Raw genomic sequence first — 57,671 nt, 5'->3', positions numbered from 1 at the left:
CTCAGCGGTCGCACTAGAACGCACGGCATAAGCATATTCATCGCCAAACTGGGAGAGATAGTGAGCAACTGCTTTCACAACATCGGAAGGAATGGCTACTTCCATAATGGCCTGTCGAATCTTCTTGCTGATTTCATAAATTTGTTCTCGATCTTCTACTTTAAGCGTAGTTAGCCGATCCAACAAAGCATGAATCATTTCGTTTTGTTCGATGGCTTTTTGATATCCCACTGTTGTAACACAAAACCCTTCTGGCACTTGTATTCCTTCCATTTTGGTTAATGCCCCTAAGTGTAGCCCTTTTCCACCAACAAGCAAAAGCTGAGTGTTATCCATTTCTTGAAAATCGAGAACCAGTGAATTCATTCAACATCTCTCCTAACCATTAAATTGAGAAAAAAACATTTGACAAGAGTTTAGCGGCATGGTAAGATTTAATTGTAAGATGTGTTATTTATGTCTACTACATCTTTATAAAAGATAATCTGATTATATCATCGTGTCTGTTTTATATGCAATATAAAAGAACCTGATAAAACTATCCAGGTTCTTTTTTGATTTCCGCTATCACTTCTTAAAATAAAAAAAGCCGCGATTTCGCAGCAATGAATGGGATGAAATTCTTATTACCCGACAGGTGCTGCATGACATAGAATATTATCTCATTCCAAGTCGATCTACCTTACAACACCTGCTTTGCTCGATCAAACAAATTCCGATAGAAAACCTGTCCACGAGTAGACTTCTTCGAATTGTTGGATACGCTTCAAAATACGTTTGTTCTAGCTTTGCAAAAGCCGGTACAGCAGCGCCTCTCCCTTATTCTCAAACGTTCGCTGTGTTTCCAGAAATTCAGGCACCTCTATCAGCCGAGAGGGTCTGTACCCGGGGCCACCACAGCCGCAGGAGTGGTAAGTGTATCCTTGTTGATATAGTAGCTCTACCTTTTTCCACTGTTTGATATCCGTTTGCTTCGGGGCCTGAAAATCATGACCCATGTCATGCATGGATGCCTGGCATTGCGGACAGACATGGACAATCCGTTCATATTCATCCTTCGGCATTTCAAACCGTGATGTCTGCTTATATACTTTCCTGCAGGTAAAGCAGGCAAAGATATCTTTATATGGGCCGCATATTGCATATCTACACATACGGTTACCCCCTTTATAATCTAGAATTGGTCTGGCATTTTTCACTTAAATCATAGAAATATTTCAGTATTTTTTCAATTGACATGTATACAAGTCTGAAAACTCCTGTGAGAATTCCTCCAGTTTGGCCACCGCCTGACGGTAAATAACAATACTCACGAGCAAAAACGGAATGACAAAGGCCAGCTCGTTTCCGCCCATAAATTTTGCTGCAGTCTCGCATTTCTTACTCGCTCTTTCACCGATATATCCAACTCGTAGAACAGCCTCCATGACTCCCCCACTTCCTCAATATTCATACAAGTTAATTTAAGCTAGCCGCCTTATTTCTTGATATAATCAGCGAACTTCCGAAGAAAATCGAGCGAATGGATATCCTCTCTAAGATGATGATGAACCAGATCATCCATTTTGGTTGTTTCCTTATTCAGCATGTATTCAAGCATAGCTTGGTGCTCATGCCAGATGCCCATCAGCTTCCCTGTTTCCAGCATATGCAGCTTGCGATATCTGATATAGTGAACATTTGACTGCTGAATGAGCTGCCAAAGAAACTCCCGCCCCACCAATTGGAACATGGTTTGGTGGAACTGATCATCCAAACTGAGAAATTGATCCGTCGCATGATCTTCTTCGATCACAGCTCTCTGTCTGTCCAGAATATCGCTCAGCTCCTGCACATCGCTTAATGTAATTTGCGAAGAAAGCTCCTTCATAATCTCCTTTTCCAATGCGCTTCTTAAGTAAATAATTTGCTCAACGGACTCCAGATCAATATAGGACACAATGTTCCCCTTCTTGGGATAAATATCAATGTAGGACTCGAGCGCAAGCCACTTTAATACATCGCGTAGCGGAGTTCTGGACAGCTGGAAGCGTTCTGACAAAGTCGTCTCACTCAGTAGAGTACCCGGCTTTAAAGTCAGTGACAAAATATCATTTTTCAAAAGCTGCTTGATTTCTTCTTTCGTCAACATTTCATTCCTACCTTCACTTTATAAATCTAGAACTATTATAAAGCATTTTGAGGTGATAAATCCCTTTATAATTATCATTGACAAGAACAAACCCTATAATTTATGATCAACTCAATCTTGTATACAAGACAGACGAATATAATCAGGGAGGTATCGTTATGAATATGACCTGGAGATGGTATGGAGAAGGCAACGACAATATTACGCTGGACCATATCCGGCAAATTCCTGGAGTTATGGGCATTGTCTGGTCTTTACATGATAAGGTAGCTGGTGAAGTATGGGAAATGGAGCGAATTCAGGAGGTAGCTGATCAGATTACGAGCAAGGGCTTTAGTTCGGCGGTCGTAGAAAGTGTAAATGTCCACGATGATATCAAAATCGGCCTACCATCCCGCGATCAATATATTGACATTTATATCGACACCATTCGAAAATTAGCCAAAGTGGGAGTTAAGGTGATTTGCTATAACTTTATGCCTGTCTTTGACTGGACCAGAACAGAGCTGTACAAGGAACTGCCTGACGGGTCCAATGCCCTCTTTTATGAAAAGGCTGCCATTACTGATGATCCCCGCCAAATGGTGGATCGGATTCTCAAGGGAGCTGGGAAGTTCACCATGCCTGGCTGGGAACCGGAACGGTTGGCGAGACTGGATGAACTTTTTGCTGCTTATGCGGATGTCACAGAAGACAAGTTGTTTGACAACCTAAAGTATTTTCTTGAGCGCATCATCCCGGTCTGCGAGGAGTCTGACATCAAGATGGCCATTCATCCTGATGATCCAGCATGGCCCATCTTCGGATTGCCGAGAATTGTCCGGAGTCGTGAGACCATCCGGCGCATCCTAGACGCAGTGAGCAGTCCATATAATGGTCTAACCTTCTGCACAGGCTCACTGGGAAGCAATCCTGAGAATGATTTACCAGCCATGATTCGGGAGTTTCATGATCGTATTCATTTTGCGCATATTCGTAATGTCAAGGTGTTTGAGAATGGAGACTTTATTGAAGTGTCACACCGCGGGAAGGACGGAAGCGTCGATGTACCGGAAATAGTTAGAGCTTATCACGAGAACGGCTATCAGGGATATGTACGTCCAGATCACGGTAGACATCTATGGGGGGAAGAAAAGAATTGTCGTCCAGGCTATGGTTTGTATGACCGTGCACTGGGAGTTATGTACTTACTTGGTGTCTGGGATAGTCTCGCTCAAGGCAAAGGAGTGAAATAAATGCTCCAACTTGACCGGAAAGGCCTTTTAGATAAGGCGGCCTGGGAAGCAGCAGGTATTGAATTGCCGAAATATGATCTGGAGCTTGTAGCCCATAACACCCGACTTAGACCGCAATGGGTGCATTTTGGCGCAGGCAATATTTTTCGAGGGTTGATAGCCAATGCGCAGCAACAACTGCTGAATAACTTGAAAGCGGATACAGGTATTATTGCAGCCGAAGCCTTTGATTTTGAAATGATCGACAAAGCCTATAAGCCTTACGACAATTTAACCTTACTGGTGCTGATGAGTGCAGACGGAAGATTTCACAAGAGCGTGGTCGCAAGCATCGTTGAGGAAATCGCGGCAGAACAGAATCGTCCAGACGACTACCTCCGTCTGATTGAAATATTTGAGAATCCCTCCCTGCAGATGGCCAGCTTTACTGTCACGGAAAAAGGATACGCTCTGACCGGGCCCGACGGCAAGTATCTGGCTGTTGTAGAGAGGGATTTGATGAATGGCCCTGAACAACCAGCGCATGTGATGAGCATAGCTACTTCGCTTGCCTATCGGCGTTATCTAAAGGGGCGACTTCCAATGACTTTTGTGAGCATGGATAATTGCTCCCATAACGGCGATCTGTTAAAGGATAGTATGATTGCCATCGCCAAGGAGTGGACTCGCAGAGGCCTGGTAAAGGAAGGATTTGCAGACTATCTGCAGAATGAGGAGAAAATAACCTTCCCCCTGACCATGATCGACAAAATTACCCCCCGCCCTTCCTTGCAAGTACAGTCTGCTCTTCAGGAACTGGGGTTAGCCGACATGGAGTTAATCGTTACCTCCAGGCATACGTATACGGCTCCCTTTGTCAATGCTGAGGTTAGCGAGTATTTGGTCATTGAAGACAAGTTTACGAACGGGAGACCTGCACTGGAGGAAGCTGGTATCATTTTCACGAATCGGGATACAGTGGACAAAGTGGAGAAGATGAAAGTCACTACCTGTCTCAATCCGCTGCATACAGCGCTGGCGCTAGCTGGGTGTCTGCTTGGGTATGAGCTTATTGCAGATGAAATGAAGGATCACACATTACGTCGTCTGGTGGAAACTATCGGCTACAAGGAAGGGTTGCCTGTTGTAGTTGATCCCGGTATTATTCAACCGAAACCATTTATTGATGAGGTATTGCAGGAACGCTTCGCCAATCCCTATATTCCGGATACGCCACAGCGGATTGCAACAGATACCTCTCAAAAGATGAGCATCCGTTTTGGTGAAACCATAAAGTCTTATGTTGGCACAGTAGGACTTGATCCTACGAACTTGACTGCTATTCCCTTGACCATTGCGATCTGGTGTCGCTATTTGCTGGGAGTGGATGATCAAGGAGAACCCTTCACACTCAGTCCGGACCCGTTACTGGATACGTTGCAGGGATATTTGAAGAATACGAAGCTGGGCGATCAGACCTCCGAGGTTCGCTGCCTCCTCGAAGATGACAAACTGTTCGGTGTCCGATTATATGAAATTGGTCTGGGCGACAAGATTGAAGCCATGTTTCATGAAATGCTGGCAGGTCCCGGAGCAGTCCGAAGCACGATAGAAAAGTATGTGAACTAGAAATTACTTAGAAGGTCACAATCACTTTGCCTTGAGAGTGGCCCGTCGACACTTTAATCAGCGCCTTGTTAATGTCACCAAACGTATAAGTTGAATCTAAAGAGGGCTTAATATTTTCTTTTTCAACAAGTTTAGTGATTTCTTGTAATTGACTTCCATTGTCTTGCACAAATAAAAAGCGATATTCATTTTGATTCTTGCGTGCTAAAGAATCTAAGCGAGCACCCACTAGACCAAACAATGCTTTTTTCCACATTGGAAAATGATTGTCAACCGCAAAGCGATAATTAGGTCCGGCTTTCAATGATACCAATTTCCCTTGTGGTTTTAAAATACCCAGTTCAGCTTTGATCTCTTTGGTCCCCAAGGTGTCGATCACATAATCGATTTCGGACAGTATGTTAGCATAATTCTCTGCCTTATAATTTATGAACTGATCAGCCCCGATCGACATTGTACGTGATCTGCTTCTTTCACTTCCACTTGTAATAACAAATAACCCCAGTGATTTGGCAATGGGGATTGCCATAGCGCCAAATCCTCCGGTTCCTCCAGGAATGAATAGCTTTTTATTCGGCTGGACATGGAGTACATCGTGCAATGCTTGATAAGCAGTCAAGGCAGTAAGGGGTACAGCAGCAGCTTCAATAAAAGATAGATTTTCAGGCATGATGGATAAAGCATCTTCATTTACGGCCGCATACTCGGCAAAAGCACCGATTTTATTAAGCGGCAACCTCGTATAAACAGGGTCACCAACCTTAAAATTCAAAACATCATCACCAACAGCTTCAATAACCCCAGATAGTTCATTTCCTAAAGTTAATGGCAACTTATAGTCAGCAATCATCCGAACACTACCATTCAAATTTAGGATATCCAGTGGATTTACACCTGCTGCCTTTACTTTGACAAGCACCTCATGGTTGTTGATCTGTGGCATGTCAACATCATTTAACTCCACTTGGATTTTTTTTGAATATTTCTGTATTTGTGCTGCTCTCATATTCATCCTCTTCCTTTGCTAATTTGGAGATAGCATAACCATGAAACTATTGGCTAAAAACATGGCGTACAATTTACGGTTGTACGCCATGTTCCACTCTTTTGCTATTGTAGTCCCTCTTGCGGTTCTAATTCTCGTATCGTCGGATAGTCCGTGTAACCTTTACTCCCCAGACCAAAAAATGTTGTCGGGTCTGCTTCGTTCAATGGCGCTCCTTTTTGAAGTCGTTCCACCAAATCTGGATTGGCTAATGACCACACACCAACGGGCACCATATCAGCAAGGCCACTATCTAAATCCGTGCTAAGATCTTCCAGAGCCCGTCCTGCACGATTGACTAACAATGGATTCGTCCATATTGAGCGAATGTCTTGGAGCAGCTTTTCATTTCCTAGATGCATGACATGAAGGTAAGCTAGATCCAATTGAGCTAATTCCTTTACAAGATAGCGATAAAGTTCAGGACCTTGTTCTCCGTCTTGGAGCCCACCTAGAGGTGTCCCTGGCGAAATACGGAAGCCTGTTGCTTCTGCTCCAATTTCTTCGACGATGGCTTTTGTTAATTCGATCGCAAAGCGAGCACGATTTTCTATAGATCCCCCGTATTGATCTGTTCGTGTATTCGAGTTTTCTCCGATAAATTGATTAATCAGATAACCATTGGCTCCATGAATTTCAACGCCATCCGCACCTGCTTTAATAGCCGCTGCTGCTGCTTTCCGGAAATCTGCTATAGTCGTTTGAATGTACTCTACACTTAACTCACGGGGAACGGGGATTTCCTGCATACCTTTAGCAGTAAACATCTCTACACCAGGCGCGATTGCAGATGGTGCAACAGGTTGGCGATGATGTGGTGTATTATCAGGATGCGACATACGACCAGCATGCATTAACTGAATATACATATATCCACCTGCTTCGTGCACTGCATCGGTAACCTTTTTCCATCCTTCAATATGTTTATCCGTATAAATCCCAGGTGTCCATAAGTACCCTTGACCATCATCAGAAGGTTGTGTACCCTCCGTAATAATGAGTCCCATTGACGCTCGTTGAGCATAATAAAGAGATGTTAGCTCTCCCGGTGTGCCATCTTCTTGCGATCTGCTACGTGTCATTGGTGCCATTGCTAAACGATGTGGCAGCTCCATTTTTCCAATCTTCGTTTTACTCCACAACTTTTCATTGGATACTCTCCTCTTTCAATAAACTCAACAGATCTATAAATTGAATTTAAAATTCTGAAATGATCGGATATATTTGACCTCTGAGATTGAAATTATAGTTCTGGTCTACAATCCCTACCCCTTCGTTGCTGTCATAAAGATCCACCATGAAGCCCGCCATTTGTTTGGCAGTGTGGTACTTAGGCATGTTTGCTTTATAATCAAAATCTTCTGCATCTAATGATTTCTTCACAAATTCCGTTTCTGTTATAGCTGGTGCCAAAACCTTTGCCTTTAGTTTTGCACCTTTTATTTCTAGTTCTTTTGCAAGTCCTTCTGTGAAGGCACTAACGTAATACTTAGATGCAGAATAAGTAACACTCCCAACAGCAATGGCATATCCAAGTCCAGATGAAACGTTAATTAACTGAGTTCCTTCTACATCAGCATAATCTCGTACATATAGTGTAGAAAGGATGGTCAAAGCTTCGATATTAACACGTAACATGGTTTCAACTTTATCTAAATTCTGTTCTGCTACAAAAGAAGATTCACCGAGTCCCGCATTGTTTATCCAGGTCTCAATTTGGTATTCCTTTAAATCGTTATATAGTGTGTAGGCTTGATCTGTAACAGACAGGTCACTTGTATGAACAATAACATTTACATTAGGGTCAATATTGTGAATTGCTGATTTGAGTTCTTCTAATTTATCAAATCTTCTAGCTACCAAGATTAGGTTTTTGCCACGTGCCGCAAATGCCAATGACGTTTCATATCCAATCCCCGAGCTTGCTCCTGTAATAACTGTATACTTCATAATATTCTCTCCTTCATAACATGCATATTAGTGTAAATAAGTTTTAAAGACGATTTTAGAACGACCATTCTTATTAGGGTAAAAAAAAACAGTTAGATCTGACTTGCTATTAGCATATCAATTTTAGAACGAACAATAAAGAATTTTTTCGTGGCTAAGAATTGTAATTTTGGAGCGGTATTCCTTGACATGTTTGAGGCGTAAGATACAAGTTCTTTCTTATGTTAGAGGGACAAGAAAAAACTTGTATCACGGAAACAAACAGTCCTCCATTGAGGTAACTCCTTTTGCCTGTCATGCTGTAATTTCACTTTTAATCTAAAGCGGTCAGTGTCATATCAATAATATTCTTTAATTTTTGCTGATCCGTTGTTGTCTTAACCAACGTACGTAGCCCTAACCACGCATTCATTAAATAATGAGAAATAACTACAGGATCCAAGTCAGCCTTGAATTCACCCGATTGTTGACCCTTCAGAACAAGGTTAGTCAAGAGTTCCTCAGTTCGCGAATAACTTTCATCAACTAAGGATGCAACTTCAGGATCCAACACGCCGAGTTCCACACCTGAATTCACGAGAAAACACCCTAGAGGTTCTCCTTCGTTTCTTACTGTCGCCTCAAACAACTCCCGAATTGATTCTTTGATCGGTTTTTGTTTTTCAATCAGAAACCTCATTTTGCTGGTCTGCTTCGTTTCATATCGTTCGAGAGCTTTCATAAATAAGGCATGCTTATCCCCAAAGGTATCATAGATACTTCTTCGGTGAATGCCCATAAACTCAACCAAATCTTGCATTGAAGTTTTCTCATATCCTTGTGCCCAAAACAGGTGTATCGCTTTATCTAATACTTCATTAACTTCAAATTCTTTTGATCTTGCCATCGTCATCACCTCGAATAATCATTATACAATTTAGTGAAGGATCGGCAAACTAGATTTAAAATATGTGAATACATTACAGCTATGAGGTCTGTCTTATATATTTAACCCAGGATTCTTCGTTTGTCTGCTTGTAACCAGTCAGGCGTCCATCCTTTTTCCAGGGCATCCAGGGTTACTCCTGGCGGAACGATAGCATCTATCGCATCCAGGATATCAGTGTTTAATCGAATGTCACTGCCTTTTAACGTTTCACGTAGTTGCTCAATTGTTCTTGCCCCCACTATAGCAGAAGTAACTGACGAATGAGCTTGTGTAAATGCCATGGCAAGATGAGGCAAAGTTAATCCTGCTTCATTTGCAAGGGTTTGGAGCTTAGCAACGGCTTCAAACTTGGTTCGGTTTTCTTCTCGATTTGGGTCTACAACTGTTGAAAGTTTCCCTAGAGAACTCGCTGCTCTTGAATCTGGGGCAACCGCTTCTCCTGAGCGGTATTTTCCCGTTAGTAGACCACCCGAAAGTGGGCTCCAAACCATTACGCCCATTCCATATTTTGCAGTTGCAGCAAGCAAATCGAATTCGATACTCCGATTCACAATGGAATATGGGGCTTGCTCGGATACAAAGCGTGCTGTATTTTTACGTTCGCTAGTCCACTGTGCTTCGGTCACTTGCCATGCCTGAAAATTGGATGTACCAATATAGCGAATCTTTCCTTCACGAACCAGGTCCGTAAGTGCGTCAAGACTCTCTTCAATGTCAGTATGGAGATCTGGCTGATGTAGTTGATACAAATCGATATAGTCCGTTTGCAACCTTCTCAAGCTTCCCTCTACTGCACGCTTAATCCAATATTTAGAGTTACCGGATTGATTAAGCCCACTGCCCATGGGCATTCCGCCTTTCGTGGCCAGAATAACATCCTGTCTGCGTCCTTTTAGGATGTGACCCAGAATTTCTTCGGATTGACCACTTGAATAGACATCCGCTGTATCGATCAGATTAATGCCTCCAGCCAAAGCCTCATCTAACATGACTGCAGCTTCTTTCTCCGTATTGTTGCCCCAAAAACCCAAAGTACCTGTACCTAATACAAAACTGCTTATTTTAAGGCCTGTATTTCCTAATACACGATATTCCATGTTCAATCCATCCCTTCTCCATCTGTTATAATTAGAATGATCATTCTAATATTCGTAGAAGAGCTCCACGGCAAGATCTCACACTCACACCACTCCCCATAACTTTTGGCTTCTTATCCGTGTACTCCTCCCACGCCAACAATATAACATATCTAGAACAACCGGTAAAGAATGATTTTATACCCGCAATTAAAATCCTTCCTGAAAATGAACTAAGAAGACTCCAAGCCCCGGTCAAAACGGAGCTGGAGTCTTCTTTTTAATAGAAATGAACATTCAAAGCGGGATGTAAAATTTACATTATTTTACACATCTAACGTATACAAGGGCAGGTTTTCCGGTAAAGCCGCCGGGCGCTGACATGTGCTCTGCATCGTATAAAAGGTCTGCTGATCGGAAGAATCATGGAACGCCCACATCGCTTCCAGCACATGGTAGGCCAGTTCTCCACTAGCGCGGTGAGGCCGTCCGCTGCGGATAGCGTAGGCCATATCGGCAACACCGATGCCCCGTGTATTCTCCTGGTATCCTGGCAGCAGCGGTACCTCTGTCCATTCTTGCTCGCCTAGCAGCCTATAGCGAACTGGCCCTCCGAACGTGTTCGGGTCAGGCACCTGCAGCGTGCCATGAGTACCGTAAACCTCAATCGGTGGCAGAGTGCTTCCACCAAAGATGTCAAAGCTGGTAATCAGCGTACCGACAGCTCCCTGCTTAAAGCGCAGCAACCCGGCCACATGGGTCGGAATATCGACTGGGATAGTCTGGCCTTTCTTTTTCTCGCTCGTAATCGTTCGCTGGTCCATCGCCTTGCCTGTCATGCCCGAAATGGCAGCAATCGGACCCAGCATTTGCACCAGAGCCGTCAAATAATAAGGGCCCATATCAAACATTGGACCGCCGCCGACTGCATAATAAAATTCAGGATCAGGATGCCAATGTTCATGTCCACGGCTCATCATGAAAGCCGTAGCGGCTACCGGACTCCCAATGACTCCGTCTTCAATCAGCTTCAATGATGTCTGTATACCGGAACCGAAGAAGGTCTCTGGTGCGCAGCCGACAAGCAGTCCCTTTTGATGAGCAAGATCCAAGACAGCCTGACCCTGCTCACGGGTGACGGCAAGTGGCTTCTCCACATAGACATGCTTGCCTGCCTCAAGAGCTCTGAGACATACGTCGGCGTGAACGCCCGGAATGGTCAAATTAATGATGAGTTCGATCTCCGGATCAGCCAAAATCTCATCTACCGAATATACATGCGGAACGTTGAACGCTACCGCCTGCTCCTCTGCCCGACCTTGGTCCAGATCCGCTACAGCGTACAGCTCCAGAATGTCGAAACGATGGCAATTTTCCATGTAAATTCCGCTAATTTTACCACACCCGATAATGCCTACTTTCATTTTGTTCATGCCTAGACTCCCTTCTTCTTCAGAAAAAATGGATAATGGCATTCTTTTGTTACATCGGATACCATCCTGTTCACCCTAGCGTTGCTGGTTGTCTGTCATGCCTGTATAAGCCTCTGCGAGAGAGCTGCCCCGGGTGGCCACCGCCTGTTTGCCTGCTGCTGCCCACAGAAATCCGCTGCGCATCATCTCGGTCACTTGAGGCATATCTATGATATCTGCGTGATGCCCCAGCGAATTGTAGAAGACGCGGCCGTTCCCCCAGCGCTTCGTCCATACAACGGGCATATCCACTGGCCCATTAGCTGAATGGGGGCCTGGTACGATCGGAAAGCGTGTGGTTGCCAGCACTTCAACTGCTGGGTCTACGTGGAGGTAATACTGCTCGCTTTTGACCTGAAAATCCTCAATATGGTCTAGAAGTGGGCTGGAGCCGCGCTTCATGTTCACCATGTACTCTACGCCGTCATTGCCGGGATGCGCAACCCATTGCCCGCCTGTCATAAACTGCCAATCCACATTGTTCCGGAAGGCATCACACATGCCACCATGGCAGCCTGTGAGACCTACGCCGCTTTGAACCGCAGCGGAGACATTATCGACCAGTTCCTGCTCAATCTGTCCCATGGTCCACATTGGAACGATCAGGTCCAGGTCAAGCAGTTTCTCTGCATCCTGGTAGGCTTCAAGGGTATTAGACACCTCCACCTCGAACTGCTCTTCCTTCAAAATGCGTTCAAAAATGGCCGCCACCTGCTCCGGCTCATGTCCGTTCCATCCGCCCCATACAATCAGTGCCTTGCGCATCTGTAATCCACTCACCTTTCGGAATGTATTGTTATACTACATTTCTTCAATGGATACCCAGCGGCGTTCCTCTATGGATCGTTCTACCGCTTCAAGCACAGCCTGACAAGCAACACCGTCACGGAAGTTCGGCGACGGTTGCCTTCCTTCAGAGATGGCACTCAACATCTCAAGCATCTCATGGGTGAAGGTATGCTCGAATCCAATCGTATGTCCTGCAGGCCACCAAGCTTCAGAATACTTGTGTGACGGATCGGTGGCGAGTACGCGGCGAAAGCCCTGAACGTCTTCCTCATCCTGTGTGAAATACACTTCCAGTTCGTTCATTCGTTCAAAGTCAAACCGCACACTGCCTAGGCTACCGTTGATCTCGAATGAATTGGTGCTCCGATGTCCGGCAGCAAAACGTGTGGCCTCGAAGCTGCCCAGCGCACCTCCGGCGAAGCGTGCCAGGAACAGCGTGGCATCATCGACTGTCACTTCTCCCATTGGAGCATTTGCTTCAGTGTTTCTTTTGGAGCTCAACCCGCTCATCTCCAAAGCTAACGGGCGCTGCTGGATGAATGTCTCGCTCATGCCGATCACTTCATGGAACTCGCCAACCAAGAAGCGAGCGAGATCAATCAGATGGGCGCCAAGATCACCATGAGAGCCAGAACCGGCCACGTCTTTTTGCAGCCGCCATACCAGCGGAAAGGACGGGTCCATGATCCAGTCTTGAAGGAAGAAGGCACGAAAATGATAAATTTTGCCTAGGCGACCGCTCTCGACTAGCTGCTTTGCCAGCTGGACAGCCGGTGAAAAGCGATAGTTGAAGCCTACCATATGTCTGACACCTGCTTGCTCTGCTACCTGCAGCATGTCACGTGAATCCGCCAGCGAGAGCGCAAGCGGCTTCTCACAGAACAGATGCTTGCCATGGAGGGCAGCCTCCACGACAATTTCTTTATGGGCATTACTCGGGGCGTTAATGTCAATGAGATCAATATCGTTACGTTTCACTAGATCACGCCAATCCGTAACACTTTCGGTCCAGCCGAACTGGCGGGCAGCCGCCTGAACCCCCTGCGCGTTGCGTCCACAGATAACGGACATTTCTGGCTGCAGCGGGGCATCTGGGAAGAACATGGGTAGACTACGGTAAGCGTTGCTGTGAGCCTTGCCCATAAATTTGTAGCCAACCATTCCGATACGAAGACGATTAGACATGTCGTGATCCTCCTTATGGGTCTGAGTTTCAACGAATTTTTGACGAATGGTGTTATCGACGAATGGATGACGCTCTGATAATCAGTTCTGTGGATAGGAGTTCTCTTATTGAGTCGCACCCGGTTAGTTCCAGAGCCGGAATGAGATGCTGAGAATCGGGTATAAGCTTCGAGGCTGCAAGCTCCCCCATCTCATAAAAAGGTACGCGGACACTGCTTAGCGGCGGAACAGCCATCTCAGCCGCATCCGAATCGTCATAGCCTACAAACGCCGGAAACCGGTCAGCTGCCAGTCCGCGCTCACGGAGACCCTGCATTACCCCAAGAGCCATCCGGTCGTTCGCCGCAAATACAGCATCAATATCATTCAATTGGTCTGCGATTGTAGCTGAGGCTTCGAGTCCGCTCCGACGGCTATAGTTACCTTCCAGAAGCAGTTCGTGGTCATATTCAATCCCAGCGTCCTGAAGCGCGGTACGATAACCCTTCATTCGCTCAGTACTATTGGAATAGATATCCGGGCCGTTGAGAAAGGCAATCCGCTTGTATCCCTGCTCGATGAGGTGACTTACAGCCGCCCGGCTGCCTTCTACATGGTCTGCATCCACTTCACAGAACGATTGCCCTTCAAAATGGTGATTCATGACGCAGAACGGACGTCCTTCTTCCTGAAGCCTCTTTAGAGCTTCCACCTCATCGTGGTCATCCCTGGCTCCAAGGATGATACAGGTATCGATCCTTTGCTGACGGAAAAGACTACTGTAATCAATCCGTTCCCCCGGCTTCCGGAACAATAGAAGTAGATCAAGTCCGCTGTCTCTAGCCTTGTTTCCGATACCGCTCAGCATCTCAGAGAAAAAATAGGCTGAGAACAAGTGCGCCTTCGGGACATAAGGCATAACCACACCAAGATGGCCACTCTTCCTTCGGGCAAAGTTACGGGCCAGCGCACTGGGAACATATCCAAGCTGATTGGCTGCGTCCAGAACCCTTCTTCGCGTATCCTCTTTGATAGGACCTACCGCATTCAAGACCCGGGATACTGTCGCTTCAGACACGCCGGAAAGTTCGGCTACTTCCTTGCGCGAAACAATATTACCCACCTCCAAATTATTTTATGTACGCGCGTACATTTTCTCATGCAGTCCTACCTCTGTCAATCCCAAAAAGCGTACCCCATAGATGGATAAGCTCTTTTCGTTACTAAAAGAACGTGGTCTCGTGGTTCCTACTGGCAAACAGTCAAAACACCTGATCATATACAAGATACAAAATGATTCTTTAAGGCTTGAGCATGCTGATCATTCCTACTCCTATCATCAGTACTGTAATTCCCGCAAGTATACCTATCCATTCCTGAGGACTCTTCTTTTCCTTAAATATTAAAATGCTGCCAACACAGGCAATAGCAATGCTCGCTTGAGAGATCGGAAAACTAGCCGCCATGCCGATCAGCCCATTGGAAATAAATAGTGCTAGATTCGCAATGCTCCAAACCAATCCTGTCGACAAATTGCGAACCACCAGAGAGAATCGTAGCCGCTTTTTGCCCTTCAGATTCATGGCCATGGCTGAGCATAGCATACCGAGCGATTGCGGTAGAATGACGGATAGCCCGGATATATGAAAAAACTGATTAATCACGACATAACTGCTTAACGCTAACCCCGAGCAAACCAACATTATGATAATGGGTACCGGCAAAGGCTTGGGCAATCCAGCAGACTTGCCCTGATAGCTGGTTAACAGAACTCCTACCAATATACACAGAAGAGAACCAACGCCTATCGCATATTGGTACCCTGTTATCCATTCACCCAAAATAAGTGCGGCAAATAGCGTCGTCCCTATCAACTGCAGACCACAAATCACAGGAATGGCGATCGATACGCTTACTTTTTGAAAAGCTTGAAACTGGAGCAATTGTCCAGCGGCCCAAAAAATACCAGATATAAAACTTACCACAAAATGAATCGGTGTTAATGAGGTAGGATGAATGGTGTACAAGCACAGGGAAAACAGCACAGCACCAATAACGGTACCTGTCAGCTGTTCTCGGGGACTGGCTTTTGTAATATGCGCCAGTATCGGCATAACTCCCCAGCCAAGGGCTGGAATAAAAGCAATAATGAAATCCACGCGCGAAATTCTCCTCCCGTAAAAAGTACTCTTCCTACAATCGTTAAAATGCCATGCAGGAAAAAATCCACAGTTTTACGATAGCAAAAAAAACCGCTTCTAAATACAAATATTTTTATAGATTTATATAGCAAAATCAAAGAAATTTTTTTCTATACGCGCTGGGTGATATGCTCATTACATTTTTAAAAGCTCGCGAAAAGGTCAACTGATCGGTATAGCCGACCGAATTAGATATGACCTGGATCGAATAGTCTGTATGCTGCAGCAATTCGCACGCTTTTTTAATCCTGAGGACTATCAGATATTGTTTAGGCGTTTCACCAGTTTCTAGTTTGAAAACGGAGGTCAGATAATTCGGATGTAGACCAAGGTACTCCGCTACTTCACTAATCTGGATGCCACTGATGTAGTTTTTCTCAATAAAGTTTATCGCTTGCACCGAATAAGGAAGCTGTTCCTTTATCGACATCGTTTCCCCCAAATTGTGTACAAGTTTGGCAAGAATATGGAATAAATACCCCTGTATAGCCAGCGATGAAGAAAGCGTGTTATCTCCGATCCGCAACATCTCAATAATCGTGGAATGAAAGAACGTAATATCTTCGATATCAATTATATAAGGGTTCTGGTGTGGAAGTGATATGTTCTGCAGGTAGATGTCGGATTTAATGCCCATAAAGCCGACCCAACTGTACTCCCAAGGCTCGGCTTCATCCGCCTGGTAATAAGCTACCCTATTGGCCGGAATTAAAAAAGCCTGTCCTTCTCCTATATCGTAATTTTTGTTGTCAATCACCAGCCTACCTCGTCCTTTTAGTACAAAATGAACCAGATTAAAATCACGGGCGATGGGTCCAAAATCCTGTTTGGATAAGCAGAGCTCTGTGCCACAGTTATACAAAATCAAATCTGATATATTTTTATGCTCTGAACTGGTATACGTATCAACATATTGAATCATATTCTGGCCCATTGGCATCCTCCTCACTTTTCCAAATAAAGAACCTATGCTTGTTAATTTAACAGTATAGCATAAGTTAAGGATGACAAATGTCCAGAAAAAATTCGGCTCTAAACTATATTTTTTTGTAAGGTTCTTTGTTTTTCCCATATCCAACTTAAAAAAAGTCATGTATTTACTATCACTATCTTTGTTATGCTGATTCAATAATAACGCTTTCAAGTGGTTCGACATATTTTGAAAGGGGCTATGTACATGGCTAGTCTACAAGTTAACCAAAAGGAACGGACATTTCACTTAACGAACAAATACTGTAGTTATCTTTTCCGTGTCATGGAGAACGGGCAATTGGAGCATTTATATTACGGCAAAAAAATAGAGTACCTGGGTCAATATGACCGCTTTGTCGAGCGAAGCTATCGTCCCGTGTCTGTCGGTGAGTTTGATAGTGACTTGGTGACATCGTTGGAAAGTATTAAGCAGGAATTTCCTTCTGCGGGAAGTGGAGACTTTCGAGAGCCAGCAATTGAGATCATACAGGAGGACGGATCTCATATAATGGAGTTCACTTATGACCATTACGAGGTAATCACTGGAAAACCTAAAATTCCTCATCTTCCAGCTACGTTTTGTAAGGAAGCACATGAAGCAGAGACACTCCTCATCACGCTGACCGATTCTCTTACAGGAACGGTGGCCGTGCTTGCTTACACCATCTTCAGCGAACTGCCCGTGATCACGAGATCCGTATCCATAACGAATTCCGGGAATAATCCCCTGAGAGTCAACCGTCTAATGAGCCTGAGTCTTGATCTTCCTGAAGCCGAATATGAAATTATTCATTTATCAGGGGCTTGGGGCAGGGAACGTCATGTGGAGCGTACACCATTGAGACCTGGGCTACAGTCGATTGGGAGCACTCGAGGAATTAGTAGTCATGTTCACAATCCATTTCTGGCGCTTGCCAAACCCGGATCACAGGAACACCAAGGAGAAGTATATGCGGTTAATCTCGTTTACAGCGGGAACTTTCTTGCCCAGGCGGAAGTGGACAGCTATTCAACTACCCGATTGATGATCGGCATTCATCCTGACAAATTCTGCTGGACCCTGAAGCCAGGAGAATGTTTTTATTCGCCTGAAGCAGTTCTGGTCTATTCTGAGAGCGGTTTAAATGGCATGAGCCAAGCATACCATAGCCTGTACAATAAACACTTAATTCGCAGCAGTTGGACCGAGCGGGAACGACCTGTATTGATCAATAACTGGGAGGGGACCTATTTTGATTTTACTGAGCAGAAAATAGTTGATATGGCAAAAAAAGCAGGTGAACTGGGGATTGAACTCTTTGTCTTGGATGACGGATGGTTCGGTCGAAGAAACAATGATACCTCTTCCCTCGGTGACTGGTTTGAAAATCCTGAAAAGCTACCGAACGGGATCTCGAATTTGGCAAAGAAGATCAATCAGCTCGGGATGAAATTCGGTCTTTGGTTCGAGCCGGAAATGGTTAACTCCGACTCTCATATTATGAGGGAGCATCCAGACTGGGTTGTGGGAACACCCGGCCGTCAACGCAAGCATGGACGTCATCAATATGTTCTTGATTATTCCCAACCGCCTGTCGTGGATTACCTGTTTAAGTTAATGGATGACGTGCTCTCTTCTGCTCGGATCGAATACGTAAAATGGGATATGAATCGCTGTATTTCAGAAGCCTATTCGTTATCTCTGGGCAAGGAAAGACAGGGCGAATTTTTTCACCGCTATGTCCTGGGTGTATATGCTTTATATGAGAAGCTGATTACCGAACACCCTGAGATTTTGTTTGAGTCCTGTGCTTCCGGTGGGGGACGGTTTGATCCAGGGATGCTTTATTACGCTCCGCAAGCATGGACAAGCGACGATAGCGAGGCTATAGAACGTCTGAAGATTCAGTATGGCACTTCCATGGCCTATCCGCTTAGCAGTATGGGTGCTCATGTGTCAAGCATCCCGAACCACCAGGTAGGCAGAACGGCACCGCTGCAAACTAGATCCAATGTCGCCTACTTTGGTATATTCGGTTATGAACTTGACCCATTGGCGTTGTCCGAAGAAGAGTGCAATGTAATTAAAAAACAAATAAAAGTATATAAACGTCACCGACGATTAATTACACAGGGAACCTTTTACCGTCTGCTAAGTCCCTTTGAAAAAAATGAAACAGCATGGATGACCATTGATGCAGAACGTGAGCATGCTCTCGTCGGCTGGTACCAGGTTCTCTCACGCCCCAATGCAGCTTATTCACGGCTAAAGCTCATCGGACTGGACGAAATGGCAGTATATTTCGTGGAAGAATTGGACCGACGTTTTACAGGCAGCGAGTTAATGAACATCGGACTTATACTCACCCCGCCTTATAAGGCTGACCAGGATTTTAATATTGCGGAGAAATATGATTTTTCATCTGAATTATTCACTCTAACTAAAGAGACTTCCTCGTGATTGGATTATGACTTGAAGTAATGATATCAAAGACATGACTGAAGAGAGAAATCAAGGATTAAACGAAGAAGTGGTTATCCGTTATGCAGTGTCCGCTGTGTGGGAATTACGGATCAGAAGCAACTCAGTAATTGAGCTGCTTCTTTATTTATCAGGACCAAATACAAGATTGGCGGATTGCTTGGCTTTCTCAATGACATTCATGACCCTCTCGCTGTGTTCAAGCATTTCTGAGACTTTTTCCAAATCTTTTTCCTCGATGATACGGTCAAACTCAACGAATTCGTCATACATTCGATGGGGATGATCTTTCTGATCTACCCGGATTGGCGTTTCCTTATTCGCAGTGTAATCAAAGCAGTCGCATATATTTGCTGAACTTGCCATGTGTATATAGCCCTTATTGCCTTGAACGTTCACTGCATTGGGAGCCGTACTGTCTTTTGAACCTATGCAGACACACTTGAAGTCACCGTAATCAAGCAGCAGCATACCTGAAGTATCAATTCCACGCTCCATGTTCGCCCAATACTGCACTTTCTTCGGGCTCCCGAAGAATCCAACAACCAAATGAATATTATATAAATTAATATCCATCAAGGCTCCACCAGACATTTCCGGATTAAACGCAGGCTGGATTATTCCCGCTTTGAAAGCTTCATACCGAGATGAGTATTGAGAATAGTTGCATTCCACTATTTTGATCTCACCAAGCTTAGGTAGATACTCCTTCATTGACAAATAATTTTTCAAATATTGATTCGTTATGGCTTCCACCAATACCAGTTTTCTTTGCTGAGCAATTTCTTTTAGCTCTAGAAATTCTTGCAAATTGGAAGTAAACGGCTTCTCACAGATGACATGTTTACCACTCAATAATGCCTCTTTCGCATATGAATAATGAAGATGATTAGGCAACCCGATATAAACTGTATCCACATCACGACTCATCAGCATCTCGCTGTAATCCGAATAAATCTGAGATATTCCATATTTACTTTGTAAATCCAGTAATTTCCCCTTGTGGCTAGGTCTAGAACAAATGCCCTTTAGTAAAATGGTCGGGATTTCCTGAATAAAGCTTAATAGATCCCCTACGATCATCCCTGCTCCGACAATTCCTAACTTCATTTTAGCTGCACTCCTCTATACCTTTTTCAAGTATTTCCATACACATTATCGTTTCTTCGTCTTTAATCACTTTTTCTTTACCAATTACGATCGACTGATACATATCGTCATACACTCGGGCATAGTCTCCCTTTTCAGAAACGATTTTATCTTCATGATACTCGCCCTTATCATCAAGGTATGTTAAAATGCCATAATGCTCAGGCTGGTCGATGCCGAAATCGGCGTGTCCCTTAGGCAGATAGTATAATTTAAGATGCTCCTCCTGACGATCCTTTGTCTGCTTTATAAAAACTCCTTTTTTGCCGTATACAACAAAACTCGGCCGCTCTTTTAAACGAAAAAAGCTGGATTTAATGGATACCTTAAGTGAGGGATAATAAAAATCTAGATCAAAATAATCATTCATTCTTCCAGAACCGAGCAATTGGCGCACGTCGTAATGGATCGTGTCAGGTTTCCCAAAATAGGCAAGAACCTGGTCAATGGTATGAGCGCCATGTCCATAGAGGTAACTGTTATATTTGGAAAAATGAGAGGTGGAGTTGGGGGTCTCAGGGCGGTAATAATCGAAATGCATTTCCACCTCCAACAAATCACCGAGTTTTCCTGATTCAATAACCTTCTTGGTAGTGAGGAAATCCGAATCGTAACGTCTGTTTTGATAGCACTGTATAATCAGATTTTTCTCTTTGGCATATTGGAAGATGGACACAGCTTCTTCTTTCGTTAACATAAAGGGTTTTTCAACAAGTACATTTTTCCCGTGGTCGAGTGCCATTTTCGCATAAGTGTAGTGGGATTCTACAGGTGTACAGATAACAATCAACTGAATTTCCTTATCGTTCATTAGAGATTCAAGATTATCAGTATACTGCACACCAGGGATTTTCTCCCACTCCCCTTTATCTGGATTACGGGCGTAGATCGTCTTTACGTTCAAATGATCTCTGGTCAATGAAAAAGGAAGATGATACCGATTGGTGCTTTTGCCATTCCCAATATAACCGATGTTAAGCATATTAATTCCCCCTAGGCTCTTTTTCATTTATTATAGAAGAAGAACGTTGATCGTAAAGGATTTGCCGCCAAAATGGTACAATCAACCGAATATTTTTAAAAATGTTTGTTTATTTTCAAACAAAATGTTTATTTTAGATCCTTTATCAAACGTCATTTCAATTGAACCGGAGTGAACCTGTTGAAAATACTGATGCAATTATCCGAAATGCAAAACTTTACACCAAACGAAAAAAGCATTGCATCCTATATTTTGCTTCATAAGGAAAGGATCCTGCACTTAAATATTCAGGAGCTTGCAAAGGCAACATATACTTCGCATTCCGCGATTAATCGATTAACACATAAACTTGGGCTATCTGGCTTCAAGGAGTTCATAATCAAACTTGCTCGGGAGTTTCAGCAGAATACCCAGAACATTTCCAATGTAGACCCCAACTATCCATTTGGTTTTGATGAATCCCCACTTCAAGTGGCGAAAGAAATTGCAGAATTAATGAAGGAAACGATAGAAAAAAACTTTACATTCATGGATGATGATTTATTGTCGCAAACAGCCCTATTGCTGGATCAAGCGAAAAGGATCTTTATATATGCGTTAGGAGATTCACAAATCCGTGCGAAAAGTTTCCAAAATAAATTAGTGAAAATTAACAAGTATGTGGTTATAGCTACGGAGCTGTCTGAGTGGGCGTACCATACGGCTAATCTTACGCCACAGGATTGCGCTGTTTTTTTAACTTACCACGGAAAATCACCGATCTTTTTAAAAGCAGCAAAGCACTTTACACATGAAAATATTCCTTTTATCACAATTACAGCAACCAGTCAAAATGAATTGGCCAAACTCAGTAATATCTGTATCCAGGTGCCTAATGACGAAGTAAAACATGCCAAGATTGGTACATTTTCGTCGCAAATTGCCTTTGACTATGTATTAAATGTGATCTACTCCTGTATCTATAAAATTGACTACTTAAAAAACATGCAATTCGCAACACAATCGTTGAAGAATTCGCATCTCAATGACATGATGAATGACGTATAAAATAAATATAGTACTAAAACTAAAAGTCGCCAGTATGGCGACTTTTTCAGTATATATATTGTTCTCCTCAGTCAAGGATCAACTTTCAACTATTGCTTTTTGAATATCATAATCATTGATATCGATATCCAAGGCCATTCCAAGTACCAACTTTGCCAACTGATTTCCAATAAAGGGACCCATGGTCAACCCGGATGCTCCAAGCCCATTTGCCGCTATAAGGCCATTCCAGCCAGGAACAGCTCCGATCACCGGTAGAAAACCGGGTGTAAAAGGACGGAAACCAACTCTTACCTCCTGAAAAGTACTATTTGCTAAATCAGGTGCTAATTCTAAACCTTTATTTAGGATTTCTTGCGTTCCACCTGCTGTTACTCTTGTATCGTAGCCTTCGATTTCATTTTCGTGAGTCGCCCCTATTACGATCTTTTGCTTGTCAAAAGCAAGCAGATATTGATCAGAAGGCGGCATGATTACAGGCCAGGTGCCTGTGTCTTGCCTATTAGAAACCTGCAAATGCATAATTTGTGCTTTTTGATAACTAACCTTAAAATGAATGCCCAAAGGCAGCATCAGTTGATTGGCCCATGCACCTGCACAAACAATGACTTCGTCAGATGAGAAGCTGTTTGCACCGACCGTTACTCCTGTTACATGGTCGGAATCGTATTGAAGCACAGCATCCCCATGGATAAGGGTTGCCCCATTTCTTTGTGCTGATCGGATCAACGCATCACGCAGCGCTCGACCATCTATACGAGCGGCACCACTAATATGAACAGAATGGTAACCTTCTACTAACAAAGGAAATTGTTCATGGGTTTCCTTTTCATTTAGTTGCGTAATCTCACCGATTTCTGGCGCATCCGCTTGTCGTAAGTGTGCTCGCTCCTGCATTTTTTTAATTTTCTCCAAATAATTATGAATACTGAGAGCTCCAACTTGAGCATAGCCAGTTTCTGTTTCCCCCTCGCTTTTAAGTTCTTCAATCAATCCGGGGTAAAAACGTGCGCCCGCTTTGGCGAGCTGGTACCAAGCTTGATTGCGTCGCTGTGATAACCAGGGACAAATAATGCCAGCAGCTGCATCAGTCGCCTGTCCTTTATCTTTGCGGTCTACAAGAATGACATCAGCGCCCAATTTTGCTAACTGGTATGCTGTCGATGCCCCCAGAATTCCTGCTCCGATTACGATAACCCTCTTCATGAATACATCCCTTTCCTAAATCACTGTATCCATTATAGCGAATACCGCATGAATGCATAAAGTTTGAAACATTAATATTTCTATCCTTATAAAGTTCTTAGAATTGATCTGTAAAGTAGTTGTCAGAACGAATGAAAAGGATGAACTGATATGGATAACATTATTTTACAGACTAAAAATCTCTGCAAAACCTTTAGACGGCAACAGGCGGTGAACAACGTCACACTGTCTATTCAGGAGAATTCCGTCTATGGGCTACTTGGCCCAAATGGGGCTGGAAAATCAACCACCTTGAAAATGTTAACTGGTATGCTACGTCCGACAGGCGGTGAAATTTTATTCCAAGGAAAACCCTGGTCACGAAAATATCTCGCTCAGATCGGCGCACTGATCGAATCTCCTCCACTCTATGAGAATTTGACTGCTAGAGAGAATTTAAAGGTTCGTACAACCTTGCTCGGACTACCTGATTCACGAATTGATGAAGTACTGAACATTGTTGATTTGACTCATACCGGGAAAAAACGCTCTGGCCAGTTCTCGATGGGCATGAAACAGCGGCTGGGCATTGCTATTGCGCTCCTCAACCATCCCAAACTACTAATTTTAGATGAGCCAACCAACGGACTTGACCCCATTGGCATTCAGGAGCAACGCGAGCTGATTCGCTCCTTCCCGAAGCAAGGAATTACCGTAATTCTTTCCAGTCATATTTTATCCGAAGTCGAACAAATCGTTGACCATGTCGGTATTATCGCTGGTGGCATATTAGCTTACCAAGAGGCGGTTACACCAGGACAAGACTTGGAATCGTTGTTCATGCAGATTGCACAGGAATACCGAAAAGGGGATGAGTAGGATGCAGCAATATATAGCCGCCGAGCATCTAAAATTAAAGCGTACCTTCACGAAAAAGCTGGTCTGGCTGGCCCCCATCGTTACTCTTCTTCTGTGTACCGTGCTCATGGGGGGACATATGCTCCAAAGCGCCAGCTACAATTGGTGGTATTTCATGCTGCTGCCAGGTGCGCTCACCTTAATATGCTCAGGAGTGATCCAAAAGGATGGCAAGAAGCTGAAATACCGTGCTGTCCTTGGCATGTCTGTAGATTTGGCTCAGGTATGGTACGGTAAAATCGGGGTTTGCGTAAGACTCTTAATGGTTTCCTCTATTATTTTATTTATAGGGATAACTCTTGGCGGATTCGTATTCTCAACTACCGTGACACTAGCAGAAAGCGTCGCTGCAACTCTGATCCTCTTCATCACCTTTTTGTGGCAAGTTCCACTTTGCCTGTTCCTGACGGATCGAATAGGCATGTTTGCCACCCTAATCATCAACATGCTGGGCAACGTAGCCTGCACCGTCTTGTTCGCTACGTCTTCTGTATGGTGGGCGGTACCCTATGCTATTCCAGCACGATTGATGTGCGTCGTCATTCAAGTGCTGCCTAATGGGCTTGCCGTTCCTTCAGGAGATCCACTTTTGGATAAAGGTGTGATTGTGCCCGGTCTAGTGATCACAATCTGCCTGTTTATAATTCTGTCGATACTGACGGCGATGTCCTTCCGCAAGCGGGAGGCTAAATAAGATGATTTCTTTTTTCCGCTATCTGAAATCCGATGTGCTTAAACTTAGAAGGCAGCCCTTACTGCTTGTGCAGCTGTTTGTGCCGCTTTTAGGCATAGCAATCTTTCTAGCCTACTATTCCTTTACTCCGTATTCACCGATTTCGAAGATAGACGGCTATTTGCAGGTCCTGGCTGTGGTTCTTCCTACCATGATTGGTATTGTATGCTCCATTGCTGTTGAGCAGGAGTCAGTCGCTGGAAATTTCCAACACCTCTTGACCTCGCCGGTGAAGCTGTTACCTTTTCTGAGCAAGCTCACCCTGCTTCTGATCTTGGGATTTGGCAGTGTGCTGCTTGCCTCCGGTGGCTTTGGGGCTGGCTATATATATCTTATGAAAGAGTCCCCGTATGGCTTGAAGTTTTATGTGTTGGCTGCCTGCATTCTGTTTGTGTCCAGTGTGTTCCTTTATATTCTGCATTTTTTCATTAGTTTGCGATTTGGCAAAGGAGCTTCCATCGGTCTGGGTATTATGGAGAGTCTATTGTCCGCTTTGCTTCTTACAGGGCTGGGTGATCATAATTGGATATTCGTTCCCTCTGCTTGGGCGGCCCGGTTCATCACGATCTGGGTGCAATACGGCGTAAGCTCAGCAGATTCTATCCCTGAAGCTATACAGCTTCATTTGGGAATCAGATATTGCGTAGTAGGGACCTTAGTCATCATGGTATTATTAGGGTTATGGATTTGTCGTTGGGAAGGACAAAATTCGTTGGAGTAAAGATTAGAGTAAAGAAAGCAAGGGATGTGAATAAAGCATGGCAAACTTGTTGGCCGTTGATGACGAACCCGCCGTTTTGGCACTCCTTCAAAATATTTTGCAGAAAGATGGCCATGTTGTCACGGTGGTCTCCGCCTCCCCACAGGTTCTCACCATGCAGCTCGGAGCATTTGATCTTATACTGCTTGACGTGATGATGCCTACCATGGACGGATTCACACTCTGCCGGGAAATTCGCAGCAAGGTAGACTGTCCGATACTGTTTCTTACCGCAAAATCCATGGAGAACGATGTGATGTTGGGGCTTGGGGATGGAGCCGACGATTATATTGTCAAACCGTTCGGCACTGGAGAGCTGCGCGCACGAATCAACGCCCATCTCAGACGGGAGAATCGTGAACGGCGTAATGTATTCTGCATCGGGGAAGTTCATTTCAATTTGTCTGGCAAGGAAATCACCGTTCAGAATGTTGTAGTCCCGTTTACCAAAAGTGAATATGAGATATGTAAGTTTCTAGCTTTGAACTGGGGGCAGGTATTCTCTAAGGAGCAGATTTACGAAGCGGTCTTCGGCTTGGATGGGGACAGCGATTCCGCCACCATTGTGGAGCATGTCAAAAATATCCGGGCCAAGCTTGGCAAAGTAGAGGTTTCTCCAGTGGAGACGGTTTGGGGGATCGGCTACCGATGGAAGTAACCAAAGTACAACAAGCACGCAAGACTACCAAATTACGAACCATTTTCCTGGGTTATTTAGTTATGTTTTGTATTGGGACGATTGCGCTCGCTCTGTTCCTGGTCCTCATCTTCTATGCCCTGATATCTTATGGGGCCATTCTTCCCGCGAACTATGCGGAGAAGCAGGTACGGGAGGACAAGTCAATCATTGAAGCGGGCAAGACCCTGCAACCGAATTCTCAGATAAAACTGTATAAGTACGCGTTGTTCACTTCGGAAGGCCGCCTCATTGAAGGAAATCTTTCTGAAAACCAGGCCCAAGCCGCTTGGAGTGTTACGCAGCAGAGCAATACTGTGTATCAATTTCCCTATAACTATGTAAAAGTTCCACATCATGATGAAATTACTGTGATGCGCTATTCTGTCTCGGCACAGTTTGAACTTCCTATCCTGCGTCAATATCTGCCGAACGCAGAATTGTCCTTTTTGGCCGTGTTCTGTATCGCCTTCCTGGGGGGAGGTGCTTTACTGGCTTCCTCCTTCGGACGAAAGCTGGCACGTAAGATGATCGGATTGCAGCAGGCTACCAAACAAATTCAAGCACAGGATTTGGACTTCTCAATCAAGTTCAGTGGCGTGATGGAGATCGATCAGGTGCTGCATTCCATGGATAAAATGAAAGAAACTTTAAAGGCATCGCTTCAGAAACAGTGGAATCTCGAAAAATCCCGCCGCGAGCAAATTTCCGCTCTAGCACACGATGTCAAAACACCACTCACTATCGTTCGTGGAAACGTAGAGCTACTGTCCGAGACCGAACAGTCCGAAGAGCAAAAGAACTATACGGATTATATTGCGGAAAGCACCAGGCAGATGGAGCAGTATATTAAAACTCTCATTGACATTTCAAAAGCGGAAACACTAGTCACCCTGCGGGCGGAAACGATGGATGCTGACTTCTGTTTATCGAAAGTGAAAGATCAGATAATGGCCTTGGCTGCTGTCAAAAAAATATCTGTAGCATTCGCTGCATATAACCTCCCTAAGACGCTGTATGCAGACCCAGTGCTACTTGAGCGTGCCATTATGAATGTTGCTTCTAATGCGGTAGATCAGGCGCCTGAATACAGCGAGATCCAGCTGATCGTAGAATCTGTTGAAAACTGTATTCGGTTCAGCATCGTAGACGAAGGCCCGGGCTTCTCTCCAGCAGGTCTCAAACAGGCCGCCGAGCAGTTTTATATGGGTGATTCATCCAGAAGATTAAGTGGACATTACGGTATGGGCCTGTATATAACAAAATCCATTGTCAACCTACATGGCGGAAAGCTGAACATCGCCAACTCCACCCAGACAAGCGGCGGACAGGTAAGCATTGAAATACCAATCAGTGCATGAATCATACAAGCGAGAATCAATCCTATCGTATACCTTAATCATTCCAGGTGCGACCAAGCCTAATCAGATCGAAACTAATCTTCAAACGCTGGGTATTCAACTAACTGTAGAAGTTCTTAAGCAGCTTGATATTCTTTTTAGCCAAAATAACTTGTTTACAGAGTAGCTGATTGTCAATTTATAACTCTATTAGCGGGCGCTTATAAAGCGCCCCTTTTCGCATTTTACGTACACTTGTTGGATAGTAGACAAAAAAGAGTTCTAAAGTTTTCACTTTAGAACTCTTTTAACAGAAACAATTATTTGGTAATCGTAATTTGTTTAGATGCAGTATTATAGTTCACCTGATACCCCGAAAGCTCGCTAATCACTCGTAATGGAACCAGCGTGTAGCCGTTAACAATAACCGGAGCAGTGATGTTCGTCGAATAACTTCTAGAGTTGTTTAACTCATATACGGCAAGAGTCGAATTCTTGACTTGAAGCACTACCTGTTTGCCGTCTGTAGGTCGATTCAGAATAATCTTTTTGGTCGATTTTTCATAATTTACCTCGTAACCAATCCGTTCACTGATAAAGCGCAGCGGGACCATCGTCGCCCCATTTATGATCCGAGGAGCCTGAGCCATCGTCGTAGCACGACCATCGACATAAGCTGATTTAGCTCCTGGTGTCAGGGTGAACGAAGATGAATAGGAGGAAACCGCATTGTTAGGATATGAAGACGTTGTACCAGAAGTGGTTGTCGTAGTAGAACTCGTCCCGGATGATGAACTACCGGTACCAATCGCTCTATTGCGAATAGCTTCTAGCCGATCCAGCAGATCGCTTTTACGGGTTCCGCTCGGCAGATCACTGATTGCATCTCTGGCAGAACGCCAGTCGGATGCATTCAGACTGTTTTCCGCAATTCGCATCAAATCTCTTGCTTTCTCATAGTTCGATGAACTAGATGAAGAAGAGTAGTAACCATCCGAATCCGTGCGTTCTGATATCTTTACACCGCTAGATTCTCTTCCATTACTATTGACAGTCACGACCTTAATCTCATACCAGCGTCCTTCTCGCAAATCCGTGATTTTATAGGACTCAGAGCTTGTAGTCCCCTTATAATCACCATCCACATATATCTTCACCTTGTCGGCTCGACTCGGCATATCATAGGTGATTTTGATCCAGGTGTCGCTTTTGCTATCTACTTCAAGATTGGACACTTCTGACGAATTGGAGGACGTACTGTCCGTTGTGGCAGTCAGTCTCACACCGGAGGACAATGTACCTGTGCTTCGCTTAGATCTTATCGTGAACGTATAGGTCTGGCTTGCCGAAAGATTGTTGAAAGTATAGGATGTTCCTGTTGAATCGGTTACCAGTTGCCCGTCCTTATACAGACTGACCGTACTAATTCCGCTAGGCCTTGTCCAGGAAACAGTAACACTATAGTTATTAACTGATGTCACTGAAGCACCTGTCACATCGGGCACGATATCGGTAGAGACCGTAGAAGTTGTAACTGGAATACTAACTCCTTGAGATATATTTCCGGATTTGTCTATCGTTTTGACCGTTACGGTATAGGCTGTGGCAGCATTCAAGACATTAAACGTGTAAGACGTGCCTGTGGTTCTTTGAATTTCTGTACCATTTAAATAGACAATCGCTTGGCTTAAGTCAGCATCCTTAGGCAATATGTAATTGATGGTAAATCCATTATATCCTACATTCGTCGCTGTCAGTCCGCTTACTTCTCCTGGTGGTGTCTTATCCACAGGACCATCACCGGAAGCCGTTTTAGCCTGTATTGTTGTACCGAGAGATTCATTTCCACTCTTATTCACCGTTTTCACGCGAAAGGTATATGTCGTGTTCGGCTGTAAACCGCTCAACATATAAGAGTTACTTCGAATGTTATCTACATACACATCGTTAGTAACACCAACCACTTTTACGTGGTCAAAATTGATGTCCGACGGATTGTTCCAGGACAAATTTACTTTTGTTGTTTCTGTAGGAACCGCTGTCAGATTGCTTACCTCTGCCGGCGCGATATTCGCAGTCACTATTTGGCTCGACATTACTTTTAGCATTTGGTTAAGATAGGTGTTCTGACCATAACCTTTGGTTAACGTAGTCACTTTCGGACCTGAAGTAACAGGCAATTGACTACCTTGAGCGGTTGCTAATTTGGTATGTAACTGTGTTGTATTTAGGCCTGTCAGATTTGAGTAATGCCTCTCAGTCGGCAACGCGCTAGCCACTGCATCGGGTGTCAAAATGCCATATCCCGTATTCAAAATCAGTGTAGCCGTTGCGAACGGAGCCATCCATTGACGCAAACGTTTTTTATTCATATTCTATGCTCTCCTTGATACCAGTATGGAAATTTTATTTGTCAAAAACTAATAAGTTAAGCTTACAAGCCCTTCTGCTGCAATCCAGCTTTTAAAATATGTACCATAATGTACACACGTTCATTTAACTGTTATCGGAATTTGCATACAAAATGTTTAGGCTTCACACCGTATTTTTACTGATAGGGGGTCGCGCATACAATAGGGATACACATTTTGACAAGTTAAATGAAATTACAATTATCGTTTCCAGGAGCGCTAAGCTGTGTGACGTTGGCATCTGCCGTAAATATTCGATATATCGTAACTTTCTACCGTTTAATAACAATGCATTATAGGATATATTAAATTTTAAGTAATAAGAGAAAGAGGTGTATTATGTTCAAAAATGCCTTTAAGATGTTTGGTGTCATTGGTAATATTGAAGCAATTTCATATCTACTGCTTGTGTGTATCGCTATGCCACTTAAATACACAGCTGGAATACCGCAAATGGTAAGCTGGGTGGGTATGATCCATGGGGTACTGTTCGTGGCTTATGTTGTAGCGACTGTGGTCATGCTGATTATGCGGAAAATAACGCTACTGCAAAGTCTTGCTGCCTTGATTGCCTCACTGTTGCCGTTTGGCCCCTTCATTTTTGATCGTAAGGTGCTTAAGAAAGCCGAAGCACGTGCGAGTCATACCAGCCCGATAAAAGCTACATAAGCATGTACAAGGGCAAGTGCTAATACAACAACGCGGCTTTCTCTTCCCACTCATGCAGCAGTATACAAAAACAACCGATGGCTCTAAACCACTCGGTTGTTTTTGTATACGCGAATTTTAAATTGTTACTTTCCCACGCAGTAAGGGAGACTCTAACTTTGTCATTCTTGTTGTCCCTTTCTGCTATATTTATGTAATCACAACAACTAATCTCTCGGGTAATTTACACTCATAATATCCATAAAAGGAACTTTATCCGTTTCTCCATTACTCTCTACATGAACCTTCCCTGTTCTTGGGTCCATTTTAACAATCTGTCCGCGGGTTGTTTCTGCGCGTCCCCATACGGTCAATACAACCTCGGATTGCTCTCGTTGTGCTTCTACAAGCTGATTCCCGATTTCCTCCAGTACAAATTCATCCCGAGTAGGCCGTTTGGGTACCTTCGCTTTTGCCACTTGCTATCACCCTTCCTTTCGTGCAAAATCAAAATCAAATTCATTCTATTTTACCATACTTTTCATCATTTGGTGCTGGTAATGTGAGTAAAATTACGTCTCAGAACCACAAAAAAGCCGAGTTCTCAAAAACGAGAACATCGGCTCTCTAAAGTTACTTGTTGGAGCTCATTAGGAGAGATTGAAAATTGAAGAGACAGGATTATTTGACCAACTGTGGAATGTAATCCACGATATTATAAATAGGAGCACTGCTCTGTTGCGTAACGGCCAAAATCAATGCACCTTCGAGCATCGAAATGATAAGTACCGCCAGACTGCGTGCCTTTTCCTCGTCCCAGCCCGATTCCTGAAGACGCTCCATATAGATGTGCTGCCAATCTGTAAACGTATTCACACAAGCATGACGTAGCGATTCACTAATACAGGAAGTTTCCGCAGCAGCCCAGAAGCCAATCGGCATGAAGTCGTTAAAGCCGGTACGGTCTGCCTCCTCAGCTGTATTACGAATAAAATCCTGAATGGCTAGCACTGGATTATCATTCCCGTCCAGTGTCTGTTTTAATTTTTGCTTTATAAACTCATTCCCTCTTCTTATGCACTCCAAAGCCAATTCTTCTTTACCACGCGGAAAATAATAATAAAGTGACCCTTTCGGTGATCCACTCTCCGCAAGAATCTGATTCAGTCCGGTCGCGTGATACCCCTGATGAAAAAAGAGCTTCGATGCGGTTTGTACGATATTCTCGTATGATTCGGGTTTAGCAGCCATATACAGCATCCTTCATTATTTAATATTTACAACTTATACTTTGACAAAAAAATAACAACATGTTTATTATATATAGACCGATTGTTATAATTCAACACTATTAATTTATTTGGAGGAACAAAAACAACATGAGTACAATGAGTCAAACAAGTTCACCCTCTGAACCCAAAACGTTCAAGGTGCTACCTATTATGATTGCGCTGCTCCTTAGCGGCTTTATTGGGATGTTCAGTGAAACGGCACTTAACATTGCACTGAATGATTTGATGCAGATTTTGCATATTACAACTGCAACAGCCCAATGGCTGACAACCGCTTATCTGCTTACACTTGGTATTTTAGTACCTGTATCGGGATTGCTGATTCAAACCTTTACGACAAGACAGCTGTTTGTTACATCGTTGCTGTTCTCAATAGCTGGTTGTCTCGTTGCTGCGCTTGCACCTACTTTTTCAGTGCTATTGATCGCACGTATTCTTCAGGCCATTGGCACGGCGTTGTTATTGCCATTGATGTTTAACACCATCTTGATCATTTTCCCAGCTGAAAAGAGAGGCGCGGCTATGGGGATCATCGGATTGGTCATTATGTTCGCACCGGCAGTGGGCCCTACCATTGCAGGACTGGTACTGCAAAATCTGTCTTGGCACTGGATCTTCTGGATCTCCCTTCCGTTCTTGGTTCTCTCACTGATTTGCGGTATTTTATTTATGCAAAACGTTTCAAAAACGACCAAGCCCAAAATTGATTTTTTATCTATCCTGTTATCTTCCATTGGCTTCGGCGGTGTCGTGTTCGGTTTCAGTAAATCCGGAGAAGGTGGCGAAGGTTGGGCTAGCCTGATGGTTCTGCTTCCTGTGATTGTCGGTCTGATATCGTTGATTCTGTTCTCTGTACGCCAGTTGAAAATGAAGCAGCCTATGTTGAATTTGCGTGTATTTAAATATCCTATGTTTGTTATTGGTGTTATCATGGTATTCCTATGTATGATGACAATTCTTTCTACGATGCTGATTCTTCCACTCTTTTTGCAAAAGGGGCTGGCTCTGTCTGCTCTAACAGCAGGTTTAGTACTTCTGCCCGGTGGGATTATCAACGGCCTCTTGTCTCCTATTATGGGTTCATTGTTCGATAAATTCGGTCCCAAATGGCTTGTCATTCCAGGACTTGTGATCGTAGCCGCTGTTTTGTTTTTCCTGTCTGGCATTACAACAACATCAACTCTTGTACTCATTATTGTGCTTCATAGCTGCCTAATGATCGGCATTTCCATGATTATGATGCCAGCTCAAACAAACGGCCTTAACCAGCTCCCTATGGATCTATATCCAGATGGAACGGCCATTATGAGTACGCTCCAACAAGTCGCTGGTGCTATCGGTACAGCCGTAGCGGTAAGTATTCTCTCTAAAGGTATGGATGGCTATTTGAGCCAATCCAGTATGCCTGAATCCGTAAATGAAATGGCTAATGCCATGGTAATCGGATCTCAGAATTCATTTTTCTTTGCGATGATCATCAGTGTGATCGGGTTGATCCTTGCGTTTTTCATCCGCAGAGTTCATGTTGAACATGGCACTGCCAAAGCACCCATGCATTAATTCATAATTTTTTGCTATAGCAAACTAAAAATATCTTAATGGGGTACCGTCAGGAAAATGCGGATTTACAACGCTAAGCCCGTTTTCAAGACGATTCCCCCGTTTTTAACAACGCTAAGAAAGTTTCAGTGGTCTTAAAGTATCTAAGAGACTACATTCTCCGAATTAAAATGGTATTCTCCTAATAAATTTATATGTTCCCAGCCTAAAGGTGACATATGGAACATCAAGTCTTCATTAAAACTCCCCGTCTGTTTTTGATATTCAACTGCTTTTGTTAGATGTAGAGTATTCCAAATACTGATGGCATTGATAATTATATTTAAAGCACTGGCTCTTTGAAGCTGATGCTGTATGGTTCGTTCCCTAAGTTTTCCTTTACGATGAAAAAGACTAATGCTAACCCTTTTTAACACTTAAATGTCATTCGATATTCTTTTAGAGTAAAAGTTACAAAGTCGTATTCACTACGAATTTCTTTCAAATGATCCCAAAGTGTATTTTCTCTTTGAGGATAAAGAATAAGCGAAGATGGATTGGCACCGATTTGTTTCGATATATAATGTATGAAATGTATCTGAGAAGCTTTTGATATGAGTGTGTGCCAACCGGGACATCGAAGAACGGCTAATTGAACGGCGAACCCTAAACGGTTATCTTCTCTCCTTCGCTTATTTATAATCTTTAAATCTCTTCTGGAAAAAGTGTAGTAGGTCCCTAGCACCCACTCATCTTCAGGGATTTGCATAAGGGCCTGTCGCTGTTCCGGTGTAAGCAATTCTCTACCTCTCGCAATTTTCATACAGGGTAAATTCTTTTTAACTGTTATGGCAGCATTCAGTGAGCTAGATCGAGAAATGATTAAAGAAAAGCAACGTTCGGGGATAAAATTGGCTAAGCAAAATGGAAAATATCGAGGAAGGGTAAAAAAATATACAGATAAACACCCAGGAATGAACTACAGGCATTGAACGAATATATTTCATAACCAGTTATCTCCTTACCATTGTTAAATATTATTTTACTATCCAAAGGAATAATATAAATGGGTATGTTGGAAAGCTGATTAACTAACCAGCCAATGACCGATCTGTCTGAAAATCCCTTCAGTTTCACTCAGTACTAGTATCCTTTTGCTGTATTAATATTGTTTGACATGAATCCTTTTGTAATCACAGTCGCTAATAAGAAAATAAAACAAATATTTATATTAAATATAATAACTAATTTACTAAATAATGCTACACCAATACTCATACCGATAAAATTGCATAAATTATAAACACCAATACTTATTTTCTTGGATTCTTTCAGTTCCAAATCTAATAAATTATTTAAAGCAACTTGTACAACAGAAAAGGCAATGAAGCAACAAACACTTGTTAAAATGTATACTATGCCTATTTTCGAGTTAAAAATACTAATTAAATAACCTATGAAAAAAATATATAATCCTATTCTATAGAATTTTTTCACATTTTTATTAGTCATATTCTTCCCAATCCCTATACTTGCAAACCCTCCTATTAAAGCACTTATAAAAAATAGGATTCCAGCCTGTATGGGATTAAAAGTATAAGAAAAAATATAAGAGAGAAGAAAAACATTTGCTCCTAGCAAAAAAAATAACAAAAAACTAAGACTAGTTATTCTAACAAAAATTGTATTATTAAATATTTTTTTATCAATAATTGGGTAAGAAACGGTATTGATATGGCGAATAAATAATAGGGAAAATAAACCACAAAAAATAGTAAAAAGAAAATTGATGTTCAAGGCACATAATAAAAAGAGAATACATAATAATAAATAAAACGTCCCTAACCAATCAAATGGAGTCTTATTTTCTACCTTATTTTCTGGAAAAGTAAAATATAAAATTGGTATAAAAATTATTGCACAACTCATAAATAAAAATAACATGTGCCAATCCGTTATGGATAGAATAACACCACTCAGTAAAGGTCCTAAACCTGATCCTAAAGCCATAGCAAAGCTTATAAAAGCAAGACCTATCGGTAATAATGCTCGATCAAGTACATCTATAATTGCAACCATTGTCAGTGAAATAAAGGCTGCCCCTCCGACTCCTTGTGCCATTCTAGATAATACAAGTAAATAAAAATGATCCATAAAAAAGCCCAAAATAGAGAAAAGAACAAAGATAACTAAAGCAAATAGATATAGTTTTTTTAATTGAATGCTTTCAGCAAGCTTACTGTATATTATTGAACCTACTGTGACCATAATTGAATACCCTAAGATAAACCAACTGCTAAAAGATATAGAAATATTTAAGTCTTTAGCAATTGGTACGAGAGCTAAATTAAAAAAGAAACTATTCATTACCCCGAGTAATACAGTACTTAGTAAACAAAACAATATAATCTTATTCTTCAAAGACAAACCCTCCGTTTAACTATTCCATAAAAATAAGACCTTCTTTCCTTTTGTTATAGTTCTAATAGAAATATAATTGAATTGCGGTCAGGATAATCATATTTAATTGGCAAATCCTCTTTATTAATCTCTTTAAATCCAACCTTTTTATAGAAACCGTGTGACCTAGTGGCTTTAGATGGGGTATCTAAAATTATCTTAGAAAAACCTTGTTTCTTAGCAAAATCAAGCAGAGCTTCATAAAGCTTTTTTCCTGTCCCAAATTCTTTGCCACGGTAGTCTTTATAAACAAAAAATTTCTTTAATACAGCAACCTCCTTATTTTTCTTTTGCAAACCAATTGAACCTACGACCTCTCCGTTATCATTTAACGCTATCCAAAAATTACCGCCATCATTTATATAATTTGAATGAATGTCCAGAATGTCCGGTTGTTCTTTAAGACTAATACCCACTTCATATTCGACATTCTGTACATGCAATATTAATTTAATGACTTCTTCTTTATAACTATCATCGTAAACCGTAATCATTTATTAACTCCTCCAACCGTGTTTATTAAAAGAATGCTATTATATATACCTTTTATTAAGATTTCGCTGCTTTTGCTGCTCCCCAAAGTGCACCTGGGAACTCACTTCCTTCAAGTTCCTGAGCGACGACTAGATCCTCAGGTATCTCACCAGGAAAGAGTTTATGCCAGAGAGATTCAGGAGATATTTGTTCTTGCATGGCTTTGACAGCACCTGGAGTTGCTATCGCTCTTGCATCAGGAAAAAAATCTAAAAGCATCTTTATACCAAAGAAATGATCACCATGACCATGAGTGATATAGATTGTGGTTAAGTTTTTACCACTTTTGACAACCCAATCTACCAATGTACATCCCAGTTTAGGGGATTTTTTTTGATTTTAACTTCCGTCATGTCCTTTCTCCTCCCTGACTATTTAGCGTTGTAAATACCTTAATTAAAAGGCACGTCCAGAATCGTTTTCACATAATATCCTTCTGTTTTCAAATTTCCTTAAGATTAACCCGAAACTAATTATTAGTAAAATTGAATTTCGAGAAGTTATCCATTGATTTTTCTGATACTATAGAAGTGATATTACATTGAAAGTTGGTGAACTGATGGAAATACGTCATTTTATTACATTTAATAAAGTTATTCAATTTGGTAGCTTTACACAAGCAGCAGAACATTTAGGTTACACTCAATCCACGGTCACTTCTCATATTCAAGCACTTGAGGAACATTTGGGTGCACCTCTATTTGATCGGATGGGTCGAAAGGTAAGATTGACTGATATAGGCAACAAATTATTGCACTATACTCAAGAAATTTTGGATACTTACGGAAAAATCGAAAGCATTGTAAATGATGGTGATGAAATAAGAGGCGAGTTAAGGATTGCTGCTCCTGAATCTTTAACGGTTTATCGACTTGAACCTATATTAAGAGAATATAGAAATAAGTTTCCCCATGTAAGCATCATTTTAAGTAACGCTACTTGCGGAGATAACAAGAGAGCAATACTTAATGGTAGTGCAGATATTGCATTTCTTATCATGCCAACGTTTCAGGATTCAGATTTAATCGTACATTCTTTATTGGACGAGCCTATTGTCCTTGTTGGAAGTCATGACAACCCGCTGAATGTTTTAGATCAAAGCTATGAAAACCAAAAGTTAAACGAGTGTTTGATCACGAATGAGAAAGAATGCAGTTATCGAACCATGTTTGAAGAATATCTTCGAGAAAGAGGAATCGTACTTTCCAACACGATGGAACTTTGGAGTATTGAGGCGATAAAACGTTGCGTAATGAGTGGGCTGGGTATTGCTTGTTTACCATTAATAACTGTAAATAATGAAATCAAGGATGGAAGGTTAAAGGTTATTCCTTGCAAAGGTGATCTTAAACAGATCTCAGCCCAAGTTGTTTATCATAAAAACAAGTGGATTTCCCCCGCTCTATCAAAGTTTATCGATATTACACTGAAACACACAAGAGACTGGTCATGTGAGGAAATTATTTGTTAAGGCAACCGGAGGCCTTAGTTACATTTTCTCCTCCATAATAGCAGCTAAAATATTTAGTAGTCTATTCAATTAAAATTAAGATAATCAAGATAAAAAATGTATTAACGTATATATATCAGCACCACGTTCTTTTATTGTTTATTACGCTGTCGGAAAAGAAACAATAATCGTTCCTTATTCCATTAAAGGGCCATTTAACAGAACAATTCGAAGAAGGATTTTTAGGAAGCAGAACTTATTAAAGTATCTCATTTTATTATTGGAGGGAATATAATGAGCAGGTTTGAATATGAAATTAAAAATCTCCCTGCATATCGTGTTGTGGGGCTTAAATGCGACGTTGCATTTACTGAAATTGAAACCATAAAAGATGTAATTCAAAATTCAATCAGAAGAGTAGACGAGTTTGAATATGCTGTTAATACAGATGTGAGATTAGGATTGTCTTATCATCTTCGACCTGATGGTTTCGTTTACTATTCTGCCTATGAAGTGCAGGGAGAACAACCACTTATAGAAGGAATGGTTGAAGTTAATGTTCCAGAAATGACTTATTTGGTAACAAAACATAAAGGTGGCAGTATTGAAGAAACATATGAAAAAATCTTGGAATGGTTAAATGGAAGTGAATACGTACCATTTAAAGAGCAAGATGTTGAATATTATGATGAGCTGCCAATAAAGCATGAAAAATACGCAAATAATTCTGACTCAAGCGACCCTCATTTTGAAATCTTAATACCTATAGCTAAACCATAAACGGTTTTTCTTGAAAAGGGCGCTGTAATGGAATAACGAAAAAAGCCTAATTTCCCAGCATTTATTGAAAAATTAGGCTTTTTAATATGAGGATTTCCTTAACGTTGTAAATCCGCATTTTCCTGACGCTACCCCTTAATAAACTAAAGGCTGCTAACCAACTTATTATTGGTTACGCAGCCTTTTTCATATGAATTTACATACACATTCATCAATTACATATTTACAAAGCTCCTTCATTTAGTTACGATATGATTTATGAACTAAAGCGTAAGAATTACGATTACTATTAAGGAGGACTTCCTGTTGTTTAAACGTTCGTATTTTAAACTATTTATACCTGCGGTAATGGCGGTAATGATGGCAGCCTGCGCTTCATCTCCGTCAGCTTCACCCTCTCCATCTGCTGCACCACAAGATAAAAGTGTTACCTTATTGTTCAATGTGCAAAGCCCTTCTATAGATCCTCATGCAGACGTAAATTACACAGCTGTTCGTGCTGGAGTAAGTGAAACACTGATCAAAGTGAACAAGGATCTTAAGCTGGAAGCTTGGCTTGCAGAGAAATGGGACAGCAAGGACGGACAGCACTGGACCTTCAACATCCGACCTGGCGTGAACTTCCACAGCGGTAATGCCCTCAATGCCGCTGCTGTCAAAGCCTCTTTGGAAAGAGCGCTAAAACTTAATCCTTCGGTCAAAAATGCGCTACATATCCGTGATATTCATGCGGATGGACAGATTTTGACCATTACGACAGACAAGCCTTTTCCGGAATTTGTATCTGAACTGGTTCATCCAAATACGGCTATTATAGACACCACAGCTACAGGTGACCTCCCATCTGGGACGGGACCGTTCAAGGTTGCCAGCTTCCGTGCTGGAAGTGAACTGAATTTAGATCGCAATGAACAATATTGGAACGGTGAAGTAAAGTTGAAGCATGCCAAATTCATGTTTAACGAAGACGCCAATGCACGTCAGCTTGCTTTTCAAGCCAAAACTGCTGATATTGTGTATCGCCCGCCAATTGAAAGCCTGGAGCTATTGAAAGCTGATTCTACTGTTAAGGTTGACTCACTTCCTAGTTTGCGAACGCATCAACTTATTTACAATATGAACAATAACGATCTGAAAAAGACGGCTGTGCGTAAGGCATTCGATAACCTGATCAACCGTGATGAGATTGCCAGCGGTATTATGTCCGGCCAGGGAACCCCTGCTCAAGGGCCGTTCTTGCCCGACTTTCCATTTTCGCCGGAATATATTACGAAAAAATTTGATTTAAATGCTGCACGAGAAGGCTTCAAGCAAGCTGGATATACAGTGCAGAACGGAAAAGTTGCAACCCCTGACGGCAAGCCGCTTCAACTTACATTACTAACTTACCAGTCGAGAGCGGAACTTCCACTCATTTCCCAGCTGATTCAGGCTAATGCTAAAGAACTTGGCATTACGATTGATATCCGTCAGGTTGATAATATTGACGAATATCTTACCGCTCATCAGGATTGGGATTTAGCGACTTATAGTAGCATTACAGCCCCGCGCGGCGATGCAAGCTATTTTCTAAATGCGGCTTACATGCCTGAAGGAGCACTAAATTATGGGCGTGTGCATGTACCGGAACTCGCGAGTATGATTTCACAGCTGAACACAACCGTGAATGAGGAACAACGCAACAAGCTGGCGCTGAAAGCTGTCACACTGATTGACCAAGAAAATCTGCAATCCTTTCTGGTCCATCCAAACAACGTAGTGGCCTATCGCGATTACGTACATAACTGGGTAACTAGCCAAAGTGAATATTACTTGCTAACCCAGGACCTGGATGTGAACTAGCATGTTCAAATCCATGGCCAAAAAGTTTCTTGAACTAGTTTTGTTCTTTCTTATTCTTTCCTTTGTGAGCTTCTGTCTGCTTAAGCTTGTTCCGGGCGATCCCGTCCGGAGCATTCTCCGAGTCGATGATGTAGCTGTGTCCAATCAGCAAATTACGGATATGCGCAGCCAACTAGGGCTGGACCAACCATTACCTGTGCAATATGGTAAGTGGCTGGTTCAGTTGCTTCAGTTTGATTTTGGACAATCTTATTTAACCCATCGTCCGGTATTCACAGAGTTTATGGAAAAACTGCCTTATACGCTGCTGCTGACCGGAGGCTCTCTGTTCATTTTGCTGCTAATAGCTCTACCCTTGGGAACGATGGCTGCGCTCTACCGTAACCGCTGGATTGACAACGCCAGTCGTGTGTTTGCCTTAATCGGCTCCTCGATTCCCAGCTTTTGGCTGGGGCTTTTGTTTATCGAATGGTTTGCAGTTAAATTGCGCATTTTGCCGTCTATGGGCGAAGGAACCGCTTTTCATTTGGTACTCCCTTCTCTTACCTTGGGATTAGCAATGGCGGCCGTTTATGTACGAATGATTCGCGCAAGTCTGATTGAAAGCTCGGGGCAAGACTTTATCAAAGCGGCGCAAGCGCGTGGCATCAGCCCCATCCGCATTTTTTTCAGACACATGCTCCGTCACAGTCTAGTTCCACTCATTACGGTATTCAGTGAGAGTATAGGTAGCCTACTGGGAGGCACAGTCGTGATTGAAGTGCTATTCGCCTATCCGGGGCTGGGAAAATGGATTGTGGATGCCATTGCTGCAAGGGATTACCCCATAATTCAGGGCTATACCGTATTTATGGCTGGATTCATTGTATGTATCAATATTTTGGTAGAGCTGTCCTACCGTTGGGTCAATCCTGAAATCGCTTTGAAGGAGAAACGTTTATCATGATAAAATCCGTACATGCGGAAAACGGGCAGCTCACTAAAACGCGATTGTCCAAAACATGGATCGTGTCGCTCTCCATCCTGCTCATTCTTGCAGCAATTACAGTCGTTCCGTTTCTTGCTCCGCAAGATCCATATCGTATCCAGATGGGGAATCGACTACAATCGATCAGCGCTACGCACTGGCTGGGAACGGATCATTTGGGCAGAGATGTACTATCGAGAGTCATAGCTGGACTTCGGACGACTGTCGGAACCAGTTTGTTGATTTTGGCCGTTTCGCTGGTTGTCGGGGTCCCTCTTGGTCTGCTTTCAGGATTTATTGGAGGCTGGATGGATCGTGTATTCAAACGGGTGGTCGATGCCTTCATGACATTACCTGATTATATTTTTGCCATTGTACTGAGCGGTTTGCTCGGACCAGGCTTAGTAAATCTTATTTTCGCGGTGACTGCGGTAAAATGGGTTGGTTATGCACGTCTGGTGCGTAGTAGCGTTCTGGCTGAAAAGCAAAAGGATTACATTTCGTTATCCATACTGGCGGGCACTTCCTCCCTGCGGATTGTCATGCGACATATTCTCCCCCATGCAATAGGGAATGTTCTTGTGCTGGCTACGCTGGATGTCGGCAAAATTATTTTAATGATTGCCTCCCTATCTTTTTTGGGCTTAGGTCCACAGCCACCAATTCCGGAATGGGGTACTATGTTGAATGAAGGACGAGCGTATTTTCAAATGGCTCCCCACCTGATGCTGGTTCCTGGGATAGCTGTCGTGCTAACCGTGCTACTAGCAAACGTATTTGGAGATAAACTACGCGACCGTTATGATGTTAAAACCCGGACAGAGGAGTGAATTGGCACATGCTGACTATTGAAGGCTTAACGATTCGGACCAATGTAAAAACGATTGTAGAGCAACTGGAGCTTGCCGTTCGTCCGGGGGAATGGTGTGCTCTTGCCGGCGAAAGTGGTAGCGGCAAAAGCATGACGGCGTTCGCTATCGGCGGCCTTCTCCCCTCTTCTGTTACAGCGGAAGGTATCATTGTGTGGAAGGACAATAATTTACTAGATCTACCCGCTAAACAAAGGCGCTCTTTGCTTGGCAGTGAAATATCCTACATTTTTCAAGACTACCACGGGGCTTTCACCCCCTTTCTGCGTGTAGGCAGCCAACTGGACGAGCTGATGCGCGCCCATGGCAAGCAAGATCGCAAGGCGCGCAAGCAGCGCTGTATCGAGGTGCTGGAGCGCGTACAGCTTCCCGCCGAGCGTGTGTACCGCAGCTATCCGTTCCAACTCAGCGGCGGTCAATTGCAACGGGTAGCTATTGCGGCTGCACTACTACTGGAGCCGAAGTTACTTATTGCCGACGAGCCCACAACGGCGCTGGATACGCTCACAGCTCATCGGGTGCTGCAGCTCATTGACCAAATCCGGACGGAAACGGGTATTTCCGTCTTGTGGATCACTCACGATCTGCGTCATGTACGCAAGTATGCAGATCGAATCGCAGTGATGCGCGAAGGTTCACTGGTTGAAATAGGTGAAACGCAAGCGGTGCTGAACCATCCGGACCACCCGTATACTCGTCGTCTATTGGCAGCTATTCCGCCGCTGTCTCCGGGCGCTCCAGCACGTTTACCTTACAACAGCACTGAAGAACAGGACGCAATGGAAAGGAGCGCTGCACATGAATAATCAAGCCGCCTGCGCTCAGCGGCAAGACACGTCTAATCCTGTCGTGACCGTCTCCGGTTTGACGAAGGCTTACACTGGAGGCAAAACGGTGCTGCAAAATGTTGCTCTGTCGATCTCCCCTCGAGAATGTCTGGGCATTGTCGGGGAAAGCGGCAGTGGGAAAAGCACACTCGCTCGCTGTATATTGACATTGGACCCATTTGATCAAGGTGAGCTTAGACTAGATGGGCAGTCTATCCGGGGATTAAAGCGGAGCGAGTTAAAACGGATTCGCAGCAGGCTGGGTGCAGTTTTTCAACATCCATCTGCGGCTTTGAACCCCAGACTAACCATCCTGCAATCCCTGCTGGAGCCACTGGACCAGCTTAAGTACTATGTTCCTTCTTTTATGACGGGTATGTCCTCAGAACGTCGGGATATAGCAGAACATTTGCTTGATATGGTAAAGCTTCCAGCCAGCTATCTGGACAAGTTTCCACATCAGCTTAGCGGTGGGGAAAAGCAGCGTGTAACCATCGCACGTGCCATCAGCACAGAGCCGGATTTTATCGTATTGGACGAGCCAACAGCAAGTCTGGATGTGACCACACAAGCCACCGTTTTAAATCTGCTCAAGGATTTGCAGGATGAGCTAGGATTGGCTTATCTGTTTATCTCACATGATCTGGCGGCTGTGCACTTTATGAGTGATCGAATCATGGTCATGAAAGAAGGCAGTGTGCTTGAGCATTTTCCCAAGGAAGCATTATTTCATTCGGATCGCCATCCCTACACACAATCATTACTGGAGGTTTTTTCAACATGTTGCCTTCCCACCGAGCCTATCTTGCTTTAGCTATCCCTTTAATTATTTCGACGATTACAACCCCGCTACTCGGTGCGGTGGATACAGCTGTAATCGGTCATTTGAGCGATTCCGCGTATTTAGGCGGTGTAGCGGTGGGCACTCTTATTTTCAATACTTTATATTGGCTGTTTGGCTTCCTGCGAGTCAGCACATCAGCTTTCACGGCCCAAGCCGCGGGGGCACAAAATAACGACCAGGGCATAGCTGCTCTCATGCGCCCACTGGCCATTGCTTTACTCATTGGTGCGGTATTCATTGTGTTACAAAAGCCCATTCTGTTAGCTTCTCTGCAGCTAATCCATCCAGCTCAGGATGTGGCAGCGCAGGCAGCAATTTATTTTAACATTCGTATCTGGGGAGCCCCTCTTACATTGGTGAACTATGTGCTGCTCGGCTGGCTGATGGGATTATCCCGTGTGAAGGCTACATTATTTTTGCAAATTACAATGAACGTAATCAATATGGTATTAGCTATTGTATTTACACAGATGATGCATTGGAATGTCACTGGTGTAGCAAGCGCTACTCTGATTGCGGAGGCTCTTGCATGTATATTGGGTCTCGTTCTGGTGTTCCGCTCATCGATTTGGAGAGAATGGAAGCAAAGCGGACAGATGAATTGGCGAGGATGGTTTGGAGCTTCAGAGTTGAAAAGTGTCATGGCAACAAACCTTGATCTTATGATCCGTACAGCCTGTCTGCTGACGATGTTTAATCTGTTTACGGCGCGCAGTGCGAGCTTTGGAACCGATCAATTGGCGGCAAACGCTATTTTGTTGCAGATCCATTACATTATGGCTTACTTTTTTGATGGGTTCGCCAACGCCAGTAGCATCATGACAGGTCAGGCTCGGGGTGCCGGGGATCGTAAAATGCTGCAAAGGGTTATTCACTTGTCCTGGTTCTGGACACTGGTGACCAGCGTAGTGACAGGAGGATTGTATTTCGCACTGAAAGAGCCGCTTATCTCACTATTTACGGACAATGCTACAGTGATTAGCCTTACAGGCCCTTATAATGGGTGGCTTGTGGTCTTTCCACTGGCAGCCGGGCTGGGACTGGTATTCTACGGTGTGTTTACGGGGATGACGGTAACGTATCCGATCCGTAATTCGATGCTGATTTCATTGCTCTGCTTTTTGATCGCTCTCTTCTGGTGCGTTCCCCATTATGGGAATCACGGACTTTGGCTATCCTTTATCGTATTTGCACTAGGACGGTCACTGTTTCTTGTAATCTATTTACCTCGCTTGCAGAGGATATAGCAGCACCTGATTTACATCGCTCTCAAAAACAAAGGATGTCCCATCCACCATGTACGTGGTGTTGGGACATCCTTTTATTATTTATTCATACGGCTTTCAGGTTAGGAGTTTGCAGATACCTCTACTCGCCTTGAGGAACGGTCAAGCCTAAACCTTCGGCTACACGGCGTCCGTATTCAGGATCAGCTTTGTAGAAATGTCCGATCTGACGCAGTTTGATTTCATCACTTTCTACGGGCTTCATCGCATTTACGATGTTTCGGACCAGGCGTGCACGCTCTTCTTCACTGAGCAAGCGGTATAGGTCGCCCGGTTGTGTGTAGTGATCATGATGATCGTAGGCTACACTTTGAGCTTCGCCAGACACTTCAAAAGGAGCCATTTTGTGCGCAGGTGATTCTTTGGGTCCACCGAGACTATTAGGCTCGTAATAGACAGATCCTCCGCCATTGCTGTCACTGCGCAATGCACCATCGCGTTGGTAGTTGTGAACTTCCGCATGCGGACGGTTGATCGGCAACGAATTATGATTTGCACCTACACGGTAGCGATGTGCATCGCCGTAGGCAAACAGGCGTCCTTGCAACATTTTATCCGGGGATGCCTCAATACCAGGAACAAATGAACCCGGGGAGAATGTCGCCTGCTCTACCTCAGCAAAATAGTTCTCAGGATTGCGATCCAGCACCATGCGTCCAACCTCGATCAGCGGGTAATCCTTTTGAGACCATACTTTTGTCACATCAAATGGATCAAAGCGATACGTATCTGCATCTTCTACCGGCATAATCTGCACATGAAGTTTCCATGCAGGAAAATCACCTTTTTTGATGGCATTAAACAAATCTTCTGTATGATAATCCGGATTTTCACCAGCAATTTTCGCAGCCAAATCCACATCAAGATTTTGCACACCTTGCTCTGTTTTAAAATGATATTTCACCCATACTGCCTGTCCTTCGGCATTTACCCACTTGAACGTGTGACTACCGAAACCATGCATATGTCTAAGAGTAGCTGGAATACCGCGGTCAGACATTAGAATACTTACCTGATGCAGCGATTCAGGAGATAAGGACCAGAAATCCCAGACCGCATTCGGGTTTTTCAGATGGGTTTGGGGATGGCGTTTTTGCGTATGAATAAAGTCAGGAAATTTAATGGCATCCCGAATAAAAAACACAGGTGTATTATTGCCCACGAGATCATAGTTGCCTTCTTCTGTATAAAACTTCACCGCAAAACCACGCGGGTCGCGTACAGTATCGGACGAGCCCAGCTCACCCGCCACTGTAGAAAAGCGAATAAACATCGGTGTACGCTTGCCCACCTCAGACAAGAAGCTTGCTTTTGTATATGCAGACAAATCATTAGTAACTTCAAAATATCCGTGTGCTCCTGCACCTTTTGCATGAACGACACGTTCCGGCACACGCTCCCGGTTAAAATGTGCCAATTTCTCCAGCAGATGCACATCCTGAATTAGTGCGGGACCCCGCGAGCCTGCTGTGATCGAATTTTGATTATCTCCAACAGGAGCGCCCCAGCTTGTAGTCAGGTTCGTTGGTTGGTTACTCATGATTGAAATCACCTCTTGAATGAATTGGTTGACTATGTGTCTTTCACTATAAATTGTGCACAAACAAAAATCAATACTTTTTTATAATTATTATAATTTAGGATTTAGAATTAGTTTAAAATCATAAATAAAAAAGCAAGCCCTATAAGGCTTGCCGTATATGCACTACTGTATTTATTTACTAATTAGTATGCTTCCATTTTCACGTTCTGTAATGATTCCTTTGATCACTTCTCGAAGTTTTGCCATTGAGGCTTTCAGACAATATTCATATAGAATTCATCATAAAATCATAAAAGCAGCTGCTTGCTATCGAGAAAATCCAAGATATCCTGAACCGACGGGATTACCTCCCGCCCTTCAGTGGATACGATTAGATCCGGTTCCAACGGTGCTTCATAAGGAGCATCAATCCCCGTAAAATGATGAATTTCTCCGGCACGCGCTTTCTTGTACATTCCTTTTGGATCGCGTCGCTCACATTCCTCCAGGCTGCACTGTATATATATCTCATAGCAACCTTCTTGCTTTAAAATCTCCTTTACCATTTCACGATCTTCCCGATAAGGGGAAATGGTGGCGCAAATGGTTAGGACACCCGCATGTGCCATTAGCTTTGCAACTTCAGCAATACGACGAATATTTTCTTTACGGTCAGCGGGTAGGAAACCTAGATTCCGATTTAAACCATGCCGAACATTATCCCCATCCAAAATAAACGTGTGTATGCCTCGTGCATATAACGCTTTTTCAAGTGTGGAGGATACCGTTGATTTTCCCGAACCAGACAGCCCTGTAAACCAAAGCACCGGACTTTTATGGCCATTCAAAAGCTGACGCGCTTGCTTATCAATATCGGACACATGCCAGGTTATATTCGAAGATGGTTCCATTCAGCACCTTCCTTTTTCATGAGATATTATAGTAAACGATTTAATGCACTGCCTTTACTTCAAGAAAGAACATTTTTAAAGCTGTTTAAAGTACGTTGGTCTGCTTTGTGATCCAACACTGCAAAAACAATCCGGTCAAACAGCAAACCATATCCTTCATCTACAATCACTTGCTTGAACCAGAGGGCAACCTCTTCCGGCTTATTGCGGAATACCCCGCAACCATAGGCTCCCAGCACAAGATGTTCTACGCCGTTTTGCTTAGCCATTCCAAGAATGTAACGGATTCGCTCCAGCATCACTTCACCAATCCGATTCACCTGCTCTGGCTCCCGTTCTCGCACCACTCCAGCATTTACAGCAGGTGCGGTCAGGAAATCGACTTGATACGGCTTCTCCAACAATGTTCCCTGATCATCCCGAAATACCGGAACTTCAGGCGAATAAATCATATAATCTGAATAAAAACAGCTCCGCAGCTTCCGATTATGTCCATACATCTCTTCCATTTGTGAAATGCAAGGATACAACGCTGACGAACGAGCCAAGCTTTCCTCTTGAGCCTGGCTGCCTCCGAGAAATCCACCTCCCGGGTTTTTGGCTGATGCAAAATTCAAACACGCCACGTGGGTCAGCTTCTCCTCTACCTGGAGTCTGTATGCCGCCTGTAACGTGCTTTCTCCCGTAACCTCCAATTTTGCAATGATCCTCTGTTCGTCTATGCGGGAAGAAGGCTCCAATATACTTTTTATTCTTTGCTCTGCCTCTTGTTTTACAGTTACCAGCTGAGAAGGTGTATATAACTTCGAGCCTGTGACCGCATTCCCTATGTCATTTGTCATATTTACTTGAGCCTGTTTGTTATTCGTATAATACCCATGTTCCAAAATGGATAGTGTTTCCTGCGCCATACTCGATCGGGCATCTCGGTTGCTCCGAGAATTCATTGTATTTTTCATGATGACCATTCCTCCTTTTGCAATACATCCTCACGTAAATTCGTCAATATTTCTCCTAGCCAGTTCGTGCCACGCCATAGCTTGCGGTTCCGTATACGAGCATCGTTCTCAGCTAAGCCTACACCCCAAATGGTGTCGGTTGGACTAGCCTCAACCAGAGTGGTTCCTTTCGTTTTAAGCAGGTGCTTGAGCAAATTCGGATTTTGTGTAAACTTGGCGTAATTACCGTCATACACAAATTGCCGGCAATTGGCCTCCCACAAGGATTGGTCAAATCCGCGCACACTGCGGCCGCGGGCTTTTTGTTCCCTTGGAGTAGGGGCTTGCATAATTTTCAAGGCCGCCTCTTCATCCCCAAAAAGCTGGGCTTTTTTTAACATCATATATTGCTCGGCACAGTTAAACTCCATTCCATCCACGACAAAATCAGAAGGATACCATTGCGAAAACGGCGAATGACTGCGATAAAAAAACGTAAACTTTTCCATGATGATTCCTCATTTCATATTCCTTATGTTACATAAAACGCGACCGAGGCTTAAATCGGTATAACTTGGATGGACGGTGTCCGGCCGCTTTTCTATACTCATTGGTTTCTTCCACGAGATCAGCTATTTTGCGACGAAAAGCTGCAGCCAACAGCTCCTTACCTAGAATAATTTCATACACCTGCTGAAGCTCACTTAGTGTAAATAGAGCCGGCATCAGGTGAAATGCGATATCTGTGTATTCTATTTTGCTGCGCAGACGCTCTATACCGTACGCAATAATTTTGGCATGATCAAAAGCAATTCCCTGTGACTCCAGCACTTCTCGCTTGATTTCAATGGTTCTTCCCTTAAGAATTTCAGTTATTTTTACTTTGGCTGACAGATGGATGTCCCCATGCTTCAATGTGATGTCAATGTCTTGTTCCCATGTGTAACCTTCCGGCTGATTCGTCCGCGTCTCCTGAGCTACGCTGTAATCCAGCTCAAACCATTGGGCATCAGCGGCATCATCCCCCGCCTGTACCTCCAAGGAATCGTGGTCAACTAAAGCCATGTAAGCGCAACTGATCACCCGCATACGTGGATCACGTGCCACATCTCCCCAAGTATATAGCTGCTCCATATAAATCTGATCCACATTCGTTTCCGTTTTAAGCTCGCGTCGTGCAGCTTCTTCCAGACTTTCATCTATGCCTACAAAACCACCTGGCAACGCCCATTGTCCTATATAGGGATGCTCCCCTCTTTGGATCAAAAGAAGCTGTAGGGTCTTCTCCGGCAGCTTACGGTAATTTTGTTGGAGCTGATCCATTACCGTAAATAGCAGCATATCTACCGTTACGGATGGGCGCTCATATTCACTCGCATCATAAGCGGCCAAAAATTCCTCTTCCGTCAAGCCACTGTAATTATGTTTCAATCCATCTGTCACTTGCGTCACCTACCTGTTCATATATGGGTATTTCATCGCTTTTGAGTCAAAAGTGGCGAATGCTCTATGTAACTTTTAATTTGAATCAATTGATAAAAACAAAATGTTAATATCAATACAATAATATATAAAAACTGCTTCGTCAATAGGGTGTATAGACCTATTTTTAAACGTTTGATAGTACTATTAGACTGTTTACTGAATTTTACTTGTTGCTTATTGTCATATCATGTATGATGTTTTGGTCAATATAGGAAACACAACATACTAATCACGTAGGGAGAAGATCCAATTGTCTAACCAGTTTAATCCGCAAAACAATCAACAAGGAGCACCATCCAGACCAGCCCCTGTGTACCCGCCTCCAGTCTCATTCAAGGAATGGATGATCAGTTTACTTCTGATGGCTATACCGGTAGTTGGACTTATTATGCTGTTTGTGTGGGCATTTAGCGGCTCGACTAATCCGAGCAAAGCTAATTACGCTAAAGCAGGCCTTCTTTGGGCCGCTATTGTAATCGTGATCTATATCATTATGGCTGTTGCTCTGTTGCCTGCACTCATAAGTTCATTGAATTCAAGCAGCTACTATTGATTCCAAGTACATAGCAAAACAACCTTCCGATAAATCAATCTGATACATCAGAAGGTCTTTAAACTAAACTGCCGACCCCGTCGGCAGTTTTTATTTGATCTCTTTTCCCTTTAATTGTACCAAAGATCATCTGTTTTAAGTTCCTGTAGACTGCTCAAAAACGATTTTGAGTTATCAACATAAAGTTCAGTATCAATATAGTACAGCCTTTTATCATGTAAGCATTGATCAATATACTCTGCATTTAATATACTTTTATCTTCTACATTGGCGGCAAAAGCTTGCAGTTTGGGAAGCGCGGTTTTCTGATATTCAAGCCATGAATGATGGAATCCAGCTGGCTCCTCCAGACAATAAATGTCATGATACAGCGCTTCAGCAATCCCCTTCTTCCTGAGATAGTCGGGTAAGAAAGGCATACTTTTGAAGTACCGGCCGGTCATGGCGAACACGCGATAGCTCCAATAAGGAGCACCGTGATTAGATTGGCAAAAAAGATTCAGGAAGAATACAGAGTAGTGCATTTTAATTGTAATAACTTGATGTTTCTTCACTTCCGAAACAATACGATCCGCCATCCGGCTATCAATGATCTCATCAAAATCAGCCAAAATGATCACATCATCATCCTCAACCTTATCCTGCAAGATAGAGGTACTCTTGTTTCTTTGGCAAGCCTCATTATGAAACGCACTGTTATGGCTGAGCAGACGCCAGTACCAGCGGTCAAAGTTATCCGCACCGCAGCTATCCACATCAAAGTACAATGAGTGCTTCTCAGGTTCACGAAATATTTGATCCGCATGAAATGGATGATAAATGACCTTGGGACCAACATAATCTGGATTAAAGTTCCGAGGCTTATCTAAATAGCTGAACGTCTTGTTAGCTTCGATCACGTGCAACTCATCAATCCAACCGGAATTTTCTTTTATTTTAATATCTGCAATGCGATTTTCATTGAAAAATGGACAAAATTCATATATTTTCATAATCTGAAGCTCCCCTCCGCTATCATGGTATATGGGCGAACACTGATGCTTTGGCACAGATGTCTGGATATGAGGCGTATTAGCTCAGCGATCGTCTGATCCTTATAATGCAGTGAACTATAATAGCAGGTTAAACTTAATCTGTCGCATCTAAGACCTGCCGTCATATTTAACTTGTAAGCAGAGGGATTGTCCGCCGCGTTCGTATTTCCGTAAGATATGGGTAAAGGCTCAAACAAATCATCAGCTATCCCGTTCATTTCCTCTGATTGGTAATGGAAAAGCATGTGTGTTCCGTCCCTTAGTGGTTCCTTATCTAGATAAATTCCCTGTATCATATGTCGTAAAATAAAATAATCCAAGCCTTCAGATGGAATATGCCGCAACGTATGTGTGACATGTCTCAGTGCCGTTTCCCAATTCCCCAATAGTTCTCCTTCTGGGATCTGAATTCGAAGGGGGTATGCACCGGCAAAAAAACCGATAGTACGATCAATCATAATACCCGGCAAAAAAGACTCACGTTGATAAGACATCACATGCAGCAGCAAATCCGATTGCTTTTTCAATTGGAAACAAGCTTGTGACAACGCCGTCAGTAAGATGCTCAGTGGAGTAGTATGATGCTTCATAGCCAATGCTTTTAGAAGAAGAATATGCTCCTCTCCTTCAAGTAAATCATACGTTATAGTTCTCATGTGTCGGTGAAGAGGCTGTATCTCCGATTCCCTGTCAACCTGTAAAGATTGGCCGCCTTCCACAAACTCACTCCAGAAAGTGGATGATTTGGGAAAAGGTCCCTTTGCCGCATATTGCGACAACGCTATGCACCAATCCCGATAACTGCTTTCCTTCTCCTCCGCATGTAACGCCAAATCACTCCTTTTTCCCGGCAAGAGAAGATGTCTCAACTCTTCTAAAAAAATGTTTATGGAAATCCCGTCAAAAATTAAATGATGGAACAGAAGTAATATCACCTGTTGTCTCTTTTCGTAATAATGGTCAAACAACACAACTTTCCATAAAGGTCCTTCCTTGATATCGAATTCATGCTGCACTTTCGAGCAGTATTCCGAAATGTAAGCGTCATGTGATCCCGAGATCATGTGCAAATCTACGTAAGAAACTACCTGTCCTGCACTTATTTTCTGCTCAAACTGATACCATTCATCATCCAGTTGAGCAAACGACAGCCGCAACGCCGCATGTTTGTTCAATAGTGGTTCAATCGACGCGTTCAGCCATTCTGTAGGAATGTAATTCTTGAGCCGAGCCAAGTAAGGTACATTAAACATGTTATAATTCACGAGATCTCTTTGGAAAAAACGTTTTTGTACAGCAGACAGCGGAAATCCGTCATCCGGGTATTCTTTTCTTATAGACTGATATGGGATATCCATGTTCGGACAAAGGTCAGTTGCTGTATCCGTCATTGCATTGATCAATGAGAGGGCCAAACGTTCGATCGTCTGTTCGCGAAATATTTGGTTGACCGTAACCGGATATCCGCTTTTTTGCAGCAGGCTGGCTATTCGTAGTGCATGGAGCGAATGGCCTCCCAACGTGTGAAAATCTTCATTCTTGCCAATGTAATCAAGCTTCAGGACCATGCTCCAAACTTCTTCTATGGTTTGCTCCAGTTCAGTCTTCGGTCCAGCATTTGCTTCCTTATCGCTGCTATGGATTTCAGGTAAAGGAAGATTTTTACGATCGATTTTCCCGTTAGCCGTTAATGGGAACGATTTCAGCCAAACGTAACGAAACGGTAACATATAAGAAGGAAGACCTTCAGCCATAAAAGTATGAAGCTGCTCCACTCGTTGCTCCTCTTCCGCTGTATAGTAAGCGATCATCCGCAAATCGCCATAAACCTCCCGGATAAAGACCAGACATTCTTTCACTACAGGATAGCTGCTAAGACGGAACTCGACTTCTCCGAGTTCGATTCGATAGCCGCGAAGTTTCACCTGATCGTCAGCCCGTCCGATATACTCGATATTCCCGTCTGGCAGCCATCTCGCCCGATCTCCCGTACGGTATAGAATTGAATTCGTACCTCTTTCACCATCTTTGGCAGAGCGATATGGATTCGGTGCAAACGCATGCTGTGTCAATTGGTTTTGCCGCCAATACCCCCTTGCAACCCCGTCTCCCCCCACGCATAATTCCCCGATTGCTCCGACAGGCTGAACACGGCCCCGTTTGTCCAGAATATAACAAGTTGAATTACTAATGGGCTTGCCAATAGGGATATTCTGCTCAAAAGGCTTTTCGATCCGGTAGCTCGTCGAAAAGGTGGTGTTCTCCGTAGGACCGTATACATTGAGAATCGAAAGTTCCGGATTGGCAAGACGGATACGATTGATATGCTTAACCGACAAAACTTCCCCACCTATGAGCAACCATTGGAGTCTAGCAAATATCTTTTCATTTTCTTCAATCCAGTGATTACACAGTGCAGAACTTAGCCATAGTGTATTAATTCTCCACTCCTTCATCCGCTGCTCCAGCACATGTATATTTAGAAGATCATCTTTTGAAACTACAAACAGCTGTCCTCCATTCAGCAGCGTCCCCCAAATTTCAAACGTAGAAGCGTCAAAAACAGGCGAACCTGTATAAAGCAATCTGATATCAGAAGAAAACGGAAAATAACAGGTGTTTTTGACCAAGCGAATGACATTGCGATGTTCCACCATAACGCCTTTCGGTTTTCCCGTCGATCCGGATGTATACATTAGATAAGCAAGATCATTTGGAGCAATCATGTTCTCCTTCTCTTCTTGTTCCACAACTCCATTTTGGTCAAAATACTTTGTATCCATCAGTATTAAACGGATTCCCTTACAGGCTTCCGAGATACGTTCCGCTCCTTCCTGTGAAGTGATAATGGTGTCCAGTCCAGCGTCCTTGATTAATTCGCGGGTTCTTGCTGCCGGAAAATCGGGGTCAATGGGAACATAGGCATATCCCGCTTTCATGATCGCCAGGATGGAGACAATGAATTCAAGAGAGCGCGGCAAGTAAACTCCAATAAACTTTCCATGATTGTTATCATCAGCATCATCCGTTAACATCTTGGCAACGTGCTGGGATATGAGGTTTAGGGTGTGGTAGGACATAACCTGATTGTGCGCAATTACTGCAGGCTGTGAAGACCGCAGCTCCGCTTGCTCTTGGAATAGATCAATAATTGAACGCTCTCTGGGATATGCTGTATACGTATTGTTCCAGTCGTAGACGATTCGTTCATATTCATCCTTGTTCATGAAGCAAACGTCTCTGACGTTGTAATTCGGGTATTCCAGCACATATTCCAGCGTATTTAGCAGATGCTCTGCCAGTCGACAAACCGTTTCTTGGTTCAATCGATCTGCATCATACATAAACTTGATGGTGATCTGTTCCCCGTCATTGGCAACGGTGATCGTCATTGGATAATTCGTTTTCTCTCGTTCCTCCATAGCTGACATCTTCAATTCATTTTCTGGTTGCCGATAGTCGTTCAAATAATTTTCGAATGCTACGATGCTGTAAAACATGACATGTCCTTGAATACCAGTCCAGCTCTTCAGTTCATTCAGACTCACATAGCTGTAGTCATTTAGTTTCTGAATGGTTTGGTGCAGCTTTTGTACATATTCAGTGATGGTTTGCTCGACATTCCAGTGCATGACCAAAGGCAGCGTATTAATCAGCATACCTGTGATCTGATCCGCTTTTGCAAGATCCGATCCCCTTCCGGAAACGACCATACCAAATATGGTTGTATCCGCATCTTGATAGACTTGTAGCACTTTACCCCATGCAAACTGCACCAACGTATTTAGCGAAACTTGCGCTTGCTGAACAAAATCAGCGATCCGCTTGGTTCGTCTCGGATCAATACAAAGAGTCTCGATCTGCTGGTTCTCAATCGGTTGATGTACCTCGGGAAGTATGCCCTTCTCTATCGGTAGTTGGGTTGGCTCCGTTACGTCGGCTAAATATGCCTTCCAGAATAACTCGGCCTCTGTGCGATCCTTATTGTTTAACCAACGAATATAAGTTTCATAAGAACGGGTCAAGCTGCGCTGTGGCATCCGGTTTTGCAGGCTACAAGCATAGAGCTCATGAACTCGATTTATTAGTAGCGGCAGGCTCCAACCGTCCAGCAAAATATGGTGGTAGCTCCAGATCATCGTCCATTCGTTTGAAGCAGTCTGAATCAGTGTTATGCGGAATGCAGGCTGACTCAGATCAAAACGGCGATTACGATCCATTGTCATCCAGCGTTCGATACACTCTTGTTGCTGCTCTGGTTGCTCAGCTTCAAAATCCAAAAATGTCCAATCCCATTCTGCATTTTGGATAATACATTGTATGGGCTTGTCCAACGCCTCCCAAATGTAGCAAGTCCGCAAGCTATCATTTTCAGAAATGATGCTGTTCCAGACTTCCCGGTAACGGTCTACCTCTAGCCTACCATGATATTTCCAACTAACCTGCACAAAGTATTGATCGGAACTAGGATGATCTAAATAATGGAACAGCAGTCCTTCTTGTAAGGGACTTAGATGCATCATTTTATCTACACCATATTGCCAATGATATGTCTGTACGATCTGATCGAGCGAATGCTGTTCCAGTGACACTGATGGAAAATCACTAGGTGTGAACTCTTGGTGTTCAGTCCGGCTGCAATGTTCGATAATAGCAAGCACACGTGTTATAAAAGTATCTAACAACTGAGTGATGGTCACTTCTTCATAGTGACATTTGCTATATTTCATAAACAAATGCAGCTTGCCATGAACAATGGAACAGTTGAGTTCCAATAGGCTTGTTCCATGATTAAGCGGCGAGCTATAATCCTGTGCTGCGTCACTTGTAAACCCTAACCACTGGTTTAATTCGCTCGCATTCTCCTGATCAAACTGGCCCAAGTAATTGAAAAGAGCCTGAGGTTCAGAAGCTGATAACTCGGAACGGACTTCTGTATTCGGATGGCAGTATCTCAAAGCGCCATATGACATGCCGCGGTGAGGAATACAACGCAACTGCTCTTTGACAGATTTAATCGTCGCTCCCAAGGGGGAACTGTCCGTAATCTGAATGCATACCGGAAACATGGAGGTAAACCAACCGATGGTTCTTGTCAGATCTATATCGGATACAAAGTGCTCACGTCCATGGCCTTCTAAGCGAAACGCAATCGTCTTCTGTCCAGACCAAGCGGAGAGCGCCAGGGACCAGGCTGTAAGTAGTAGGTCGTTGATCTCAGTATGATAAGCCTGAGAGCAATGATGCAAAAGCAGTTCCGTATCGTCAGGAGTAAGCATTGTAACTAATTCCGAAGATTCACTGCTCTTTTTACGATCCGGGTAATGGTCTACTGGCAGTACAAATGCTGCGGTTTGATGCTGCACTTTTTTCCAATATTCAATATGACGTAAAGTATCTTTATGTCTAGAATAACTCATCAATACAGAATGCCACTTCTTGTATGGATTTAAAACAGTAGGCAGCGCTATACCCTGATACAATTGATACAATTCCTGAACCAATATTCTCCAAGACACTCCATCAATGACTAGATGATGTATAGTCATAAACAGACGGGTTTTACCGTCAGGGTGACCTTGAATTACTCCTGCATACATCATGGCACCCGTCTCGTAATTCAATTGTCTGTTCCACGTATCACAAATGCTTGAAAT

At 43.4% G+C, this 57,671-nt stretch carries 51 protein-coding genes and 3 pseudogenes (2 of these 54 running past the window's edge); 21 read left to right on the top strand and 33 right to left on the bottom strand.

Annotated elements, in window-relative coordinates; all coding sequences use genetic code 11:
- From ppsA to ACWA2B_RS14600, 4 genes are all read right to left on the bottom strand, one after another.
- On the bottom strand, positions 1-366 hold the 5' end (the start) of the coding sequence (ppsA, locus tag ACWA2B_RS14615) for a phosphoenolpyruvate synthase (RefSeq protein WP_039273092.1). Its footprint begins 2,253 nt before the window's first position; only the first 366 of its 2,619 coding nucleotides appear in the window; the start codon lies at positions 364-366; its stop codon lies off the left edge, out of view.
- Positions 367-782: 416 nt separating this feature from the next.
- On the bottom strand, positions 783-1,154 hold the full coding sequence (locus tag ACWA2B_RS14610) for a hypothetical protein (RefSeq protein ID WP_029515195.1): 372 nt from the start codon (positions 1,152-1,154) through the stop codon (positions 783-785).
- Positions 1,155-1,217: 63 nt separating this feature from the next.
- The gene (locus ACWA2B_RS14605) at positions 1,218-1,427 is read right to left on the bottom strand and encodes a hypothetical protein (RefSeq protein ID WP_029515189.1); all 210 of its coding nucleotides are present in this window, start codon (positions 1,425-1,427) and stop codon (positions 1,218-1,220) included.
- 50 nt (positions 1,428-1,477) lie between these two features.
- Positions 1,478-2,131, bottom strand: coding sequence for a GntR family transcriptional regulator (locus ACWA2B_RS14600; RefSeq protein WP_029515188.1), 654 nt, complete (start codon positions 2,129-2,131; stop codon positions 1,478-1,480).
- A 158-nt stretch (positions 2,132-2,289) separates the two neighbouring features.
- Between ACWA2B_RS14600 and uxuA the strand changes: the two genes are divergently transcribed.
- Both uxuA and ACWA2B_RS14590 read left to right on the top strand, forming a co-directional pair.
- A complete protein-coding gene (gene uxuA / locus ACWA2B_RS14595) occupies positions 2,290-3,366 on the top strand; it encodes a mannonate dehydratase (RefSeq protein WP_029515187.1) in 1,077 nt (358 codons plus the stop codon).
- Positions 3,367-4,974 (top strand): mannitol dehydrogenase family protein, encoded by a 1,608-nt coding sequence (locus ACWA2B_RS14590; RefSeq protein ID WP_069011847.1) that lies wholly within the window; start codon positions 3,367-3,369, stop codon positions 4,972-4,974.
- Positions 4,975-4,981: 7 nt separating this feature from the next.
- On the opposite strand, the gene ACWA2B_RS14585 is transcribed toward ACWA2B_RS14590, so the two are convergent.
- From ACWA2B_RS14585 to ACWA2B_RS14535, 11 genes are all read right to left on the bottom strand, one after another.
- A complete protein-coding gene (locus ACWA2B_RS14585) occupies positions 4,982-5,980 on the bottom strand; it encodes an NADP-dependent oxidoreductase (protein WP_069011845.1) in 999 nt (332 codons plus the stop codon).
- 104 nt (positions 5,981-6,084) lie between these two features.
- The gene (locus tag ACWA2B_RS14580; RefSeq protein ID WP_340932273.1) at positions 6,085-7,161 is read right to left on the bottom strand and encodes an alkene reductase; all 1,077 of its coding nucleotides are present in this window, start codon (positions 7,159-7,161) and stop codon (positions 6,085-6,087) included.
- A 55-nt stretch (positions 7,162-7,216) separates the two neighbouring features.
- Complete coding sequence (locus tag ACWA2B_RS14575; protein ID WP_029515182.1) at positions 7,217-7,969, bottom strand: SDR family NAD(P)-dependent oxidoreductase; 753 nt, start codon at positions 7,967-7,969, stop codon at positions 7,217-7,219.
- 313 nt (positions 7,970-8,282) lie between these two features.
- Positions 8,283-8,855 carry a TetR/AcrR family transcriptional regulator gene (locus ACWA2B_RS14570; protein WP_029515180.1) on the bottom strand — a complete coding sequence of 191 codons (573 nt, stop codon included), beginning with the start codon at positions 8,853-8,855 and terminating at the stop codon, positions 8,283-8,285.
- 101 nt (positions 8,856-8,956) lie between these two features.
- Positions 8,957-9,994 (bottom strand): aldo/keto reductase, encoded by a 1,038-nt coding sequence (locus tag ACWA2B_RS14565; protein WP_340932274.1) that lies wholly within the window; start codon positions 9,992-9,994, stop codon positions 8,957-8,959.
- Between the two features lie 305 nt (positions 9,995-10,299).
- Entirely contained in the window at positions 10,300-11,406 is a 1,107-nt protein-coding gene (locus tag ACWA2B_RS14560) for a Gfo/Idh/MocA family protein (protein ID WP_029515177.1), read from the bottom strand.
- A gap of 75 nt (positions 11,407-11,481) precedes the next feature.
- Positions 11,482-12,210 carry a ThuA domain-containing protein gene (locus ACWA2B_RS14555; protein WP_029515175.1) on the bottom strand — a complete coding sequence of 243 codons (729 nt, stop codon included), beginning with the start codon at positions 12,208-12,210 and terminating at the stop codon, positions 11,482-11,484.
- Between the two features lie 36 nt (positions 12,211-12,246).
- Positions 12,247-13,419, bottom strand: a complete 1,173-nt coding sequence (locus ACWA2B_RS14550) for a Gfo/Idh/MocA family protein (RefSeq protein ID WP_449292329.1) — start codon at positions 13,417-13,419, stop codon at positions 12,247-12,249.
- Between the two features lie 52 nt (positions 13,420-13,471).
- Positions 13,472-14,527, bottom strand: coding sequence for a LacI family DNA-binding transcriptional regulator (locus tag ACWA2B_RS14545; protein WP_322252421.1), 1,056 nt, complete (start codon positions 14,525-14,527; stop codon positions 13,472-13,474).
- Positions 14,528-14,699: 172 nt separating this feature from the next.
- Positions 14,700-15,557 carry a GRP family sugar transporter gene (locus ACWA2B_RS14540; RefSeq protein ID WP_209947494.1) on the bottom strand — a complete coding sequence of 286 codons (858 nt, stop codon included), beginning with the start codon at positions 15,555-15,557 and terminating at the stop codon, positions 14,700-14,702.
- 136 nt (positions 15,558-15,693) lie between these two features.
- Positions 15,694-16,533, bottom strand: a complete 840-nt coding sequence (locus ACWA2B_RS14535) for an AraC family transcriptional regulator (protein ID WP_029515168.1) — start codon at positions 16,531-16,533, stop codon at positions 15,694-15,696.
- A 243-nt stretch (positions 16,534-16,776) separates the two neighbouring features.
- Here ACWA2B_RS14535 and ACWA2B_RS14530 point away from each other — a divergent pair, with 243 nt between their 5' ends.
- Entirely contained in the window at positions 16,777-19,011 is a 2,235-nt protein-coding gene (locus ACWA2B_RS14530) for an alpha-galactosidase (protein WP_449292328.1), read from the top strand.
- 144 nt (positions 19,012-19,155) lie between these two features.
- Here the strand turns inward: ACWA2B_RS14530 and ACWA2B_RS14525 are convergent, their stop codons facing one another.
- Both ACWA2B_RS14525 and ACWA2B_RS14520 read right to left on the bottom strand, forming a co-directional pair.
- Entirely contained in the window at positions 19,156-20,142 is a 987-nt protein-coding gene (locus ACWA2B_RS14525; protein ID WP_069011833.1) for a Gfo/Idh/MocA family protein, read from the bottom strand.
- A gap of 1 nt (position 20,143) precedes the next feature.
- The gene (locus ACWA2B_RS14520) at positions 20,144-21,163 is read right to left on the bottom strand and encodes a Gfo/Idh/MocA family oxidoreductase (protein ID WP_069011831.1); all 1,020 of its coding nucleotides are present in this window, start codon (positions 21,161-21,163) and stop codon (positions 20,144-20,146) included.
- Between the two features lie 180 nt (positions 21,164-21,343).
- Here ACWA2B_RS14520 and ACWA2B_RS14515 point away from each other — a divergent pair, with 180 nt between their 5' ends.
- Positions 21,344-22,210, top strand: coding sequence for a MurR/RpiR family transcriptional regulator (locus tag ACWA2B_RS14515; protein ID WP_069011829.1), 867 nt, complete (start codon positions 21,344-21,346; stop codon positions 22,208-22,210).
- Between the two features lie 78 nt (positions 22,211-22,288).
- Here the strand turns inward: ACWA2B_RS14515 and ACWA2B_RS14510 are convergent, their stop codons facing one another.
- Positions 22,289-23,416: an NAD(P)/FAD-dependent oxidoreductase gene (locus ACWA2B_RS14510; RefSeq protein WP_449292327.1), complete on the bottom strand. Its 1,128-nt coding sequence runs from the start codon at positions 23,414-23,416 to the stop codon at positions 22,289-22,291.
- Positions 23,417-23,566: 150 nt separating this feature from the next.
- Here ACWA2B_RS14510 and ACWA2B_RS14505 point away from each other — a divergent pair, with 150 nt between their 5' ends.
- From ACWA2B_RS14505 to ACWA2B_RS14485, 5 genes are read left to right on the top strand one after another with little or no spacing between them, the layout of a single operon-like run.
- Positions 23,567-24,274: a lantibiotic protection ABC transporter ATP-binding protein gene (locus tag ACWA2B_RS14505; protein ID WP_069011825.1), complete on the top strand. Its 708-nt coding sequence runs from the start codon at positions 23,567-23,569 to the stop codon at positions 24,272-24,274.
- A gap of 1 nt (position 24,275) precedes the next feature.
- A complete protein-coding gene (locus ACWA2B_RS14500; RefSeq protein WP_342434180.1) occupies positions 24,276-25,007 on the top strand; it encodes a lantibiotic immunity ABC transporter MutE/EpiE family permease subunit in 732 nt (243 codons plus the stop codon).
- Position 25,008: 1 nt separating this feature from the next.
- Complete coding sequence (locus ACWA2B_RS14495) at positions 25,009-25,767, top strand: lantibiotic immunity ABC transporter MutG family permease subunit (RefSeq protein WP_069011822.1); 759 nt, start codon at positions 25,009-25,011, stop codon at positions 25,765-25,767.
- Positions 25,768-25,804: 37 nt separating this feature from the next.
- Positions 25,805-26,464 carry a response regulator transcription factor gene (locus ACWA2B_RS14490; protein WP_029515155.1) on the top strand — a complete coding sequence of 220 codons (660 nt, stop codon included), beginning with the start codon at positions 25,805-25,807 and terminating at the stop codon, positions 26,462-26,464.
- The gene (locus ACWA2B_RS14485) at positions 26,455-27,843 is read left to right on the top strand and encodes a HAMP domain-containing sensor histidine kinase (RefSeq protein ID WP_449292326.1); all 1,389 of its coding nucleotides are present in this window, start codon (positions 26,455-26,457) and stop codon (positions 27,841-27,843) included. The genes ACWA2B_RS14490 and ACWA2B_RS14485 overlap by 10 nt, the downstream gene beginning before the upstream one ends.
- A gap of 299 nt (positions 27,844-28,142) precedes the next feature.
- Here the strand turns inward: ACWA2B_RS14485 and ACWA2B_RS14480 are convergent, their stop codons facing one another.
- Entirely contained in the window at positions 28,143-30,194 is a 2,052-nt protein-coding gene (locus ACWA2B_RS14480; protein WP_449292325.1) for a stalk domain-containing protein, read from the bottom strand.
- 378 nt (positions 30,195-30,572) lie between these two features.
- On the opposite strand from ACWA2B_RS14480, the gene ACWA2B_RS14475 reads away from it, so the two are divergent.
- Positions 30,573-30,902, top strand: coding sequence for a DUF3817 domain-containing protein (locus tag ACWA2B_RS14475; RefSeq protein ID WP_342434183.1), 330 nt, complete (start codon positions 30,573-30,575; stop codon positions 30,900-30,902).
- 206 nt (positions 30,903-31,108) lie between these two features.
- Here ACWA2B_RS14475 and ACWA2B_RS14470 read toward each other — a convergent pair whose 3' ends face one another.
- Complete coding sequence (locus ACWA2B_RS14470) at positions 31,109-31,360, bottom strand: YolD-like family protein (protein WP_029515150.1); 252 nt, start codon at positions 31,358-31,360, stop codon at positions 31,109-31,111.
- A gap of 202 nt (positions 31,361-31,562) precedes the next feature.
- Positions 31,563-32,132 carry a TetR/AcrR family transcriptional regulator gene (locus ACWA2B_RS14465; RefSeq protein WP_029515149.1) on the bottom strand — a complete coding sequence of 190 codons (570 nt, stop codon included), beginning with the start codon at positions 32,130-32,132 and terminating at the stop codon, positions 31,563-31,565.
- A gap of 137 nt (positions 32,133-32,269) precedes the next feature.
- Between ACWA2B_RS14465 and ACWA2B_RS14460 the strand changes: the two genes are divergently transcribed.
- On the top strand, positions 32,270-33,733 hold the full coding sequence (locus tag ACWA2B_RS14460) for a DHA2 family efflux MFS transporter permease subunit (RefSeq protein WP_449292364.1): 1,464 nt from the start codon (positions 32,270-32,272) through the stop codon (positions 33,731-33,733).
- Positions 33,734-33,847: 114 nt separating this feature from the next.
- Here ACWA2B_RS14460 and ACWA2B_RS14455 read toward each other — a convergent pair.
- Both ACWA2B_RS14455 and ACWA2B_RS14450 read right to left on the bottom strand, forming a co-directional pair.
- Positions 33,848-34,122, bottom strand: a pseudogene (locus ACWA2B_RS14455) (Tn3 family transposase); the annotation flags it as partial.
- 26 nt (positions 34,123-34,148) lie between these two features.
- Positions 34,149-34,535, bottom strand: a pseudogene (locus ACWA2B_RS14450) (DUF4158 domain-containing protein); the annotation flags it as partial.
- 4 nt (positions 34,536-34,539) lie between these two features.
- On the opposite strand from ACWA2B_RS14450, the pseudogene ACWA2B_RS14445 reads away from it, so the two are divergent.
- Positions 34,540-34,695, top strand: a pseudogene (locus tag ACWA2B_RS14445) (recombinase family protein); the annotation flags it as partial.
- Between the two features lie 160 nt (positions 34,696-34,855).
- Here ACWA2B_RS14445 and ACWA2B_RS14440 read toward each other — a convergent pair.
- The 3 genes from ACWA2B_RS14440 to ACWA2B_RS14430 are packed head-to-tail and all read right to left on the bottom strand — an operon-like array spanning position 34,856 to position 37,012.
- The gene (locus ACWA2B_RS14440; protein WP_449292324.1) at positions 34,856-36,133 is read right to left on the bottom strand and encodes an MFS transporter; all 1,278 of its coding nucleotides are present in this window, start codon (positions 36,131-36,133) and stop codon (positions 34,856-34,858) included.
- 53 nt (positions 36,134-36,186) lie between these two features.
- Positions 36,187-36,666: a GNAT family N-acetyltransferase gene (locus ACWA2B_RS14435; protein ID WP_342426197.1), complete on the bottom strand. Its 480-nt coding sequence runs from the start codon at positions 36,664-36,666 to the stop codon at positions 36,187-36,189.
- 55 nt (positions 36,667-36,721) lie between these two features.
- Positions 36,722-37,012: an MBL fold metallo-hydrolase gene (locus tag ACWA2B_RS14430; RefSeq protein ID WP_449292323.1), complete on the bottom strand. Its 291-nt coding sequence runs from the start codon at positions 37,010-37,012 to the stop codon at positions 36,722-36,724.
- 235 nt (positions 37,013-37,247) lie between these two features.
- On the opposite strand from ACWA2B_RS14430, the gene ACWA2B_RS14425 reads away from it, so the two are divergent.
- The 8 genes from ACWA2B_RS14425 (at position 37,248) to ACWA2B_RS14390 (ending at position 45,532) form a co-directional block, all read left to right on the top strand.
- On the top strand, positions 37,248-38,177 hold the full coding sequence (locus ACWA2B_RS14425; RefSeq protein ID WP_449292322.1) for a LysR family transcriptional regulator: 930 nt from the start codon (positions 37,248-37,250) through the stop codon (positions 38,175-38,177).
- 273 nt (positions 38,178-38,450) lie between these two features.
- Entirely contained in the window at positions 38,451-38,936 is a 486-nt protein-coding gene (locus ACWA2B_RS14420) for a GyrI-like domain-containing protein (protein WP_449292321.1), read from the top strand.
- A gap of 306 nt (positions 38,937-39,242) precedes the next feature.
- The gene (nikA, locus tag ACWA2B_RS14415) at positions 39,243-40,778 is read left to right on the top strand and encodes a nickel ABC transporter substrate-binding protein (protein WP_449292320.1); all 1,536 of its coding nucleotides are present in this window, start codon (positions 39,243-39,245) and stop codon (positions 40,776-40,778) included.
- A gap of 1 nt (position 40,779) precedes the next feature.
- A complete protein-coding gene (nikB, locus tag ACWA2B_RS14410) occupies positions 40,780-41,724 on the top strand; it encodes a nickel ABC transporter permease (protein ID WP_449292319.1) in 945 nt (314 codons plus the stop codon).
- The gene (gene nikC / locus ACWA2B_RS14405; protein WP_449292318.1) at positions 41,721-42,575 is read left to right on the top strand and encodes a nickel transporter permease; all 855 of its coding nucleotides are present in this window, start codon (positions 41,721-41,723) and stop codon (positions 42,573-42,575) included. Before nikB ends, nikC begins: the two co-directional genes overlap by 4 nt.
- 8 nt (positions 42,576-42,583) lie before the next feature.
- A complete protein-coding gene (locus tag ACWA2B_RS14400) occupies positions 42,584-43,420 on the top strand; it encodes an ABC transporter ATP-binding protein (RefSeq protein ID WP_342434186.1) in 837 nt (278 codons plus the stop codon).
- Positions 43,413-44,255 carry an ABC transporter ATP-binding protein gene (locus ACWA2B_RS14395; protein ID WP_069011811.1) on the top strand — a complete coding sequence of 281 codons (843 nt, stop codon included), beginning with the start codon at positions 43,413-43,415 and terminating at the stop codon, positions 44,253-44,255. Before ACWA2B_RS14400 ends, ACWA2B_RS14395 begins: the two co-directional genes overlap by 8 nt.
- Positions 44,222-45,532 carry an MATE family efflux transporter gene (locus ACWA2B_RS14390; RefSeq protein ID WP_165146524.1) on the top strand — a complete coding sequence of 437 codons (1,311 nt, stop codon included), beginning with the start codon at positions 44,222-44,224 and terminating at the stop codon, positions 45,530-45,532. The genes ACWA2B_RS14395 and ACWA2B_RS14390 overlap by 34 nt, the downstream gene beginning before the upstream one ends.
- Positions 45,533-45,653: 121 nt before the next feature.
- Here ACWA2B_RS14390 and katA read toward each other — a convergent pair whose 3' ends face one another.
- The 5 genes from katA to ACWA2B_RS14365 form a co-directional block, all read right to left on the bottom strand.
- Entirely contained in the window at positions 45,654-47,111 is a 1,458-nt protein-coding gene (gene katA / locus ACWA2B_RS14385; protein WP_029515135.1) for a catalase KatA, read from the bottom strand.
- Between the two features lie 290 nt (positions 47,112-47,401).
- The gene (gene cysC, locus ACWA2B_RS14380) at positions 47,402-48,004 is read right to left on the bottom strand and encodes an adenylyl-sulfate kinase (RefSeq protein ID WP_165146527.1); all 603 of its coding nucleotides are present in this window, start codon (positions 48,002-48,004) and stop codon (positions 47,402-47,404) included.
- A gap of 59 nt (positions 48,005-48,063) precedes the next feature.
- On the bottom strand, positions 48,064-48,963 hold the full coding sequence (locus ACWA2B_RS14375; protein ID WP_318627329.1) for a TIGR02452 family protein: 900 nt from the start codon (positions 48,961-48,963) through the stop codon (positions 48,064-48,066).
- Entirely contained in the window at positions 48,960-49,451 is a 492-nt protein-coding gene (locus ACWA2B_RS14370; protein WP_039273133.1) for an NADAR family protein, read from the bottom strand. Before ACWA2B_RS14370 ends, ACWA2B_RS14375 begins: the two co-directional genes overlap by 4 nt.
- A gap of 28 nt (positions 49,452-49,479) precedes the next feature.
- Positions 49,480-50,385 (bottom strand): NUDIX hydrolase, encoded by a 906-nt coding sequence (locus ACWA2B_RS14365; RefSeq protein WP_029515141.1) that lies wholly within the window; start codon positions 50,383-50,385, stop codon positions 49,480-49,482.
- Between the two features lie 292 nt (positions 50,386-50,677).
- Between ACWA2B_RS14365 and ACWA2B_RS14360 the strand changes: the two genes are divergently transcribed.
- Complete coding sequence (locus ACWA2B_RS14360) at positions 50,678-50,980, top strand: hypothetical protein (protein WP_069011801.1); 303 nt, start codon at positions 50,678-50,680, stop codon at positions 50,978-50,980.
- A gap of 110 nt (positions 50,981-51,090) precedes the next feature.
- Here ACWA2B_RS14360 and ACWA2B_RS14355 read toward each other — a convergent pair whose 3' ends face one another.
- Positions 51,091-51,972 carry a hypothetical protein gene (locus tag ACWA2B_RS14355; protein WP_342434187.1) on the bottom strand — a complete coding sequence of 294 codons (882 nt, stop codon included), beginning with the start codon at positions 51,970-51,972 and terminating at the stop codon, positions 51,091-51,093.
- Positions 51,969-57,671 carry the 3' portion of an amino acid adenylation domain-containing protein gene (locus tag ACWA2B_RS14350; RefSeq protein ID WP_449292363.1) on the bottom strand. The gene runs 2,877 nt beyond the window's last position, so only the last 5,703 of its 8,580 coding nucleotides appear in the window; its start codon lies off the right edge, out of view — the gene reads right to left on this strand; the stop codon is at positions 51,969-51,971. The genes ACWA2B_RS14355 and ACWA2B_RS14350 overlap by 4 nt, the downstream gene beginning before the upstream one ends.

It is taken from the genome of Paenibacillus sp. CMM36 (assembly GCF_053570945.1).
This window is presented reverse-complemented; position numbering and strand designations above follow the sequence as displayed.

Coding starts and splice junctions, on each gene's coding strand:
- ACWA2B_RS14610 (WP_029515195.1), bottom strand. CDS start 1,154: ATGTGTAGATATGCAATATGCGGCCCATATAAAGATATCTTTGCCTGC.
- ACWA2B_RS14605 (WP_029515189.1), bottom strand. CDS start 1,427: ATGGAGGCTGTTCTACGAGTTGGATATATCGGTGAAAGAGCGAGTAAG.
- ACWA2B_RS14600 (WP_029515188.1), bottom strand. CDS start 2,131: ATGTTGACGAAAGAAGAAATCAAGCAGCTTTTGAAAAATGATATTTTG.
- uxuA (WP_029515187.1), top strand. CDS start 2,290: ATGAATATGACCTGGAGATGGTATGGAGAAGGCAACGACAATATTACG.
- ACWA2B_RS14590 (WP_069011847.1), top strand. CDS start 3,367: ATGCTCCAACTTGACCGGAAAGGCCTTTTAGATAAGGCGGCCTGGGAA.
- ACWA2B_RS14585 (WP_069011845.1), bottom strand. CDS start 5,980: ATGAGAGCAGCACAAATACAGAAATATTCAAAAAAAATCCAAGTGGAG.
- ACWA2B_RS14575 (WP_029515182.1), bottom strand. CDS start 7,969: ATGAAGTATACAGTTATTACAGGAGCAAGCTCGGGGATTGGATATGAA.
- ACWA2B_RS14570 (WP_029515180.1), bottom strand. CDS start 8,855: ATGGCAAGATCAAAAGAATTTGAAGTTAATGAAGTATTAGATAAAGCG.
- ACWA2B_RS14565 (WP_340932274.1), bottom strand. CDS start 9,994: ATGGAATATCGTGTATTAGGAAATACAGGCCTTAAAATAAGCAGTTTT.
- ACWA2B_RS14560 (WP_029515177.1), bottom strand. CDS start 11,406: ATGAACAAAATGAAAGTAGGCATTATCGGGTGTGGTAAAATTAGCGGA.
- ACWA2B_RS14555 (WP_029515175.1), bottom strand. CDS start 12,210: ATGCGCAAGGCACTGATTGTATGGGGCGGATGGAACGGACATGAGCCG.
- ACWA2B_RS14550 (WP_449292329.1), bottom strand. CDS start 13,419: ATGTCTAATCGTCTTCGTATCGGAATGGTTGGCTACAAATTTATGGGC.
- ACWA2B_RS14535 (WP_029515168.1), bottom strand. CDS start 16,533: ATGGGCCAGAATATGATTCAATATGTTGATACGTATACCAGTTCAGAG.
- ACWA2B_RS14530 (WP_449292328.1), top strand. CDS start 16,777: ATGGCTAGTCTACAAGTTAACCAAAAGGAACGGACATTTCACTTAACG.
- ACWA2B_RS14525 (WP_069011833.1), bottom strand. CDS start 20,142: ATGAAGTTAGGAATTGTCGGAGCAGGGATGATCGTAGGGGATCTATTA.
- ACWA2B_RS14520 (WP_069011831.1), bottom strand. CDS start 21,163: ATGCTTAACATCGGTTATATTGGGAATGGCAAAAGCACCAATCGGTAT.
- ACWA2B_RS14510 (WP_449292327.1), bottom strand. CDS start 23,416: ATGAAGAGGGTTATCGTAATCGGAGCAGGAATTCTGGGGGCATCGACA.
- ACWA2B_RS14505 (WP_069011825.1), top strand. CDS start 23,567: ATGGATAACATTATTTTACAGACTAAAAATCTCTGCAAAACCTTTAGA.
- ACWA2B_RS14500 (WP_342434180.1), top strand. CDS start 24,276: ATGCAGCAATATATAGCCGCCGAGCATCTAAAATTAAAGCGTACCTTC.
- ACWA2B_RS14495 (WP_069011822.1), top strand. CDS start 25,009: ATGATTTCTTTTTTCCGCTATCTGAAATCCGATGTGCTTAAACTTAGA.
- ACWA2B_RS14490 (WP_029515155.1), top strand. CDS start 25,805: ATGGCAAACTTGTTGGCCGTTGATGACGAACCCGCCGTTTTGGCACTC.
- ACWA2B_RS14485 (WP_449292326.1), top strand. CDS start 26,455: ATGGAAGTAACCAAAGTACAACAAGCACGCAAGACTACCAAATTACGA.
- ACWA2B_RS14480 (WP_449292325.1), bottom strand. CDS start 30,194: ATGAATAAAAAACGTTTGCGTCAATGGATGGCTCCGTTCGCAACGGCT.
- ACWA2B_RS14475 (WP_342434183.1), top strand. CDS start 30,573: ATGTTCAAAAATGCCTTTAAGATGTTTGGTGTCATTGGTAATATTGAA.
- ACWA2B_RS14465 (WP_029515149.1), bottom strand. CDS start 32,132: ATGGCTGCTAAACCCGAATCATACGAGAATATCGTACAAACCGCATCG.
- ACWA2B_RS14460 (WP_449292364.1), top strand. CDS start 32,270: ATGAGTCAAACAAGTTCACCCTCTGAACCCAAAACGTTCAAGGTGCTA.
- ACWA2B_RS14435 (WP_342426197.1), bottom strand. CDS start 36,666: ATGATTACGGTTTACGATGATAGTTATAAAGAAGAAGTCATTAAATTA.
- ACWA2B_RS14420 (WP_449292321.1), top strand. CDS start 38,451: ATGAGCAGGTTTGAATATGAAATTAAAAATCTCCCTGCATATCGTGTT.
- nikB (WP_449292319.1), top strand. CDS start 40,780: ATGTTCAAATCCATGGCCAAAAAGTTTCTTGAACTAGTTTTGTTCTTT.
- nikC (WP_449292318.1), top strand. CDS start 41,721: ATGATAAAATCCGTACATGCGGAAAACGGGCAGCTCACTAAAACGCGA.
- ACWA2B_RS14400 (WP_342434186.1), top strand. CDS start 42,584: ATGCTGACTATTGAAGGCTTAACGATTCGGACCAATGTAAAAACGATT.
- ACWA2B_RS14395 (WP_069011811.1), top strand. CDS start 43,413: ATGAATAATCAAGCCGCCTGCGCTCAGCGGCAAGACACGTCTAATCCT.
- ACWA2B_RS14390 (WP_165146524.1), top strand. CDS start 44,222: ATGTTGCCTTCCCACCGAGCCTATCTTGCTTTAGCTATCCCTTTAATT.
- katA (WP_029515135.1), bottom strand. CDS start 47,111: ATGAGTAACCAACCAACGAACCTGACTACAAGCTGGGGCGCTCCTGTT.
- cysC (WP_165146527.1), bottom strand. CDS start 48,004: ATGGAACCATCTTCGAATATAACCTGGCATGTGTCCGATATTGATAAG.
- ACWA2B_RS14375 (WP_318627329.1), bottom strand. CDS start 48,963: ATGAAAAATACAATGAATTCTCGGAGCAACCGAGATGCCCGATCGAGT.
- ACWA2B_RS14370 (WP_039273133.1), bottom strand. CDS start 49,451: ATGGAAAAGTTTACGTTTTTTTATCGCAGTCATTCGCCGTTTTCGCAA.
- ACWA2B_RS14355 (WP_342434187.1), bottom strand. CDS start 51,972: ATGAAAATATATGAATTTTGTCCATTTTTCAATGAAAATCGCATTGCA.